At 35.5% G+C, this 57,671-nt stretch carries 50 protein-coding genes and 1 CRISPR repeat array (2 of these 51 cut by a window edge); of the genes, 44 read left to right on the top strand and 6 right to left on the bottom strand.

Annotation, left to right across the window (positions count from 1 at the left end; all coding sequences use genetic code 11):
* Both O0550_RS13205 and holA read left to right on the top strand, forming a co-directional pair.
* Positions 1 to 135: the final stretch of a hypothetical protein gene (locus tag O0550_RS13205; RefSeq protein ID WP_258426559.1), read on the top strand. Its footprint begins 267 nt before the window's first position; 135 of the gene's 402 nt are visible here — the last part of the coding sequence; its start codon lies off the left edge, out of view; the stop codon is at positions 133 to 135.
* A gap of 22 nt (positions 136 to 157) precedes the next feature.
* Positions 158 to 1,201 carry a DNA polymerase III subunit delta gene (gene holA, locus O0550_RS13200; protein WP_258426558.1) on the top strand — a complete coding sequence of 348 codons (1,044 nt, stop codon included), beginning with the start codon at positions 158 to 160 and terminating at the stop codon, positions 1,199 to 1,201.
* Positions 1,202 to 1,917: 716 nt separating this feature from the next.
* Here the strand turns inward: holA and O0550_RS13195 are convergent.
* Positions 1,918 to 2,409, bottom strand: a complete 492-nt coding sequence (locus O0550_RS13195) for a cell wall hydrolase (protein WP_258426557.1) — start codon at positions 2,407 to 2,409, stop codon at positions 1,918 to 1,920.
* Between the two features lie 969 nt (positions 2,410 to 3,378).
* Here O0550_RS13195 and O0550_RS13190 point away from each other — a divergent pair.
* The 17 genes from O0550_RS13190 (at position 3,379) to O0550_RS13120 (ending at position 19,365) form a co-directional block, all read left to right on the top strand.
* Positions 3,379 to 3,570, top strand: coding sequence for a hypothetical protein (locus tag O0550_RS13190; protein WP_258426556.1), 192 nt, complete (start codon positions 3,379 to 3,381; stop codon positions 3,568 to 3,570).
* Positions 3,571 to 3,928: 358 nt separating this feature from the next.
* A CRISPR array of direct repeats spans positions 3,929 to 4,292; the repeat unit is 33 nt; unit sequence TATTGCTCCTTGTACAGGAGCACGGATTGAAAC.
* A 476-nt stretch (positions 4,293 to 4,768) separates the two neighbouring features.
* Positions 4,769 to 6,982 carry a CRISPR-associated helicase Cas3' gene (gene cas3, locus O0550_RS13185; RefSeq protein WP_258426555.1) on the top strand — a complete coding sequence of 738 codons (2,214 nt, stop codon included), beginning with the start codon at positions 4,769 to 4,771 and terminating at the stop codon, positions 6,980 to 6,982.
* Between the two features lie 19 nt (positions 6,983 to 7,001).
* Positions 7,002 to 7,685, top strand: coding sequence for a type I-C CRISPR-associated protein Cas5c (gene cas5c / locus O0550_RS13180; protein ID WP_003345769.1), 684 nt, complete (start codon positions 7,002 to 7,004; stop codon positions 7,683 to 7,685).
* Positions 7,682 to 9,499: a type I-C CRISPR-associated protein Cas8c/Csd1 gene (cas8c, locus tag O0550_RS13175; protein ID WP_258426554.1), complete on the top strand. Its 1,818-nt coding sequence runs from the start codon at positions 7,682 to 7,684 to the stop codon at positions 9,497 to 9,499. The genes cas5c and cas8c overlap by 4 nt, the downstream gene beginning before the upstream one ends.
* Positions 9,456 to 10,355 (top strand): type I-C CRISPR-associated protein Cas7/Csd2, encoded by a 900-nt coding sequence (cas7c, locus tag O0550_RS13170; protein ID WP_258426553.1) that lies wholly within the window; start codon positions 9,456 to 9,458, stop codon positions 10,353 to 10,355. Before cas8c ends, cas7c begins: the two co-directional genes overlap by 44 nt.
* Positions 10,356 to 10,546: 191 nt before the next feature.
* A complete protein-coding gene (locus tag O0550_RS13165; RefSeq protein ID WP_258426552.1) occupies positions 10,547 to 10,792 on the top strand; it encodes a hypothetical protein in 246 nt (81 codons plus the stop codon).
* Positions 10,793 to 12,886: 2,094 nt separating this feature from the next.
* Entirely contained in the window at positions 12,887 to 13,042 is a 156-nt protein-coding gene (locus O0550_RS24695; protein ID WP_396125767.1) for an N-acetylmuramoyl-L-alanine amidase family protein, read from the top strand.
* 14 nt (positions 13,043 to 13,056) lie between these two features.
* Positions 13,057 to 13,461 carry a hypothetical protein gene (locus O0550_RS13160; protein ID WP_258426551.1) on the top strand — a complete coding sequence of 135 codons (405 nt, stop codon included), beginning with the start codon at positions 13,057 to 13,059 and terminating at the stop codon, positions 13,459 to 13,461.
* Between the two features lie 517 nt (positions 13,462 to 13,978).
* Positions 13,979 to 14,644 carry an SOS response-associated peptidase gene (locus O0550_RS13155; protein ID WP_258426550.1) on the top strand — a complete coding sequence of 222 codons (666 nt, stop codon included), beginning with the start codon at positions 13,979 to 13,981 and terminating at the stop codon, positions 14,642 to 14,644.
* A gap of 216 nt (positions 14,645 to 14,860) precedes the next feature.
* On the top strand, positions 14,861 to 15,697 hold the full coding sequence (locus O0550_RS13150) for a DUF2325 domain-containing protein (RefSeq protein WP_258426549.1): 837 nt from the start codon (positions 14,861 to 14,863) through the stop codon (positions 15,695 to 15,697).
* Between the two features lie 46 nt (positions 15,698 to 15,743).
* Complete coding sequence (locus tag O0550_RS24690) at positions 15,744 to 16,022, top strand: DUF2325 domain-containing protein (RefSeq protein WP_373986213.1); 279 nt, start codon at positions 15,744 to 15,746, stop codon at positions 16,020 to 16,022.
* 124 nt (positions 16,023 to 16,146) lie between these two features.
* Entirely contained in the window at positions 16,147 to 16,272 is a 126-nt protein-coding gene (locus O0550_RS13145; protein ID WP_003345915.1) for a hypothetical protein, read from the top strand.
* 714 nt (positions 16,273 to 16,986) lie between these two features.
* Complete coding sequence (locus O0550_RS13140) at positions 16,987 to 17,181, top strand: hypothetical protein (RefSeq protein ID WP_258426548.1); 195 nt, start codon at positions 16,987 to 16,989, stop codon at positions 17,179 to 17,181.
* Positions 17,182 to 17,685: 504 nt separating this feature from the next.
* Positions 17,686 to 17,862 (top strand): hypothetical protein, encoded by a 177-nt coding sequence (locus O0550_RS13135; RefSeq protein WP_258426547.1) that lies wholly within the window; start codon positions 17,686 to 17,688, stop codon positions 17,860 to 17,862.
* A gap of 60 nt (positions 17,863 to 17,922) precedes the next feature.
* Positions 17,923 to 18,330, top strand: coding sequence for an RNA polymerase sigma factor (locus O0550_RS13130; protein ID WP_258426546.1), 408 nt, complete (start codon positions 17,923 to 17,925; stop codon positions 18,328 to 18,330).
* Positions 18,331 to 18,521: 191 nt separating this feature from the next.
* Positions 18,522 to 18,680 (top strand): hypothetical protein, encoded by a 159-nt coding sequence (locus O0550_RS13125; RefSeq protein WP_258426545.1) that lies wholly within the window; start codon positions 18,522 to 18,524, stop codon positions 18,678 to 18,680.
* 85 nt (positions 18,681 to 18,765) lie between these two features.
* Positions 18,766 to 19,365 (top strand): hypothetical protein, encoded by a 600-nt coding sequence (locus O0550_RS13120; RefSeq protein ID WP_258426544.1) that lies wholly within the window; start codon positions 18,766 to 18,768, stop codon positions 19,363 to 19,365.
* A 167-nt stretch (positions 19,366 to 19,532) separates the two neighbouring features.
* On the opposite strand, the gene O0550_RS13115 is transcribed toward O0550_RS13120, so the two are convergent.
* From O0550_RS13115 to O0550_RS13105, 3 genes are all read right to left on the bottom strand, one after another.
* Positions 19,533 to 20,138, bottom strand: a complete 606-nt coding sequence (locus tag O0550_RS13115; protein ID WP_258426543.1) for a lysozyme — start codon at positions 20,136 to 20,138, stop codon at positions 19,533 to 19,535.
* A 116-nt stretch (positions 20,139 to 20,254) separates the two neighbouring features.
* Positions 20,255 to 20,488: a hypothetical protein gene (locus O0550_RS13110; RefSeq protein WP_140575818.1), complete on the bottom strand. Its 234-nt coding sequence runs from the start codon at positions 20,486 to 20,488 to the stop codon at positions 20,255 to 20,257.
* A complete protein-coding gene (locus O0550_RS13105; protein ID WP_140575820.1) occupies positions 20,440 to 20,778 on the bottom strand; it encodes a sigma-70 family RNA polymerase sigma factor in 339 nt (112 codons plus the stop codon). Before O0550_RS13105 ends, O0550_RS13110 begins: the two co-directional genes overlap by 49 nt.
* A 184-nt stretch (positions 20,779 to 20,962) precedes the next feature.
* Between O0550_RS13105 and O0550_RS13100 the strand changes: the two genes are divergently transcribed.
* The 14 genes from O0550_RS13100 (at position 20,963) to O0550_RS13035 (ending at position 39,073) form a co-directional block, all read left to right on the top strand.
* Complete coding sequence (locus O0550_RS13100) at positions 20,963 to 21,142, top strand: hypothetical protein (protein ID WP_140575822.1); 180 nt, start codon at positions 20,963 to 20,965, stop codon at positions 21,140 to 21,142.
* A gap of 2,024 nt (positions 21,143 to 23,166) precedes the next feature.
* Positions 23,167 to 23,904: a PadR family transcriptional regulator gene (locus O0550_RS13095; RefSeq protein ID WP_258426542.1), complete on the top strand. Its 738-nt coding sequence runs from the start codon at positions 23,167 to 23,169 to the stop codon at positions 23,902 to 23,904.
* Positions 23,905 to 24,252: 348 nt separating this feature from the next.
* The gene (locus tag O0550_RS13090) at positions 24,253 to 25,440 is read left to right on the top strand and encodes a replication initiator protein A (RefSeq protein WP_003345919.1); all 1,188 of its coding nucleotides are present in this window, start codon (positions 24,253 to 24,255) and stop codon (positions 25,438 to 25,440) included.
* 702 nt (positions 25,441 to 26,142) lie between these two features.
* On the top strand, positions 26,143 to 26,994 hold the full coding sequence (locus O0550_RS13085) for a hypothetical protein (protein ID WP_258426541.1): 852 nt from the start codon (positions 26,143 to 26,145) through the stop codon (positions 26,992 to 26,994).
* A 692-nt stretch (positions 26,995 to 27,686) separates the two neighbouring features.
* A complete protein-coding gene (locus O0550_RS13080; RefSeq protein ID WP_258426540.1) occupies positions 27,687 to 29,150 on the top strand; it encodes a hypothetical protein in 1,464 nt (487 codons plus the stop codon).
* Between the two features lie 487 nt (positions 29,151 to 29,637).
* Positions 29,638 to 30,450, top strand: coding sequence for a hypothetical protein (locus tag O0550_RS13075; RefSeq protein ID WP_258426539.1), 813 nt, complete (start codon positions 29,638 to 29,640; stop codon positions 30,448 to 30,450).
* A gap of 199 nt (positions 30,451 to 30,649) precedes the next feature.
* Positions 30,650 to 30,802 carry a hypothetical protein gene (locus O0550_RS13070; protein WP_258426538.1) on the top strand — a complete coding sequence of 51 codons (153 nt, stop codon included), beginning with the start codon at positions 30,650 to 30,652 and terminating at the stop codon, positions 30,800 to 30,802.
* Between the two features lie 132 nt (positions 30,803 to 30,934).
* Positions 30,935 to 31,258, top strand: coding sequence for a hypothetical protein (locus O0550_RS13065; RefSeq protein WP_258426537.1), 324 nt, complete (start codon positions 30,935 to 30,937; stop codon positions 31,256 to 31,258).
* 453 nt (positions 31,259 to 31,711) lie between these two features.
* Positions 31,712 to 32,599 carry an RNA-binding protein gene (locus O0550_RS13060; protein WP_258426536.1) on the top strand — a complete coding sequence of 296 codons (888 nt, stop codon included), beginning with the start codon at positions 31,712 to 31,714 and terminating at the stop codon, positions 32,597 to 32,599.
* Positions 32,592 to 33,545, top strand: a complete 954-nt coding sequence (locus O0550_RS13055) for a hypothetical protein (protein ID WP_258426535.1) — start codon at positions 32,592 to 32,594, stop codon at positions 33,543 to 33,545. Before O0550_RS13060 ends, O0550_RS13055 begins: the two co-directional genes overlap by 8 nt.
* Before the next feature lie 84 nt (positions 33,546 to 33,629).
* Complete coding sequence (locus tag O0550_RS13050; protein WP_258426534.1) at positions 33,630 to 33,848, top strand: helix-turn-helix domain-containing protein; 219 nt, start codon at positions 33,630 to 33,632, stop codon at positions 33,846 to 33,848.
* A gap of 5 nt (positions 33,849 to 33,853) precedes the next feature.
* Positions 33,854 to 35,500: a CpaE/TadZ family protein gene (locus O0550_RS13045; RefSeq protein ID WP_258426533.1), complete on the top strand. Its 1,647-nt coding sequence runs from the start codon at positions 33,854 to 33,856 to the stop codon at positions 35,498 to 35,500.
* A gap of 288 nt (positions 35,501 to 35,788) precedes the next feature.
* Positions 35,789 to 37,204 carry a competence protein CoiA gene (locus O0550_RS13040; protein WP_258426532.1) on the top strand — a complete coding sequence of 472 codons (1,416 nt, stop codon included), beginning with the start codon at positions 35,789 to 35,791 and terminating at the stop codon, positions 37,202 to 37,204.
* Positions 37,205 to 37,714: 510 nt separating this feature from the next.
* Complete coding sequence (locus O0550_RS13035) at positions 37,715 to 39,073, top strand: CHC2 zinc finger domain-containing protein (protein WP_258426531.1); 1,359 nt, start codon at positions 37,715 to 37,717, stop codon at positions 39,071 to 39,073.
* 541 nt (positions 39,074 to 39,614) lie between these two features.
* Here O0550_RS13035 and O0550_RS13030 read toward each other — a convergent pair.
* Both O0550_RS13030 and O0550_RS13025 read right to left on the bottom strand, forming a co-directional pair.
* The gene (locus O0550_RS13030; RefSeq protein WP_258426530.1) at positions 39,615 to 39,752 is read right to left on the bottom strand and encodes a hypothetical protein; all 138 of its coding nucleotides are present in this window, start codon (positions 39,750 to 39,752) and stop codon (positions 39,615 to 39,617) included.
* Positions 39,752 to 41,044, bottom strand: coding sequence for a helix-turn-helix domain-containing protein (locus O0550_RS13025; RefSeq protein WP_258426529.1), 1,293 nt, complete (start codon positions 41,042 to 41,044; stop codon positions 39,752 to 39,754). Before O0550_RS13025 ends, O0550_RS13030 begins: the two co-directional genes overlap by 1 nt.
* 773 nt (positions 41,045 to 41,817) lie before the next feature.
* Between O0550_RS13025 and O0550_RS13020 the strand changes: the two genes are divergently transcribed.
* The 11 genes from O0550_RS13020 to O0550_RS12970 all read left to right on the top strand — a co-directional run.
* Entirely contained in the window at positions 41,818 to 42,435 is a 618-nt protein-coding gene (locus O0550_RS13020) for a hypothetical protein (protein ID WP_258426528.1), read from the top strand.
* A gap of 30 nt (positions 42,436 to 42,465) precedes the next feature.
* Positions 42,466 to 42,846: a hypothetical protein gene (locus tag O0550_RS13015; protein ID WP_258426527.1), complete on the top strand. Its 381-nt coding sequence runs from the start codon at positions 42,466 to 42,468 to the stop codon at positions 42,844 to 42,846.
* A 315-nt stretch (positions 42,847 to 43,161) separates the two neighbouring features.
* Positions 43,162 to 45,147 carry a fibronectin type III domain-containing protein gene (locus tag O0550_RS13010; RefSeq protein ID WP_258426526.1) on the top strand — a complete coding sequence of 662 codons (1,986 nt, stop codon included), beginning with the start codon at positions 43,162 to 43,164 and terminating at the stop codon, positions 45,145 to 45,147.
* A gap of 18 nt (positions 45,148 to 45,165) precedes the next feature.
* Positions 45,166 to 50,535, top strand: coding sequence for an RHS repeat domain-containing protein (locus tag O0550_RS13005; protein ID WP_258426525.1), 5,370 nt, complete (start codon positions 45,166 to 45,168; stop codon positions 50,533 to 50,535).
* Entirely contained in the window at positions 50,532 to 51,092 is a 561-nt protein-coding gene (locus tag O0550_RS13000; protein ID WP_258426524.1) for a hypothetical protein, read from the top strand. Before O0550_RS13005 ends, O0550_RS13000 begins: the two co-directional genes overlap by 4 nt.
* A 178-nt stretch (positions 51,093 to 51,270) precedes the next feature.
* The gene (locus tag O0550_RS12995; RefSeq protein ID WP_258426523.1) at positions 51,271 to 52,188 is read left to right on the top strand and encodes an ankyrin repeat domain-containing protein; all 918 of its coding nucleotides are present in this window, start codon (positions 51,271 to 51,273) and stop codon (positions 52,186 to 52,188) included.
* A gap of 246 nt (positions 52,189 to 52,434) precedes the next feature.
* On the top strand, positions 52,435 to 53,013 hold the full coding sequence (locus O0550_RS12990) for a hypothetical protein (RefSeq protein ID WP_258426522.1): 579 nt from the start codon (positions 52,435 to 52,437) through the stop codon (positions 53,011 to 53,013).
* A gap of 1,096 nt (positions 53,014 to 54,109) precedes the next feature.
* On the top strand, positions 54,110 to 54,928 hold the full coding sequence (locus O0550_RS12985) for a hypothetical protein (RefSeq protein ID WP_003345283.1): 819 nt from the start codon (positions 54,110 to 54,112) through the stop codon (positions 54,926 to 54,928).
* A 494-nt stretch (positions 54,929 to 55,422) separates the two neighbouring features.
* Positions 55,423 to 56,112: a hypothetical protein gene (locus O0550_RS12980; protein ID WP_258426521.1), complete on the top strand. Its 690-nt coding sequence runs from the start codon at positions 55,423 to 55,425 to the stop codon at positions 56,110 to 56,112.
* Positions 56,113 to 56,114: 2 nt separating this feature from the next.
* Entirely contained in the window at positions 56,115 to 56,486 is a 372-nt protein-coding gene (locus O0550_RS12975; protein ID WP_035319130.1) for a hypothetical protein, read from the top strand.
* A 151-nt stretch (positions 56,487 to 56,637) separates the two neighbouring features.
* Positions 56,638 to 57,671, top strand: partial view of a CpaE/TadZ family protein gene (locus O0550_RS12970; RefSeq protein WP_258426520.1) — the 5' portion only. It continues 424 nt past the right edge of the window; only the first 1,034 of its 1,458 coding nucleotides appear in the window; the start codon lies at positions 56,638 to 56,640; the stop codon falls past the right edge of the window.

The following is a 57,671-nucleotide window of genomic DNA, read 5'->3' as shown; positions in this document are numbered from 1 at the left end:
TTTACCTATCTAAAGCATTCAAAAAGAATGCAGAATCATAGATATCACTTTGTTAGCATGATCACGAACAACATCGCTCCTTCTTCTCTTGTAATAAATCCTAGGTATCCTTTAGTGCAATTATTGGATATTTAATAGAGTGAAAGGGCGGAATGTTATGCAAACATTAAAAAAGGCTACTAATGATATTCAAAACAACAAAATTAGCAGTTTATATGTTCTTTTTGGTTCAGAAACGTATTTAATTAAGGAATTCATTCAATTATTAAAAGAAAAAGTAATAAATTCTGAGTACGGTGATTTAAACTATGGATACCATGATTGTAATGAAGTGACTATAGAAGATGTTGTTATTGAAGCGGGAACTATCCCGTTTTTGTCAGAGAAACGGTTAGTTTGTGCCTATAATACATCTTTTTTAACTGGGATAAAAGACAAAACGGAACATAATGTAGAGACACTTCTTGAATTTATATCTACACCCTCCGAATTTTCAACGCTTGTTTTAATAGCACCACATGATAAACTAGACGAGAGAAAAAAAGTAGTTAAGGAATTAAAGACTAAGGCATGCCTTGTATCTTGCCAGCCACTGAAGGGGAATCAGCTGTCGAAGTGGATAACCAATAAGGGATCTGAAAGCGGTGTAATTCTTCCTTTACCACAAGCTACATATCTGGCCAATATAATTGGAAATGATCTAGGACAATTAAGTAGTGAGATATATAAACTTGCTACTTATGTTGGACCAGGTCAAGTCATAACCAATGAGGTGATTGATTTATTGGCATCTCCCGCTTTAGACAGAGATGTTTTTGGCTTAATCGATCACGTAGTACAAGGAAGTATAAAAGATGCTTATCGAATTCTTTTTGACTGTTTTACATCTGGAGAAGAACCCATTAAAATTTTAGCTCTTTTTGTAAGGCATTTTCGAATAATGCTTCAAGTAAAGTTACTTATAGATCAAGGTAATAAACCTGAGAAGTTAGCGAGTATATTAGGAGTGCATCCTTACTCTATAAAAAAAGCGTCGGAGCATCAAAAATTGTTCTCTGAAAAGGCTTTGAGACACTTCTTAACTATTCTTGCTGACGATGATTTTAAGATGAAGACGGGTAGAGTTAATAAACAACTAGCTTTGCAACTCTTTATTGCAAAAGTAGCTGAAGAATGTAATTCAAATAATAAGGATATATAGTTGTTGGTCCATATAGAAAACCTAAGGACACCGGAAGAGGGCTTCCGTGTGTCCTTTTTCTGCATCAGAAAACATACTTCATATAAAATAAATAAAGCCTAAATAAAGAAGGTTCTTTAGACAAATCAAGTGGAACTTATTTGAATGGAAACAGCAAAATAGTTACTTTCAAGCGGCTTTATGAGTATCAAAATTAGCCTATGTTAACAGTGTCAAAAAGCATTAACGAATGTAGACAGAGAGGCTTTAAAAATTTTAAGAAACAGATATTGTGAGGTACATAAATCATAAGAATCTATGACAAGGAAAAAATTTAATCAATGTAAAGGAGATACGTATGTATTTTTCAGCCGTAAAAAAACGAGTCCCGTTTATTGTTTTTACTCTAATTTCAATTTCAATACAGCTTTTGGTACTAATAAAAATGACGGAAGGAGTTCTCTTTATAGTACCTATTATTATTGGAATAGTTATGTTGTTTTCCTGGTGGAAAATAATTTACTCCATATTTGAACCAATTACAGTTGAAGAAAAAGTATCGTTAATTAATAAAATTTCTTTACGGGCTGTAATGATGATTATTCTTTCCATTTGTTTATTTCCGATAGAAATGTTATTGAAATGAGGTGAGGAAAAGGAGGTAATCATATTAAAAAGTAAAAAGTTAAAAGTACTAGAAAAAGAACCTACCTCTAAAAAGAAATAGGTTCTTTTTTCTATTTACAGAAAGTGTATTTACCAATTTTTTTTACTGGGTCACATGAAACTGAAAAAGTAGTATCCGAATCATAAAAGTCTAATGAGCCTTCAGCAGGGTCCCAACCATGCAACGCGTCCTCAACCGCTTTTTTGGTTAAAGGGCTTATAGCTAATTTGTTCACACGATTTGTTGAGGGAAAATTGTTTAATATTTCTGTTAGGGTTTTCTGATAGTTATTTTTTAATAATCGATTTAATATAATCGAAGCGATCGCTACCTTACTAATATATGATTGATCAGCTGCTTTTTCTTCTACAAATTGTTCTAATAAATAAATTTCTTTATCGGGTATTTTCACTGGGTTCGTGGAATCATATCTTTCCTCACTGTTGTAATAATATTCCTTGGATAAATATGACTTAGTAAAGGTTTTAGCAATAGTACTTTCATTTATTGAAGCAGTTATTAAAACACTACAAAATAACATAAACATTATAGTGAATTTCATTTTGTTTAAATATCACCTCTTACATAATTGTATTTCCAAATATTTTATTCATATACATTTATACAATGCTTCAATAGAGATATTGAGTGTTGAAAGGAAGTAGATTACTAATACCAAAGAATTCATTGAAAAAGGATGATAAATAGGTATATTTATCTTAAAATTTCGCCAATAATACTACTAGGTAGATTAATCATTATCAGTTTAAGAAACAGAATATCTATTGGATTAAACTAAGACATCAGTAAGTATTAGAGTAGTTTTAAAAAACTTGTAGGAAATTTATTGCTTGCCGAAGATTCGACTACTGGTATCCGAGTAATAGTAGAACGTATGGTTGGTTCCAGCTTTATGAAATGATTGCTGTCCATTTATTTTTGAGTTAAAAGGGGGGAAAGTAAGTTTTAGCAATTTATCTTATAAGTAGTTTCCTATATAGGTCAAATGTATTGCGAACCTCTAGCTTACATAAATATTCATGAGGGTTCGCAAAATAAATGCTTTATAAGACCTTATAATATACTGTTTTTCCCCTCATACTATTGCTCCTTACATGGGAGCACGGATTGAAACAAGAAATTTAACATAATCCATCAAAACCTCTCTATATTGCTCCTTACACTTAAGACGTGGCAGCGCTCGTCGGCGATCCTTCTCGTGTCACGATGCTGTTGGAATTATTAGAAGGTATTGCGCTTCCGACAAGCGAACTGGTGAGTGCTGCACGTATTACGCCACAAACGGCAAGTTCCCATCTGACAAAATTGGTAGAGGGTAACCTACTCGTAGTGGAAATGAGCGGCCGACACCGCTATTATAGGTTGGCCGGACCCGAAGTCGCATACACGCTTGAAGCGCTCAATGTCATCGCAACGCCCACGCTGATTCGGTCTCTTAAGGAATATGACCAGTCAAAAGTGTTGCGGTATTCCATGCACTTACTATGACCACATAGCGGGAGAAGTGGGGGTGGGGCTAACTGGTCGGCTGCTTGAATTGGGAATGATCGAACGATCCTGTCGAGATTTTGCTGTTAGCAAACAGGGGTATAAACGCTTTAAGCACTTCGGTATCGATGTAGATAACGTGCAAAAAGGGAGACGCCATTTTGCAATAATTAAAAAGGCTATAAAAAACCCTCCATTCCGTATCAGGATTTAGAGAGCTAAAGAGGATATCCTAGGCTATAAGATTTATGTAAAAAAGAGTCCTTAGCATTAGTTAGTGCTACTGGTTGGTAGTAAATATGTATATTTTTCTTGAAATATTGTCAATAATACTTCTAATCAGTATTAGGAAACAATGATGGTCATAAAAGGGGGGATAAGCAATTTGTTTTCTACTTGGCAAGTGATTGCGAACCTCTAGCTTACATAAATATCAAGGGGGTTCGCATCCGTATACTAGCAAAGGTTTATTCAATGACTACCGCTACATTTGAAATGTATAGTCTCTTTTCAATCGAGGTTCGCAATTAATGGTTTATGAGACCTTCTAGTATGCTGTTTTTTCCTGATACTATTGCTCCTTGTACAGGAGCACGGATTGAAACAATTTGGCGCTTTAATTCCATCGTTTCATCAGGTATTGCTCCTTGTACAGGAGCACGGATTGAAACCAAGAACGACTTATGCTGCCTCACAGTTGCTTTTATTGCTCCTTGTACAGGAGCATGGATTGAAACTATACTATTGGTTTCTTGGGGCTTATCTTTGTTGATTGCTCCTTGTACAGGAGCACGGATTGAAACAGTAAGGGCAGAAGAAGTCAACCCAGAGGAGATAGATTGCTCCTTGTACAGGAGCACGGATTGAAACATGGATTTATTAGTCTCAGATTATCCAAATGTGAATTGCTCCTTGTGCAGGAGCGTGGATTGAAACAATGACAGGTATGAAAAAATTCTTGATTCATCGGGATTACTCCTTATACAGGAGCGCGAATGAACGTGAAAGACTCCGCTGCTACGGGGTCTTTTTTCATTGCTCTTTTTACAGGAGTGCGGATTAGAACCTTAATGGTGCTCTTGTTGTTAAAGAAGCAAAATTAATCGCTCCTTTTAACAAAAGGGGGTCTTACATTGTTGTACAAAGTAACACAAAGATTTTCGCGAGATTCCACATTTAGCAAATTATCTTATATTTAAACCTTTCAACCTCCAATTTCTGTTTAAATTCCGCTTTTTAATTGAATAAAAATGTGATGGAGGGAAGTGTAGCCCTCCTTTTGATTATTAAGTAACGAATAGGTATATTTTTCTTAAAATACTGTCAATAATACTACTAAATATCTTAATAATAATGAGTGCTAAAGCACATGTTAATTAGAAACATTCTCCAGAAGTAAGGAGTGTTTCTATATGATGTACTTTGCACATCGAACTACATCTGAAGACAAAGGTGAATGGCAATATTTACATGTTCATTTAAAAGATGGTGCAGAACAAACATCTGAGTTTGCCAAGGTGTTTGGAGCGGGAAAGTGGGGCTATGCTACTGGATTATTTCATGACATTGGTAAGTATTCAGTCGAGTTTCAAAAACGACTTGAAGGAAGTTTAATACTGGTCGATCACTCTACTGCCGGTGCCCAAGCAATAGTAGAACTTTGGGGATTAGAAGGTAAGATTCCTGCTTATGCGATTGCTGGCCATCATACAGGTTTACCAAATGGAGGGACAATCACAGGACCAGATACTTGTTTAACTAGAAGACTTAAGAGAGAGGTTAAAGAATATCGTCATGCATTTAAGGAAATTGCAAAGCCCGATAAACCAGTCAGCCTCCCGATAGAGGTGGGATTTAATCCTGGGATGAGTTATTCCATGTTTATCAGGATGCTCTATTCTTGTCTAGTAGACGCTGATTCTCTTAATACAGAAGAGTTTTGTAATAAGGAGCTTTCTAGATTACGAGGAATAACGTTAGACATTTCAACCACATTAAATCGTTACGAACAATATAAGAGAGAAAAGTTTGGCTCCCCGAACACAGAAATCCAACGATATCGAAATGAATTGATGCACGAATGTTTAATGGCTGCGGAAGGCCCTCAGGGGCTTTATACGATTAATATGCCAACAGGTAGTGGCAAAACATTGTCTTCTTTAGGATTTGCATTAAACCACGCCAAGAAACATGGATTATCAAGGATTATTTATGTAGTACCATTTACTTCAATCATTGAACAAAACGCTACGATACTTCGTGAAATTTTAGGGAATGAAATAGTATTGGAGCATCATTCTAATATTCAAAGAGAAATGGATCTAGATGAAAAAGAAGAAAAAATTAAGATTTTACATCAAAAAATGGAATTAGCCGAAGAAAATTGGGATGTTCCTGTAATAGTAACAACAAATGTTCAATTCTTTGAATCTCTTTTTTCTAATAAAAGATCCAAATGTAGAAAACTACACCGCATAGCAAATAGTATTGTTATTTTTGATGAAGCTCAAATCATGAATGGAAATTTTTTTAAACCATCTTTATTTGCTATGGAGGAATTAGCCCGTAACTATAAAGTAACTTCCTTATTTTGTACAGGTACACAACCTGGGATTGATCGTTTTTTCCCTCCATCTATACCAATCAAAGAAGTTGTCCATGATGTTTCTCTGCGTCATAAACAATTTCAACGAACTTGTCTTCATCAACTTGGACTACAATCATTAGAAGAGATTGCTAGCCGAATACAAACACACCACCAAGTCATGTGTATCGTGAATACAAGAAAGAAAGCAAGAGAGTTGTATCAGCATCTTCGTGTAAATAACGATGAGAAAGACCCATTTTTGTTCCATTTAAGTGCTCGTATGTGTGGGAAGCATCGTATAAAGGTACTCGATATGATTAAGGAACGTTTAAAAAATAAAAGTCTTCGATGCTGTGTTATTAGTACGCCATTAATTGAAGCCGGAGTAGATATTGATTTCCCAGTTGTATATCGGGAGTTAGCTGGGCTAGATTCTATTGCTCAAGCGGCTGGCCGTTGTAATCGAAATGGAAGGTTTAATTTAGGTGATGTTTTTGTATTTGAAACAGAACAAGGGTTACCTGCTGGGTGGTTCCAATTAACAGGCTCAATAGCGAAAAAGATATTACAAAAATATAAAGAAGACGGCTTATCCTTGTCAGCAATGGAAGATTACTTTTCGGAATTATACTTTTATCAAAAGGCTGCCCTATACGATCGGACAGACTCAAAAAACATAATAGGTCGATTAAATGAGGATATACCTGGTTTGTCTTTTCCTTTTAAGGATGTAGATCGTCTATTTAAATTAATTGATACCCAAATGGAGACGGTAATTGTTCCTATTGATGAAAAAAGTGAAGAACTAATAAAAACATTGGTAGCTACAAGCTCCATGAAATCTGTACTTCGTAATTTGCAGCTTTATACTGTCCAAATATATCAAAAGGAATTTCAGGATTATTTACAAGCTGGGGAATTAATAGAAGTACGACAAGAAGTGTTTGTACTACATAATCATTCAAAATGGTACAAGAAGGATATTGGCCTTATGCCATTTTCAAAAGAACATCATACAAAAGAGATTTTTATAAATTAAAAAATAAGGAGGATATGACATGGTTCATGGAGTTCAACTTCATGTTTGGGGGGAATATGCATGTTTTACCCGTCAAGAACTTAAACCTGAAAGAGGTAGCTATGATGTAATTACTCCAACCGCTGCTCGTGGGATCTTGGAAGCTATCCTATGGAAGCCTTCTATGAATTGGATTGTAGACCGTATTCATGTCCTGAATGAAATAAAGTTTGCAACCATTCGACGTAATGAATTATCTAATAAAATATCATCTGGTCATATCAGAAACGCGATACAAAATGATAATCCAATAAAGCGACAAGATATTACTAAAGATAAGGAGAGACAACAACGTTCATCGATGATCTTAAAAAATCCTGCTTATGTGATTGAAGCACACGTTGAGTTAACTCCTTTAGCTTATAAATCTGATACTACCCAAAAATTTTTAAATATGTTCGTAAGTCGAGCCAAAAAAGGACAATGTTTTCATAATCCGTATCTAGGTTGTAGAGAATTCGCTGCCAATTTTTCTTATGTAGAAAAGGATGATGATATTTTCTTGCAATCATTTTATAGAGAAACTCCTGATAGAGATTTAGGTTTAATGCTTTGGTATTTAAATTATCAGAGAAATAGGGAGCCCTTTCATTTTCACGCTAAGATGTGTCGAGGAGTCATTGATTTATCTACGTCGGTAAAGAAAGAAGGAAAAAGCCTTTGATCTTACAGTCGCTATATCAACGTTATCTTGATATGTCAAAGATAGCAATGATTGATAAGTATTACTATACTACCGAAAGAATCTCATTTGTACTTGAGATTTCATTAGATGGTCGTTTATTAAACATCTTAGATATTCGTGATACGGAGGGAGACCGTCTTATTCCTATTAAAATGAGCGTTCCTCAACATGTAACTAGGTCAAGCAATGTAAAACCATATTTTCTATGTGACACACTTGAATACTTATTAGGATATAGACCATCAAAGAGTACAAATAGTAGGGAAAAGTTTGAAAGTTCTAAGTTACTCCATTTTGAAGTTTTATCAGGAACATTGGATGAAGAAGCCCAGGCCATTGTCCGATTTTATCAAGATTGGGATATACATCAGGTTACAGAAAATCCTATTGTACGGTCTATGGCCAAAAATTTAAATGAAGGTCTTTTAGCTGTAATAAAAATAGAGGGGAGTGATTATTACTTACATGATAAACCAATCATTTACGAGAAGTGGGTTGAATACCTAAATAAACACATAAAAAAGACATCTAAATCAGGGCAATGTCTTATCACCGGAGAATACTCAAATGAGATTGCTAGAATTCATGATCTTCCCATAAAAGGAATTAAGAATGGACATTTATCAGGTACTTCTCTTGTTTGTTTCAATCAAGATTCATTTAATTCCTATGGAAAAGAACAAGCTTTTAATGCACCAACTAGTTATAAGGCTGTTTTTGGATATACTACAGCTTTAAACCAATTGCTAGATTCTGAAAATAATTGCATACACCATATAGGAGACATGACTACTGTATTTTGGAGTAGGACAAATCTTATTGAAAAAGAACAGGAATATGCGAGTTATTTTCGGTCACTTATTATTGAAGACAAGCAAAAGAGAGTAAATCAAGACAATCTATTAAGGGGCTTGTTCGAACGTATTCGTAATGGATCTGAAATAACGGAAGAGATGAAGAAATCTTTAAAAATTCCATTTTATGTGATGGGTCTTTCTCCTAACAAAAAAAGAGCATTCATTCGTTTTTTTTGGGAGGGTAGTATTGAAAAGTTACTAGTTAAATGTAGCCAACATGCAAAGGATCTGGGTATTGATGGATATATGAATGCTGAAAAATCTGTTCCAACGATAACTAAAATTCTTTTAGAGACGGAAAGCAAAGAAAAAAAGGTAAACAAGGATTTTTGGAAATCAACTGCATCTCTTGAAGCTCAAATGTTAAGTTCTATCTTAGAAGGTTCATTATATCCTTTTTCATTGTTTGTTAAAATTATTAATCGGTCAAAAGCCGATAGAAATGTAAACCATATAAAAGCTGCCTTTATAAAAGCTTATTTGTCGCGTTATGCTCGCATTTATAAGAAACCATTGTTACAGGAGGTTACCACTATGGCATTAAATGAACAGACTAGAGATATTCCATATAGATTAGGTAGGTTGTTTGCAGTACTTGAGAAAGCACAAGCAGAATATGTAGGTGGTAAAGACAAGTTAAATCGAACAATTAAAGATAGATTTTTTTCCTCAGCAGTAACTACGCCAGGAAGTGTTTTTCCATCTTTGATCATCATAGGGAATCATCATATGTCACAGTCTACTTTTGGTTTTCTTCGTGATAGAAACATCCAGGAAATTTTGGAGGATGTCGATAATTTTCCTGCTCGTCTAACCACCCAACAACAAGGTGTATTCATTTTAGGATATTATCATCAAAAGCAGCACATGTATAAGAAAGGAGAAAAGGCAGATGACAATTCAAAAGACGTATCAACCGATAGAGAAGCGATATGATTTTGTCATAATTTTTGATGTTACTAACGGAAATCCGAATGGTGATCCAGACGCAGGGAATATGCCACGATCAGATGGAGAAACTGGTCATGGAATCGTAACGGATGTATGCTTAAAGCGAAGAATACGAAACTACATTGAAATGATAAAACCTGAAGAAACGGGATTCCATATTTATGTGACTGAAGGAGCCGTCCACAATGAACAACATCGACAAGCGTATTATAGTGTACGTGCTGATCAATCTAAAATAAAAACGTCTGAAGCGAAACTTACCCCGAAGGATAAGGAAGAAGCTAAACTATTGGCACAATGGATGTGTGATAATTTTTATGATGTTCGAACTTTTGGAGCGGTTATGTCAAATAGTGTTAACTGTGGCCAGATTAGAGGACCTGTCCAATTTACGTTCTCACAAAGTGTTGAACCAATCTTTGTAAAGGAAATTACGATTACTCGACAATCTGTCACTAGGGAAGGTGAAGATAAGCAGCGTACCTTAGGAAAAAAATATATTATCCCCTATGCTTTATATCGGATGAATGGCTTCATTTCAGCTCATTTTGCTGAAAAATCCAATTTTACTGAAGAAGATTTGAATCTATTATGGGAAGCAATTGTTCATATGTTTGAACATGATAGGTCTGCTTCAAGAGGTGAAATGGTTGTACGTAAACTAATCATCTTCGAACATGATTCCAAGCTTGGAAGAGCTCCTGCCCATCAATTATTTAATCGAATAGAGATTAAAAAGGTTCTGGAGCAAGATCAACCAGCTCGTTCTTATCAGGATTATAGGATAGAAATTGATTCCACAAACCTTCCAAATGGTGTTTCAATTATTGATAAATACTGATGTAGTAATTTAATTAAAAAAGGGGTGTTTAATTGAAAATTATAAGTGCGAACCTGTAGCTTACATAAATTTTTAAGGTGGTTCGCATTCGCTTATTAGCAAAGGTTTTATTCATTGATTTCGATAGATTCGAAAAGTAGGACTAATTTTTCATCCTGGTTCGCAATTAATGGATTATGAGACCTTTTGGTATGTTACTTTTTTCTGATACTATCGCTTCTTGCACAGGAGCACGGATTGAAACTTGGCATCATTATAACATTTCTATTGACTATAGAATCGCTTCTTGCACAGGAGCACGGATTGAAACTTGGCATCATTATAACATTTCTATTGACTATAGAATCGCTTCTTACACAGAAGCACGGATTGAAACTCGTATGAGCGAGCTATGTTTTCTACAAGTTTTATCGCTTCTTGCACAGGAGCGTGGTTGAAAAAAACCAAATAAGCCTTCCTTTAAAAATAGGGTAGGCTTATTTGGTTTGGTCAGCTGAAAAATCCCTTGGAATGGCTAGTTACGTTGGTTTTAAGTTTTTGTGTAGCAAACAGGTCATTATAGGAAAGATAAGTAGAGACTAAAGAGGTTACTGGGCCAGCCATATTTTGATTAATCGGGATAGTTCTATGATTGAAAAGAAGGAATGAGGCAAAATGACATGAACGAGAGATATGTAGATCATGAAACAGGCGAGATCCTAGGAGAACGCCGTTTGCTGCTCCGCCGTTTTATCTCGTAAAAAAGATGCGATATTCTTTATAAAAAAACACTCTTTCATATGCCTCTCACTTATAGTGAAGCTTGGTAGAAACATTTCCATAAAAAACTGATCAAGAAATGAAAACTAAAGCCTTTTAAAAAATAATTTTCATATATTACGGTTCCCCCTTACTACAATGGGTAGGGTATGTTGTGTTGTGTTGTGTTGTGTATTCTGGCAACAGCGGGGGTTTATCTTTCTCCAGTATCTAGATGAAGATCTTTATTTTTGAGTAGTTAACTTAGTTAACTAGGTTAACCTGATATTTAATATAAAGTGATGAAGTTAACTTGCTTAGAGTACCAGAAGACAATAGCAAAGCCTCTACATCGCTCCTTACACAGGGAGCGTGGATTGAAACCATATGTTTTCCTGCGCAAATCGACTTTGATATGTTCATCCCCCAAAAAATAGGGAAAGGCTTATTTGGTTTGACCAACTGGGTTAGCACTAGGAGGTCTTTATATGTCACTATTATGGGGATACTTCCATCAGACAGTGAGTATGCAAGAAGAATCAAAAAACAAAAGTAATGGTGTCAATGGTTTTCACGCCATCTAGAACTGAAATCTAAAGCCAGAAACATTGTTTGGGAAACAAAATAGCCTTGGATAAGGAGCGATAATAGGGCAATTTTATTGAATCACTTTATCTCCTTAGGATACTTATTTTCTATTTCTGTTTTTTAAGATCAGTCTTGTTATAAGGAACGCTAATACTAGAACGATTAGACCTAAAAGGAAATAAGTTGGACCAATTCCGCTCATATATAATAACCTCCAATAGTTGTCTATTTCTTCCTAATTATGACATTAGATCAACAATTAAACAATTAACAAAAAGGGAAATTTGATATTTATGAGAAAACAGCAAAACGAATAAAATATTACAAAGAACGTTTGTTTGCTGACAACCTGCTGTCGCAAAAATATGGTACTCTTTCCTTAGGGAGTTGACTTCCTCTCATCGATGCAGGTAGATTCGTACCTGGTAAATGGCACGCGGAGAGATCGGACCACAGGCCCGAATATACCCGTTATTACGTAAGGAAAACGGGGAATCGCTTCTCGAAAGGACTCCCAGCCGGTGGGGATGCTATGAAATGAAAGAGCTGTAGCATTCTGCTAAATCATCTAACGTACTAACTCGGAAAGCGTCTTAGCAGGTCTATAAATTGAGAAATATAAGCAATATGTAAGTGTCCGAACAAATTCGGATGCTTGTTTCTGTTTACAGCGATTAGCATTATTAAGAGTATAATCTCTCACTTTCCATCTAACTTCGCTTTTTGACAAGATGGCAAATAATCAGTTAGAACAACAAGAAGAAGTTAAATTAGCTGCACAGTTTCTTTTCAATACTGAGTACAAATTTAATGTTTACTTTCCTCACTTCTAGAATTTATATAGAATGCATTGGCCAGTGGGAACAGGAGTACAAACAACCCAGGTATAAGAAGATAGCGGAGCCTTTTCTCGTCAAAGGATTCGACAAGGATAAATGACGAATTATCTTTTGGAAGGTGATAGCACCTGAATTAAGGTGCAAAATAGAGGGGGGATAGCAAAGCTAAAAGTATGTCAGTTTTTCTACTGGATTGCAATTAATGGATTATGAGACTTTCTACTATGCTATTTTTTCTGATACTATCACTCTTTACACAAGAACGCGGATTGAACAACTGGTCTAGGAACTGGTGGAGATTTTGTCCATAGTAGAGTTATAGATGTCCTACGCGACTACAAATCTCCATACGAAGACAACCGTAACTTGGCCGCTTTACGTGGAACCAAAATGCCTGCAATTTTGACTGAAACAGGTATCATATCCAATAGTTCTGATTTTAAATATTTGAAGTCAAGCTCGGGACAGGATGAGATTGCTAATAAGATTTACAGAGGAGTAAAAGACTGGTGGTTTGTTTAAGGGAGGAATATAAAATGAAGCTAACTCCATTTATTACCGTGCTACTTTCTTTTTTGCTGCTTGCAGCATGTGGAAATCAATCTACTATGAGTCAAAATGTTGATTCGACTCTGAAGAATTTAGCTGTTCAATACATTGAAGCAGAGTACAAGGGTGATAAAGAGTTACTCATGAAAGTAACCGATGAAGAAGCAAAGAAAGCTGTAGAAGAAGATCAACTCACTATCTTTAAAGATCAACGTCTAGATCATATCGTTGATACGAAAGTAGAAAAAATCTCCGATACTGAATATAATTTGGTTGTAACCGTTAGCTCATCTCCAAAAGAAAACGAGCAACCAACAAATTACACCGAGAACTTAACTATTACTAAACATAACGAAGAATGGTTCATTACAAAGGTTGCTAGAGAACAATAGAAGTAAAAAGGAAGGCTATATTAAGCGTTCGAATTCGAGCGTTTTTTATATTCACAACGAGTATCTCTTTTTTGTGTTAATCCAAGTGGAAAAGTTGGCCAAGTTGACTGGGCCAATCCGGTACCAGATTATAAACGGGATCTGTACCGATATGAACACGACAAATTTTCAGCTCCTGGTTTCGTACTCTTGCTTCAGATGCCGTCCAACCGCAGAGAGTGGAAGAAGGTCCTTTGCAAATCGTGGCAAAAGTCGTCAACTTCCACGAGTCAGAGGGATTTGCCATCATTGAAGTAGAGGCTCAAAAAGTCCGTGCCTGGATCAGGAGTTGGGTAAGAGTTTTAATCCAAAGACATGATATGGATACTCATAGAGGTGTCGCCCTGTATGTATTATTCTGGTTCCTGTATAACGGAAGATGGTAACATTTAATCCCATTTTATAGAAAAAACGTTTATAAACTACCATAAAGTACATGATTAATAGTATAATTTATACCATTAAAAGGGTGATTATAATGTGTGGGCGTTTTACACTGTTTGCTAAACCTGATGATCTTAAAGAAAGATATAATTTAGAAGAGATCCCATTTGAACTTAAACCCAGATATAATATAGCTCCATCGGATTATATAGCTGCAATAATTAACCATAATGGCATAAATCACATTGGTCAGCTTAAATGGGGGCTAATTCCATCTTGGGTTAAAGAAGAGAAGACGACTTATAAAATGATTAACGCTAAAGCGGAAACGATTAGAGATAAACCATCCTTTAAAAATTTAATCATCAAAAAACGTTGCATAATTCCAGCTGATGGGTTCTATGAGTGGAAGCGAATTGAAAGTGATAAACAACCAATGAGAATCATGATGAAAGATGAAAGTGTATTCTCATTCGCTGGATTATATGATACTTGGATCAGTCCAAATGGTGAAAGAGTAAATACATGTTCCATAATCACAACCAAGCCTAATGCTTTAATGGGGGACATACATGATCGGATGCCTGTAATACTAAAGCAAGAAGATGAAGCATTGTGGTTAGACAGAGGGATGCAAGAGGGAAATGTATTGGAATCTCTATTGCTATCGTATGATGAAAATCAAATGAAAGCTTACCCTGTTTCGAAAATGGTTGGTAATGTTAGATATGATATTCCTGATTGTATAGCTGAAATTTAAACATGAGAAGACATATAGAGGAAGTAAATTATAGTTTATTTTGTTATTTGGATAGAAAGATAGCCAATAATAGGGAGCGGAAACAGAAGGAGTCATTAAAATAACTATTTAATTAGTTATCACAGATGAAGCTGTGACCCTATTCTTTTATAAGCGTACACTGTTAACATTCTTAGATGCTACCATCATTTTATAAATATGAAAAGGAGAGAGAACGTGATAAACCTAGATGAAGTCCTTCAAAGAATCAAAGAAGATATGATTAAGACATTAGAAGACACAATGCCAGAACATTTATCTAAAAATAAAGATTTATTTGATTCCTATTTTGAAGTATTAAAATCAGTAGAACAATTGATTGAAACAAAAATGAACCACATGTCTAATTACATTACTCAATTAGATGAAAGCTTAAGAAAAAAGAGAACGATTTCTCCAGATGCGGATAGAGTATTAACTAATAAACAAGATGAATTGGAGGATGAGAATCAAGAAGTTACCATTGATTCCTCCGAATCATCTGTACTTGAAACTTATAATGATCAGATACAAACAACTGAAAGGCCAATGTATCTCTTTGAACGAAAAATTTTAGGAGGATATCTTCCAAAAATTAATGCAATTGTTCCAGAGGGAATTGTAAGAAAATTGGGTCTTGAACACCACGATTATGTTTATGCAACTGAAGTGGCTTCTTTTAATCATTTTAAAAAATATCATTATGAACTTGCTAAAAAAGCAGATATTGTAACTCCAATCGATCGGGTTGAATATAAATATTGTCCGATTGAATTGGATGGATCACTTTTGGTTATTCGGAAAAGCTTAGAAACCAATTTAGATATACGAATTGATGGGGTTCCACAATCTATTCGTATACCTGATTTTGAAATTTCGAGAATCAAACCACCTCTAAGCGAGGGAGATATTATTGATATTGCTTTTCCTGATGGAAAGCCAGAATTGTGTAGAATAACATATATCCATCGAGTTGACCATTTAGAAATAGACCAGAAGAGCAGCAAATTTCAAAAAAAAAAGGACATTTACTAAAGATCTAAAATCAGTTGAATTAAATTTAGAAGGAAAACACGTACTAATTGTTGGAAACGATCCTAATAAGGCGCACTATAAAGAAAAAGTTGAATCGAGAGGAGGCATTTTTTTATCGGTTGATGATAAAGATTCCATAACATCCATTGAAGCTTGTGTCAAAAAAGCCGATGTTGTTATCTTGCTTTTGGCTAGGTTAGGACATGTACTCATGAAACAAGTAAAAAAACTTTGTAAAGAGTGGAACGTTCCTTTCGAAACAACATTTAGCATCGGTGCAGATAAAATTACTCAGCTCGTGTCCGAAGCCCTTATTAGTAACTGAGGGATTTAAATTCTATATTGGGGTCCTACCACATCGCCATCAACAACTTAAAATAATTTAGTACCCCCAAAACGAAAAATACGCTATTCTTTCCGTAGATTCATAGGAGAGGATGGCGTTTTTTATGGAAATCTTAGACGAGCTACAGCTTTTTTCTCAAGAGCTCCAGCGTTGCTTAGTGCCTGAAGCTCTTGAAGAGCTTGCCAGAGAAGCTGGTTTTACAAACGGAAAAGTAAAGTACCAGTCTTAGGAGTTAGTTGCACGAACGGTTGTTATATTCCGTGAGGTGAGAAAAATGAAGATATCTTTAAAGCATACTAAAAGTTCTTTGTGGTTATTATCAGGATGGATTATTGGTTAGTTTATAGAAGGACTGGCATTTCACAAGGCTCTAGCCATGAAAAGAAGGCCCAAGACGGTAACTCCAATTCCTGATAGAGCGGCGATAATGGCAACTCTTTGAGGGGTGCGGGTACTGAAGTGTCCTTCTTCCAGCACGACCCGTTGTGCTTCAACCATCTTGTTCAATTGATAGGGGCTTACAAATCGAATCAGGCGGACGCCAGTTGTCCGCCCCATATGTATTGTAATCTTCCCCTTACCGGCGGACATGACTAGACTGGACATCCGTCTGCAGCCGCTGTACGCGGGATCGAGACGATCTTCACGAAGACAAACTCTCCGGTTCCTGACCATCGCCCCTTTGGTATGGCACATCCGGATCATCCTGACTACTGTCTATAGCTGGATCCACTTGCAAAGTAGAGCTGATGGTCAGAGTTTCTTGGCCAGCTCCTCGCTCTAACATTTCTGATTTCAACACAAGCCAACCGAAACATTTTGAAAAATCCTCTGTCTATGCTGCCGCCTTTTTGTGTCGCTTGAAGCCAATCTCCCATTGATCTGCCACATATGGAAGCTGTGGGGGCTCATTGGGCTTGGTCACAATCGGAATGGAAGCTCCGTGGCATACGCCACCGTGAACAACCTGCTACGAATGGAGGACACCTATACGCGCCAGACCTTTTTGATCCGGAATGACTTGATCGAACGATTGAAGAGAGTAGCGGCTACGCAGAAAAAAGGGTTCAAAACACGTTTAATGAATTATGTATTGGAAAAAGAGCTCGACGAGCTCAATCCATCAGGAGAGACCTGAGATGTTTCAGGATCGTTATTTGAATGACCGGCATCCAGCTGATCCTGCGGAATTCGATGTACAAGGGCACCTTGGTGTTCCATAGCCGCAAACGAATCAGGGAAAATACCGATACAAGGTGCTGGAGACGATCATCACGGAAGACACCCATCCTGCGATCATTCCGCAGGACGAGTGGGAGCTGGCTTATCGAAAGGGCGTGGAAGACAAAAGGACAGACGGCAGGCATTCACCCGCCAGAAACCGGCTGCCAAAACCAGGGCTACCACGCTCAAGGACCTGCTGTTCTGCGGGATATGCGGAAATAAGCTTGAGATTCAAAAGGAGAAAAATGGGGTTCTGATCATCAGACACTGCAGACATAAGAGGCCTGACAGCGGCAGGGATTGTAACAACTAGGGAGTGAAGCTGAATCTGCTGGAAGAAGAAGTACTACTGGAGCTCTGGAGACACCAGAAGCAGCTGGTGATTCATCATCTACAGCAGCAGAAGGAAAGCCTCCTGATGGAACTCCAGGAACGTCGGAGTCTCATTGAACATCAGCTGCGGGAGAATGAGCAGGTACAGTCGATGCTGGCAGAAGCAGCACAGGTCATAAGATCGGCCGCTTTGATATGCTTAAATCCATCCCCTAAACGCCTCCTTTATCTTCCTACCATTCCCAATTATGCGGTATACTAATAATGAACCAAAATACCACTATATATTGTTAGTCCAACCAACAATCATCGGGGGAGTCTTATGGAACAATGGTTTTATTTCCTACGAAGCCCTCTGGACGACTTGGATGCAACGATCCAAGAATTGATTTATCGTTCCTTTTACCAATTCGTCTATAGGGATGTCTATTTCATGGTTTGTGACCACTCGCATTCAGAAGACATCATTCTGGAGGCTTTTCTAAAAGCTATTAAAAACGGTCCTAAAATGCGCTCTAACACTAACATTCCCGCTTGGATCAAGTTACTAGCACGCAATACTGCCCTGGATTTTTTACGAAAATCTAAACGAGATCGTCAGGTATTGGCGGAATCTTACGTTAATATTAGTGAGACGTTTTTTGATGAAGTAAGTGTCGCATATGAAGTGGAAACTAAGCAACGAGACGAAGTTCTATATCAGGCCAGACGCTGCGCCATTTTTGGCTAAATAGTTCGCGGCTGAAAAGATGGAATCCCAAAGGTTCCACATACTGTCATGGGCCGTATCTACGCCATATCCGGCTTTCATGGCCAAGTTCAACTTTTCATTTTCCGAAAATGACTTTATTTTACTCAATTTTGTAACATTTTCCATGTTTTTACGTCTAACTATCGAAAGCACATTAGGAGGTTTAGCAATTGAAAAAAATTGTGCTTCTATTATCTACTGTTCTCATTTTTTCTAGTGGAATAACAGCATGCTCAAACGGATCGACATCAAATTCTGCAAAACAAGAGCAATCAAAAGCAGGAACACCTATTTCTTCTTATTCAAATGTTGTAGATGACATTAATTAGTCAACTTCCGGTTTATTGAGCAAATCTTCCAGTTAGCAAGCGAGTAAACAGGCGAAAACATAACTTTATAGTGGGAGTGTGAAATATGAAAAAAATATTATTGGTTTGTATTATGATAATGTTGATGCTAGCATCGGCTTGTGGAAATGTTGAAACGACATCAAATCCAAATACTTCTAGTGAGCATAAACCTGAAACGGAAGAGTCTATTATTCCAAAAAACACATCCGAATATTGTACTGTAGAACGTATAAGTTTGGATAGTGAAACTGAAAAATATTTCTATGGAACTTGGAAAGTTGAGAAGCTTTTAGGATTTGCAAAATCATATAATGATGCTTCTGAATATCCAACAGGGCAAAAATTTATTGGAGATGAAATTATAATCAAAAAAGACTTTTTTTCATCAAAAGGACTTAAAAACTATAGTAATTATCAATATGAACTAAAAAATCCATTATATGAGATTACAGCGACATGCTATAACTCTGACTCTTTTTATAGATTATATAAAATAGATATCCCTGGCTTAAATATAAATGATGTAGTAAAAGCAATAGATATAAGTGACCCTTCTACAAAACTTAGCATACCTGTAAGTGTAAGTTTTTTTGTTGTTAATAACGATAGGCTTATCTTGTTATCAGAGGCAACTATTTTTGAGCTTAAAAAAATTACTGATTAAATGAATTAAGGTTATGTAATAAGTTCAGTACTAATAGAATAGAAAATATCCAGGAAGGTAAGGGTATCCTATAAGCGATTCTGAAAATGCCTGTGAATATAATTTTTTAAACAAGAAAGGTCAGCCTAAAGGCTGACCTTTCTTGTTTATGTCGTAAAACGATTAAACTATAGTGTATATACTGGATATTTATGAGTATACATCATGCCTTTACAAAATAAAGTTGCTTCTTCATTTCTTCTTTTTTGTAAATTTCTATCATATGAAAATGCTTTGCTGACTAATTTTGAACAAGTATCAATTTGACTTTGTAAAAGTGGACCAACAAAAGTTGGATATATATGCGCATTGGCAAGCATAGCTTTTACATCATTGGTTGCTAGCACCCCAGGACCTGCATTAAAAGTGAGCGAAACAAGTGCATCAAACTGAGATTGTGAAAATTTATGACCTTTAGGAAGTACCAATTTATTTACTGCCGCTACAGCACTTGCAGTATCATTAGCAAAAAAAGTATTTGCTTGAGACTGAGAAATTGGTGAAGTATAACCTAGATTTAAAGATTTTGATAGAGCATCAGCTTCTGCTTGGGATAGAAGAGAATCATTTGGATTACCTGTTGTATTTTTAGTATATGTTTTAGTCAATGTAATCAAATGTCCCCATCCAACTGTTGGATACCCATAAGGATCTCCATAAAATTTCAAGGAAAGTCCCTCATGTTTTTTGATAAGGTTTGCTCCATCTGTGCCTAAAGAAAAATTTCCTGCCATATTAAGAACCTCCAATGAATTTTTGTTTTTTTATGAGAGCCGCGCGCGCTGTATTTGCTTCTCATATATAAGGGAAATTTAAGAGAATCTTTAACAACCGGTTATAAAAGAATTTTTTAGATTTCGTTTTTCTCTTCATCTTGATTAAGGATGAGCTCCAGGAACTCTAATGTAATTGCCGAAATGACATCTTGGGTTGGCAAATAGATGAAGTTGCTGACACGTTTAATATCTTCCTTATAAAGCTCGATCAGCTGCATCATAGCTGCGGTGTCCTTTTGTCGGGCTGCCCGAATAAGTCTTAGTAGTTCGCGATCTGGGATAATTGTTGAATCATTTTTCTTTTCCATTTGTTCACCGCCTGCTGGCTCATTTGTAGGTTTTTAGCTACTTCTGCTTCTGTGCGGCCTTGGAGGTATATTTGGTCTATAATCGTCTTGCCCTGAGGAGGAAGGGAATCTAGCAGCTGCCGAATCCATATTTTGTTCTCAGATGCATTCGTAAAATTTATGTAGGATGGAATACTGTCGTAGATAGGGTCCTCTTGATTTCGTATCTTCTTTGCTCTGTATTGCACTCTCCAGCCGATACGATAGATCTCGCGTTTGTAGCGTTCATAAATTTCGTGCTGTTCATCCATTACCTCTCGTCCCCTTTCGTTACTAAAAGTTACCCTTATATAAATAGGGAAAATTTAGGCTCTGTTTTACAACCAAGGGAACAAATGTTCCCGTATTATTATACCATTTTTCCCTATATTTAGTTGTGATTTGAGTGATTAAACTTCCCTAAATATAGAGGCTTTTGTGGAAGGGGGGGATGGTATGGAAGTGGCAGATATTGTGTCAATGATTGCGAACGTTGGCTTCCCAGTTACACTCTGCTTTATCTTGATACGTTATGTGTTAGATACAATAGGAGAGCGGCTGGATAGCCTGGATGCCTCGTTAAAACAACTTGCCGATGCTATTCAGTCGGTCCAGCGTAAAAATGAACAGGAATAGCTAAACGACTTTCTGCCTCTATGAGATTCTACTGATGAGGGAATTGAAATTAACGCACATGTCATGGAACCGAGTGAAGTTCAATCGATATTGGGCCAATTTTCGGGCGTTGAATTAAAGAAAGCAAATGAAATAAATAAGGAATCTGATTCTCCTTATTTTTATAACGTTATTATCCGTCAGAAGAGTGATGATTCTGAAGTTTACAGTTTTATGGTTTATAACCAAAAATCAACCTCAATCAGGGAGAACAATCATACTCATAACTACACGATAACCAATGATTTCGACTTTGATGCTTTTAGGGCTTCGATCGATAAGCTTTATTCCGCTAAATAATACGATGTGAAGAAGGGCAGCCGTTTAGGAGCGATGCCACTGAAAAACATAGCTTTTCAAAGGCCAAAAGAAAATTCATCAAAAAAGACGGCATTTCATTCGAAAATACGTGAATGAATGCCGTCTTTTCGCTTACTATCACGAGATGGGAGGAGGATTATTCCTCCGTCAGCTTCAATATTCGTTTTAAGTTCACTGCAAATATGGCCATCGCTCCTTGGATTTCCATACCAACGTGAGTAAGACATGATTAGAAGAATAGCAGGTAAAAATATCGACCATTTAAACCTTTTGAGACGGTCCATTATCTTGGAATCGATAATTGTAGCTATTGTGCGGATTGTCGCGAAAAACTTAGACCTGGTGAAGAAGATGACCCGAATGATATGGCGGATGGGTTCCAGCATTATACGTAGGCTTTCATGAGGAAGGCCGAGAGAACATTCTTCAGCTTATTAAGCTCTGGAACGAAAAGAACCAAGAAACTTATAACTCGGAACATCAGATTAGTGTATCGAAATAGGTTGGAATCCATGTAAAATCCTCATAATTCTGTCAAACGCCAAGCCTTTATTAGCTTGGCGTTAGGATTCTCATGACCCGAGTTTGTTGCGCCTCTAGGTGCGTGTAGGGTATTTTTAGCTTTTCAAGAGAGGATCAATTATATGAGCAAAAGAAGATTAACGTTTGTTCTCTTACTATCTTTTTGCATCACTTTATTTTTTGTATATCATAAATCAAGTGAAACATTAATTTATGTATCAGCTAGTGGAGGGAGTGACCCACCCTTATAAAAGGGGAATTATAGATAAGCAAAATAGTATTGATGTGTAGTAGATCCGAATGATATATACCGATCCCTCAGATGGAACCATTATAAACTCACAACCAGGAATCCATTATTTGAATAGGAAATAAGCGTTAGATTTTGTACGGCACCCGGCATGATGCTCTAAGATTAAATTACTTTTCTAGTGAGGTGCAGCCAATCTCCTTCCATTTTGGAAATTATTGGCCAAAGTGTTCAAACAGATATACCTAAAGAGGATATTCAGCAGCTGGCCCTTGCTTATATAGGCACATCACCCACAAATAATACTACCTTACAGCCAATGCTTATTAGGATAAGAAACAACCTTTACTATTATTTCGGATAAGAGCTTAAAATCTCTTTGATTCCATTTACAACTTTAATTCAATCTAAATCCCTTACAGCAGACATCGTTAGGGGATTTACTATTTAGATTTATAGATTTACTTAGTTTTTCTATTCATTTTTTCTACGTGCCGCATACTTTATTTATATTTGTACTTCACTCCTTTTTTAGCATGTTTTAAAAAGTTTCTTAGTACCCCCTTAACGGGGGACCAACATACGATTCATAAAACCAAGCAATGAAGCTGAATAACTATTAAGTACGTATCATATTGCTCAAATGCTGACAAGTAAATTAACACGTAGGGAATTAAAAAAGATTGCGCCAAACGTAAAGATTGAAAGAACAACTATACAACTCTATTCCACTAATATAGTAAATCCCCTAACGATGTTTATTGAAAATCTATTATTTGGGATTTACCTTTTTCCTCTCCCCTATATCATCATTTTTTATCTAATGGCATAATTTTTCTTCTATAGGTATAATGAAGAACATATATTCCTTTTTAATTGAAGGAGGATCTTCATGGTTGAAAAAATAAAAAACCTACAAAAAGTAGGCTTTTCTCAAAAAGAATTCTTTTATATCTTCGTATTAACAGAACTCCGGAAGGAAAATCAATATATTAGTTCTATGTTTTTAAATCTCCAAAACACGTTTCCAGCAAAAAAGCATTCACGTTCCCAATTTTATCGTGTTGTAAAAGAAATGGATGAGTCTTATCGCTGGATTGAGCCTCTCCCAACAAAAGGAAACAAAATAATGTACCGGATAACACAACCTGGTTCTTTACTCTTAGATAATTACAAGTCCACTTTTTATCTCAATTATTCTTCTCTTCTTATTACCTGCGAAAGGTTTTTACATAAAAACGGCCATACAACATTTCCTGATTTAACTGAAGAACAGCAGCGATATTTTAGTAAGATAATTGACGTGAAAGAATTACTATTTTACTTTATTTTAAAAAGACTTTGTAGTACCAAAAAAAGATATTATGGCTCTGAGATTCGCCAGGAATTAAAAAGCCTGTATGGATGGTATTCCAGTGAAGGCTATCTCTATGATGTTCTTCATCAAATGGAAGCTAGCCTATTAATTGAAAGTCAATGGAATGATATCGAGAGAAGACGAAAAAAATATTTTAAAATTACAATAAAAGGGATCAAAGCGTTTCCTACTATCGAGCAAAATACCCATTATAAGCTTCAACAAATTCATCAATTTATTTCTGATATTCTTACTCTATTTAATAGAGCATAGTTTCCATTTATCTTTGTTTTAATATCCAATTAACAAATTTTACTGATTTTGAGTATATTTTGCTATCATTATTCGGATTCCAATATACTTCTAAATCTTTTAAAGGAAAAGACTGCTTCCTATGAGTTAACACTAGATTTATTTTAAATGGAATGCTTTAATATGAAGTAAGAATGATAAAAACGACAAACCCTATACGCTTGAGGGAAGCCCCCCATGCTTAGTCTTTTAGACAAAGTATGGGGGGCTTTTTATTTTGCAAGAGGACGGTGTAGAATTTTGACCAAAGATAATCAGTTGCATAATATCAGATCCTCCTCCACAATAAGGAAAGAGGGGGGAAAGAGTATGTCCGTCAAACTCCAGAAAGCTTTACACACTTTCATTGATAAGATAATTAATATTGAAGATATGAACCTTTCAGATAGAGAAGTAACTGCACTTAAAGAAGAAATTATCGGAGAAGCTGCAGATCATTTATTCCGTTTCAAAAAAAATGAACTAACAGCAGTTGAAAATGACTTGTTGAAAAAAAGAACCCTTTCAACTAACGTCGATTCCGAAACCATTAAAATGATTGATTATGGTTTACGGATCATTAACGATGCACTGGAGAAGAGAAAAAAGAGCTATAGAAATCCAGATCATCAAGTGAGTACTAATGTTCTAACGCATGGGGCCGTTTTGTGGGTTGGAGAAAAAAATAAAAAAGATCAATGTAAACAACGAATTATTACAGTAAAAGAAAACAACGGTAACAAGCTTACTTATCAAAATGATCGCGGAAGATTCCTAAGTATGTATGATACCAAAGTCTTTCTTTCATTGCATAAGATCTGGGAACTTAAAGGAAAACAAAAAGAATTCAGATTTACTGAGTATGAGCTACTACAACAATTAGGAGGAGGAGTCAGCGGGAGAGAATACAATATGGTAAAAGAATCTCTAGAGAATTTGTTTAATACTTCTGTTATCATGCAAGCTTTTTATATTAAGCAGAAGAACAAAAAGATTCTTACACAAAAATTTCATCTAGTTCAATCGCAAGGTAAACTAGAACATACCTCTGAAAATGATGTAGTATACTCATGCGAACATATCATTCAGTTCTCAGATTATCTCCATCTATCATTAATAGAAGGATATGTTAGTTATATTAGTTTAGCTATGATAGATGATCTAAGGGGACTTGCTGCACAAGCTCTTTATATCACTTTATGTGGCGATCAATTAACAGCAGAAGGTTGTTTTCAGTATGGTATTGCTGAATTAGCTGAGAGAATTGGGTTGTCAGCTGAATTGCCTTTAAAAAAACATAAGCAAACACTGAAAAAAGCATTTGAGGAACTAATTTCTGCTGAGATCTTACATAATTATATTTTTATCAAAGATAATGATACGGTTAGACTTTATCCAACCGATTGGTTTAAGTCTGTAGTGGTTTCTTCTGATACAGCTCTTTCCGTTGAAGATAATAATGAGCTATCAACACTTTTAGAGCAAGTTATTAATGACCAGTTAGTTTTACCTCTATAAACTGTGAGTTTAGGTATTTGACCATACAAACAAAAAATGCCAGTATCTGTTATAATTAGGATTACTGACTCTTCTATTTTACTTGTACATAGATTTCAACATTTCATCTATGTACAATTTGAATATTGGGATGAGATACATCATGAAGATGCGGAAATTGAAGCTCTCGAAAGTGCGTACGAAGATCTAGGTGAAGGGTAAGAAATTAGTGTCCTTAATTGGACTCCTTTTTTGTTAATTGTATACATTAGGCTCCTTAACGTCTTCCTCGCCAGTTGTAATATTACCTATTAAAAGAGCATTGTAGTTATTAAAGTACCATTGATATCCACTAAAGATTACGTTAAGATAAAAATATCAATTGATAATTTGCAATTTTTATTTATTCGTCAACCTAAAACCTAATGCATATCTTTCTCTAGATGAGGAGTTCACCAAAGAAAGCAATGCCGGTTTTGTAAGGGAAGCAAAGTGTAGGTTTCCAAGTTAGCATACTGAAAGAATGATCAAATGCTAGATCAGTACCAATTTTCCTAATTTATAGGAATTCCTTTCCCTAAATTGGTCATAATTAATTAATAGTAAGCATTGTAGCAGTTTACTAGTTATTATTTTTTTATCCACCAGTTAACTAAGTAAACTAGGTTAACCTATTGATAATACTAAGTTTTAAAGTTAACCAAAAGAAAGAAGGGAAATTCTATGGCAGAAACGACAAAAGGCTTTAAAATGACAGATGAGTTAAAAAGCAAAATTAATAGCACTATTGAAACATCTGGAATGACAGATAAAGAGTGGATTGAAGCTGTAACCAACCTCTGGGTGATGCAAGATATGAAAGCAGGAATGCTGGACTTCAAGAAAGATATTTCAGAGATAGAACTACATACCAATAGAATTAATGAAGTAGTAATCAATATGATTCAACGATCCGCTTTTGAAAAAGAAGAGATACATCGTAAAGCTGAAGAATGGAAAGAGTCAAAGAATCTAATGATTGAGGAATGTCATATAGAAATTAGCGATTTAAAAAAGGACCTACAAGCTGCTATGGAGGAAGTAGAACGGTTTAAACAAATGAAAGATGAAGCTGAACGTCTTGTCCGGCAGATGGAAGAATCCAGTGAAAATAATAAGCTTTTAATTCAGGAATACAAAGAGAAAAACGATACGTTAACCGGTCTCGTAAATGATTTTCGCCAAGGCTATGAAGAGAGTAAGTCATTTAAAGACCAAGTTATCCAGTTAACACAACAAAACGAAAAACTTCAAGAGGAACTGAGAAAAGAAAGTGCAATTCTTCAAAACAAAGAAGAAATTCATAAAGAAATTCTTCGACAAACGAAAGAACGTCATCAATCCGAACTCGAACGTATTATCGAAAAGAAAGATGTTGAAAAAGAACGTGAACTATTACACCTCCGAACTGAGTTTCAGGACAAACTCCAAAAAGCAAATGAAGAATCCACAGCTAAAATTCAAGCTCTATATGAACGGATTGAACAAATTAGAAACGAACATGAAGAAGAGCTAACTAAACCAAAAAAGAAATGAACTGCTAAAATTTTACGCTAAATTAGAAAAAACATAAACCGGTAGTCCTTAGCTGATAGGATACCGGTATTTTTTTATTTAGTATTGGAGTACCACAACAAAGTGCGGATTTTATACACTAGTTTTCCAGAGGTCAAACAGCACATAGTACCAGAATAAGACCAAGTTCAATTTTTGAGGCCTTTTGCAAATTTGTAGAAAAAATAATGGGTATTTTTTTAGCCTAATAGTACTCACAAGTACGAGGGGTTAATCTCTGAATCTATTTTTTTAAGGTACTTACAAGTACGAGGGATGAAGGCTAATAATAAATATAAGTACTTAAAAGTACGAGGGTGATATTCAGCTCTCCCTGATAACTATGCTGGGATGAAGGCGGTACTCACAAGTACGAGGGTATATTCAGCTCTCCTTGATAACTATGCTGGGATGAAGGTGGTACTCACAAGTACGAGGGTATATTCAGTTCTCCCTGATAACTATACTGAGATAAAAACGGTACTCATAAGTACGAGGGTTTAACCATCGAATATCTAAGTTAGGTACTTAGAAGTACGAGGGATAGGTACTCACAAGTACAAACATTTAGTACTCAGAAGTACGTGTTTAGGGTACTCACAAGTACGAGTTGATGAGCATTTTAATTACGTGTAAGATTCTTTTAAACTATTTATGCGAGGAGGGAGACAAAAATGAAGATAATTGAAAGTTTTATTAATCAAGACATTAATACATTGTCTTCTAAAAAAATTGATCTTTGTCTCTCACTCTTTAAATATATTGATTGGGATTGTCATGTCCGTTTTTCGACTATTGAACGTTTGGCATCTGAAATTGGGACCACTGTAAAATATGTAAAAGAAATGATGAATGAACTTAAACGGGATGGTGTTTTGTCTTACCATCCTAATAATCCAGATCTAATCCGATTCGAGCTGGCAAGCGATAACCTTGAATGGGAACGCGGGGATCGTTATTGTAAACCGTTTTTCTTTTTCGATAGCCCTGAATTTAAAAGACTAAAAGTTAATGCTAAACGTATCATTTTAAAAGCTGCTCTCCAATTATCTATTCAAAGTTCGTCTCAGAATACGACTGTTGTAATGGAAAAAGAAACATTTTTCTCACGTAAACAATACCATTTGCGTAAATTACCTCTTGATAATGAACGCTTTTCCTTATCAATTCGTGAGATAAATGCTAAGCTATTTGGAATTGTGGATGTACAAATACATAAATCTGTTGAGACAAAAAAAGAATTTGTAGTTTTTAACTTTGTTCCAGAAATCCTTACCCAATTTTATACGATCGAACGTGAAAGAAGCCTTCTTAAAGACACTTTTACATGCTACGGTGTAGTTAAAAATCTTTCTCCAGAAACCTACCAAGGAATACTAGCGACCGCTAAAGGTTTTATTCACAGTTTAGTAAAGGAGTCCGAATTTCTACTGTTAAATAAATATTCTATTCGTGCGACTTCTTACTCGAAAGCAGAAGAAGAAATACTTAAACAAAAGCGTACTGTTCGTTATCTGGCCCGCTCCATTTATGACGAAGCAGTGCGTTATTTGGCGAGCAGTTTAAACTCTTTAGAACTAGAATTAAACACACCTGGTGCAATATCAGCCTATTTTCGTGGTATCTTACACAATATCTCCCTTGAAAAAATGACAGAAAACGCCAAGGAAATTGATAGATACCATAGCTTTGCTATGTCTTTTAATTCTCTTCCAGATTTTAAAGGGGGGAAATCAAAATATGAGTATCTAAAAAAACTTGGCTTTGAAGGATTCACTATAATTGATCAAGAAACTATTTTTTATGCTACAAAGAGGTATCAATTCATTTTTGATCTACTGAAAGGAGTTTGTCACAAGTGGTTTGAGTCCAAAATTTCCCAAACCCTACTCAACTTCTCAGGATACGATATGTTTGATTTGTCAGGTCAAAGAACAGCTAGCATTTCAAAAGAAGATACTAGAAAAAAGCTTACAGATTTGAGAAATAAGGAGATCAACAAATTAGAAGAGATAGAAAAAGAAGTGAAAGAAGAAAAACATCCTTATCAATTTCATGAAGTTACTCTAAATTTGCTCGAGGCTTATAAGAAGACAATAGAGTCTAGTTATGCTCATATTTATAAAAAAGTAAGTTAACTATACTACTACAGCACTGGTCGAAAAGACGAGTGCTTGTTAGGGTTCCCTTCTTTTATTCCTACCTCATTTTCTTAATCCGGAAAGTATCTTTATCTTCAAATCTCACATATTCATTGACCAGAAATCCTTATTTTATAGATATGGATTTTTTTTATTTCAGATTTTTGTGCAGATCAAACTGTGAATATGTCAAAAGTCTTGTTAGTATGTCATTTATAACCGTGGATTGTTAAGTTATCCTGTGAATCTATTATTTTTTCTGTTTATGCGCAAAAGAATCTCGATAAACCGTTTCACAGATATCATTGTTTTCTCACTTTATCCTATTGTATTAATTCATTATTTATATTTATTGTTATAATGAATAGCGATAATATATTATGTTTAGAACTAAATAAAAATATTCTTACTTATGAATGATGGAAACACCACGTAACACATAAGATCTTTTTCTTATGTGTTTTTTTAATGTAGGAGGTACTATATGAAAAAATTTCTTTTATTATTTTTGCTTGTAGGGACAATAGGGGTATATCTATACACGAAAGAAAGTGCCAATCGAAATAATACTTATCATTTATCAAATACTAAAGAGGTAAAAAATTCTCCAATAAAGAATGAGGTAGAAGAAATAATGAAGAGTTACTATGATTCTCTTATTGCAGAAAGATACAATGAAGCAGCCTCCTTTATAGGATCGAATAAACCGAAAGAAATTCTATCGAGACAAATACAAACCCAGATGAGTAAAGCGAACTCCAGGATTATGTCTTATAAAGTCAGCAATATTACTCCATTGAAAAATAATCTATATAAAGCGTCTGTTACTCTTACTTATCTCAGGGATAATCAACATTTAAAATCAGAAGAAATCCTCCTAGTAGAAAAGAAAAATAAAAAACATTGGGTAATAAAAGAAGATAATATTTTAGAAATTACAAAGCTTGACTACAAAATTACAAAGGATGATAGCTCAATTCATATAGGAGCTATTAAAAAACAAGAAGATACCACTGGCCAATATTTAGCTATTTCGCTAGTGAACAAGAGCAATACACAATATATTAAGGTCGGGGATAAAGAAGTTCCATATGCGATCATTAGGAGCAAACATATACCAGTTCAAAGATTAATGATTCCTCCTAATCAAGGCGCTCAAATATTAATACCGTTTAATGAGAAAGTTACACCAGATCATCTAGAACTAATGGAATTCTATAGAAGTAAGGCTGAAGGGGTACCGATATATAAAATAAGCATCTACCTATCGTTAGTAGAACATGATATTACCTTTTAATACAAACCAGCTCTCTTATATGGAAGGATTTTGAATTACCTTATCGAAAGGTGTAGCAGGGAGGTGAATTGGATGAAGGCACATAACGGATCAGGTTGGGGTTATGAAAGTTTTCAAGAGCGGAAACTTTGCATAGAACCTGAATGGAGTTATTGAGTGGCTGCTTCTAAATATAAAATTAGTCAAGGAGAGGGTACTTATGACAGAACCTGATTGGGTTTTTGATTCAAGTTGGCGTGATGATCCTAGATATCATCTAAGTGAGGACATACTTATGGCAGAGCCTGATTGGTCGATTCAATACACATGCATTACAAGTGACCCCGGTTGGTCCGATGATCCAGGTTATTAATCCTTTCAAAGGCCAACCGCTTGTATAACTTAGGGGACTGGCAATCCTAGTTTCAGTATTTGAGCCTTGATGATATCAGGAGTACACAACCTTGTTAAAGTATAGTCGCCATTTACGGCGGCTTTTCTATTTATGGAAGACAGTTGTTATTGGTGGATATATCTTAATATAGCTGAAAGTTTAGCTTTCACATCATTAGGGGAAAATGGAATTGAGATTCTGGGTGCTGAATTGGTTGCGAACCCAAAGCCGTTGCTGCCCGGTGGATTTGAAGCGAAAGTTGTAACGTTCGCATTCGGTGCGCAGAGCATAGATAGATTTGGAGTGTATGCTCTGCCGGTTAATAGAAAGGCGGTAATCATCGAGGATGGTAACATATTTGGTGCAGCCGCGATAATTCCTGCCATTGTATCAGCTTGGATGATCACAGGGGAGGAAGTAGTTTGGATAGTTTGAAGGGGCAGCAGAATTTCTGGCGGGTGCGGTTTGGATGAGTAATTTTTCCGTCCCGGTTCATGGCAAGGCCGGTTTCGCAGATGGGAACGCCGGAAGGCAACTTCTTGGGTTTTTTGGTGCCTCTGAGATTGATGGGGATGAAACACCTGCGTATAGAAACATATTTCTACTTGCAAATTCTTAAGGAATTAGATATTGAACCTACTAACAAAATATATCAAAACGGCATAAAGAAGATTTCTTTATATTATGAAAGGAATTTCAGTCTAAAAATTTCATAAGATCGTATTGTCTTTGTTGTTTTAATAACTTATACTAATTACAAACATATAATTACAAATTGTAATGCTCAATTGGAAAAACCAAGAGCACACAAGATTATTCTTGTGTGCTCTTTTTGTTTTTCCAAGATGTAAGGTCATAAAACTATAAATGTTGTGGAGGATTTTTTTTATGAGTGAACAACATATTTTTTGGACGAATGATCCTTTAGACTTTGTAAAACAAGCAAAAAAGAGCAAAGAGGTATTACAAGCAGTAGTTTGGAAAATTGAATCAAAAGATCTCCCTTTAAGAATAGAAGGAGAAACGAAAATTGAACGAAGAGAAATTGTTCACTTAGACCTTGGTGGTGTTAAGGCGACTTGCTCAGATGAAGAGTTTTCTGAACATGATTTTATTTCATTGAAGGGATTCGTTGGGCATACCGTTAACGTTATTGTTTTAGATGTAATTCAAGGTGATTCTCCAGATGAATTTATTGTAATTGTTTCTCGGAAAAAAGCAGAAACCATTCTAGCTGAAGAAATAAAAGAAAAGTTACAAGAAGGCGCGATATTAAAAGGTACTTTGAGTGGGTACAACGTAAACAATAATACATTATTTATAAATATTGGAGGTATCGACGCTTTTTGTTATTTGGAGGATTGGGACTACGTTCGGATTCCTGATATTAGAGATGCGGGTACTATTGGAGAACCTGTAACAGTCATGGTAAAAAAAGTTCTTCAGGATCCATTCATTATCCGTGTATCTAGAAAAGATGCCATGAAAGATCCTTGGGAGAACGCGTCCGCAGATTATGAAGAGGGTACATCAGTTTTAGGTGTCATTTCAAATGTAGATTCTAAATATGGTATCTTTGTAAAACTTAAAAGAGGGGTTATTATTCTAGCTACCATTCCTAATAAATCGGGGTTACCAAAACCTTTGCCTGGTCAAACCGTAAGTGGGGTAATAAAAACGATTAATGAGCAAGAGAGAAGAGGAAAAATGATCATAACAGGGTATCCACATGGGGTAGTAAAAAGAGCAAACCCTGGCTCCTACTTATATGAATAATATGGTTCACTCTATCCCACAGATAAAGACATTCAGGGATACTAGTGGAAAGATCCCGTTTTGGGATGATCCTAGTGTTACGGGTGGTATTGATCGACCGGCAAATTATCAACCTAGAACCGATATGATGGCGATTGTATCAGACTTTTATCACGGGCGTTTTTTAGAAGAGGACGAATTAATTCTTACCCTCATTCGGGATTCTGTTGTTATAAATGAGAATCAGCTCAGGCGACTTTTGAAGGGGAAGCTTACTTCATCTCGAATCTCCACCAGGATTCGGTATATGTCTGTTTTCGGTGTAACAGATCAATGGAAATTGCGAAGTAGACAAGAAGATGCCTCCTTACCACCGGCCCCATGGAGTGTTGGAATAGCTGGATTCCTTTATCTTAAACATAGGTATCCCGACTTTGTGTTCCATCCAGCTCGTTTACTTGAATTAGGAACAAAAGCACTCCAACGATACATAGCATTAAACGAGTTACGTACACAAATGTACGAATATCAGGTGCTTAGGGGATGGAAGTGGCATGGTGTGATTGATAGTAACCCCAAATTAGGAAAACCTCTTGCGATTGGAGAAATGAAAGGCCCCAAACGTAATATTTTACTTGTTACGGAACGACTACAACAAAGTCAAAATTATATGGAGCATATATCGTCTAGGCTTAGGAATTGGAATACTGTTTTTGTTGAAAATAACAATGCGTTACCTATTATGGATTTTGATAGGCTGCCAGTAGTTGTTCTCCTGTCTGTTTCAACCATTTCTTTTGCACAAGAGGTTGCTAGTAGACTTCATATAGATGGGTTAAAGTTACCTGTTTGGTTTATTATTGATGAATTACTATTTACGAAAGAGCTACCTCAAGCAATCTTAGGGTTAAAGGGAGAGACATTACATCCGATTGGTCTAAATTGGCTAGTAAAACGCGAGATATAGACCTTTCATTTATTACCTCATTCCAAACTATGAAGAAGGGAGGAATGAGGTTTTTTACTACAATAAACAACTGGAGGATTTAATTTGGAATCATTGAATTGGTTGGATCAATTGGAACCCTCGAACGAGGCAGAATGGTTAGTGCTAGCCAGAAAGAAATTAGGTTTAACACAAGGTGAGTTATCGATTAAAACAAAATATAGTGCCATCACTATTTCTAAAATTGAAAATGGAAAATCAAGTATGACTCCTTATTTTAAGCAGCAAATGTCAGTTCTATTAAAAGAAAAAGAAGTAATATAGCGATAATGAAGATAAAGTTACCATTAAAAGCTGTAATTGGAGTCAAATTAGAAAGTCATAGGACAAAATTTGTTGAAATGTATGGAAGATTTAGTGAAATAGTAATAGAAGAAGCATCCTATGAAGGTTTTATAGAGGCTTTTCGTAACTCTGATAAAGACATTGATCTATTTTATGTAGCAGAAGATATTTTTTACCCTTTTTTTGAAGGTAAGAAAGAAGAAGTTAGAGATTACTTTCGAAAAACAATAATAGAAATCAATAAGAAATTCCCACATTCACTTATCCATATACATATACACAACGATAGTATAGGATCATATCCAGAATTGTTCGAGCTGGGGACTGTATTTGAAAGCCATTTTAGAAATAAAAGCACTCTTCATGATCAGCAAATCATAGATCGATTGCAGCGCGTATTTCATATACCACTGGAAGAATTTCAGAAGAAAAGATCTAAAAAGGAAATACACAATAAAAATATCGATTTTTTTCAACAAACCAATACTGGTAATTATGATAAAGTGCCTAATGAGGAAATTGAGTTACTATCCTGTGCTGATGAACGGGTAAGAACAGAAAATGAACAAACGTTCATTCCTGTACAAGTTGATGAGAAACAACAGCCTAAAGAAAATAATCATGAAAATGATGAGCGGCTTATCAAAAAAGTAAATGTCTATGATGATCTGGAGCAGGAAAAAAAGGAGAGTATTAAGCAGCTGATTCAATATGCTGTTGCAGCACAAGAAAGCCATGTCCGAAGGAAACAGTCATTGATAAGTACGATCCATCATAAAACCATAGCAGTAGTGAGCCTTTATAATCGGGCAGGGTCTTCATTTGTGGTTAACAACTTAGCTATTGCATTGGGACAATTTGATTTACCCGTGGGTGTGTTAGAAGGAATTCAACCAATGCCCAAACTCTATACTTTTCTTGGTGGTAAGGAAAAAGAACCACCTTTCTGGAAGTGTTGGTATCATGAAGTTAAAAGTACGAGAAAAGTATGTAAGTATTTGGATCGAGAGTATATCCTTCCTCTTATCCACAAAGATATAAATTGGTTTTTTGAGAATGTAAATTGGATTCCATTCATTCCTCTATCCGATAATAAAGAGTATGCTATTGGTGTTGCCGAATCTTTAACTCTATACTATACGGCTGATGAGTGGCCCTTGTTATTCGTTGACCTATCTCATGACATAGATTCTGGGTTTTCTAAACTTGTTCTAGAGGAAGCTGACGAAGTATGGATTGTGCTCGAACCAGACTTAATTCAGTTAGGATTTATGGGGGAAAGATTGAAACAGATTTCTAAAATAACCAAAACAAATAACCTATTTACGATTATCAATAAAAGTCATCCTTACGTAGAACTAAAGAACTTAAAACATCAATTACAAAAGTTTGAGCAATACCTTGATCCAGAACCACTAACTATCATTCCGTTTTCAGTGGAGTTTCTAAAAGGCGGCACATTTAATCCTTTTGCATATCTAGATAAAACTGCAAAAGAAATTCTAATCCAATCGTTTTTTCCTTTAGTTAAAAGGATGGTAAAAGAAATGTATGTAGATAAATATTTGTCGGTAATTGAGGGGAAAAGAAAGAAGAAAAGTTTTTTGAATAGATTTAGGAATCGTATGTAATAATTAGAGTCTGAGTTCTGTAATCTCTTTAGGACTAATTCATCTCATAGAAATTAATTCAATATTTATGGGGAGCTTTGGCGATCATTTTCCTACATATACTTAACCAAACATAACAAAATAGTATCGTCCGAATTGGTACTTAGTAGAAAAACATTATTCATATACCTATCTATACAAAGTCAACATTCCTTTATGACGAGGACATCGATGTTAAGTTAAATAGTTCCAACAACACTTCCATAGTTGTAAAATATAGTCATCCATTATAAGAAAAGGTGATGACAAATGTTCAAAGCAAAAGTACTAAATGATAACACAATCATTAACCTTAAGAGCAAATACTGGAGTAATAAGAGAGAATCATTAAAGAAAATGAATCGAAATCAGGGATTTGTGTGTCAATCATGTTTAAAAAAGGTAGTGCTTGCTTGGGCAGCTAATCCAAAAACAGCACCACATTTTAGACATAATCCAAAGAATATTGATTGTGATCAGAATGATGAATCCATTGAACACGCAAAAGGAAAGGAATTAATCTACCAATATTTTATAAAAAAATACAAAGATATTGCTGAGGAAATTGATATTGAGCATCATATCCCTCAAACAGGTCAAATTGCAGATGTCTACATCAAATTTAAGAATGGACAAGAATGGGCAATCGAGTACCAAAGATCGAACATGTCTCTAGATACTTTGATTAGACGAAGAGAACTATACGCAAAAGCAAATATTAGAGACATATGGATTGTTGGAGAAAATCTAGCAAAGATTCAAAAGGATGATTCAGTAAGTTTTAAAAGGATTAGTCAAGAATTGATAAGTGATACTTCCTTTGGAAAAAATTGCATTCTCTCATTAAATCCAACAACCATGAAGGTAGGAATTTATAGAAATATCAGCAAGATTAATTCAAGAAAATATAGGTCATACATGCACTTTTATGACTTAGAAAATATAGAGTTTAATTTGATAGGGGAACCATTTGGCTATCGAGATGTCATAGACTTTAAAGGAATAAGCTATAACTTTGTTCACAGGACAAGTCTGACCATAACAAATATTTCATTACAAAAATCTAATATTCCTACATATAAATTTTTAGCTGTACAAGAAGACAATGGGCAGTTCGACAAAACATATATGAATATACCTGATAACTTAATGAAATTCATCCCAAAGACTTGTAGTAATATTGACTGTCAAGTTGAATTCGTATATAGCCATAAGGATATTTCAAAAGTCGGTCAGTTTTTCCCAGTAAAAATCTCTTCTTCCAGTTGGCGCAATAAGTTGGATGAGAAGAAATTTGAAAAAATTAATGAAATTGATTTTACGAGATGGTGGTATCCTATCTTCCTCCTTTATTCAATGGCAACTATGGAAAATAAATATGCCTGGTTGGAGTCAGCTGTACCTTTTGTCAGACAAAGACGCACTCTTTACGACAAAAAGATAATAGAACATCTGTATGAACCTACTGATAAAGTTGAGTTAATACCATTAATGACTGCTGTAATGCGCATATTGAAGGTTCAACCAGAAGATGTTTTGCAAGAAGCTTTAGATAGAGATTTTATTAATAATACCGAAGAAGAGATTACAAATATATTTATGCTAGAACTAATGAGGAAGGTTGAAGTTATTTGTGTTGAAAGGTTTAATGCTCTGGGAAAAGGAAGAATTGAAATAATGTTTTAATAGCTCAACAAAGTTGGGCTTGGTAAAATTAAGAAATGGAGTTATAATAAATGCACATAAATTTGATTGCTTAGTTTCGTTCCTATTGGAATGAGTTTTTAAGGACAGAAAAAATCCATTTTTGGATAACGGTTAGTTTGGCCGTATTTCTAAGAATGGATTTTTTTCTGTCCTTTTTTCATTTTAGAAGGGACTGATAAAAATGAAAAAAGTTATAGGGGGAGCAGCGTTTATCTTTTGGACACTATTGGATTTGTGTGAGAAGTATGTAAACTGGGTATCTTCACCCCTAAAGATCTCTTCATTAGTACAAAATGTAATCATCATCTTTTTAAGTTTTTATATGTTATTTTCTTGCGATCCATTCACATGGGCAATTCGTGATGCAACTGAAGCAAAAAAAGAGCTGTTAATCATTTGTACTAGTCTGAATTTGTTACTACTTTTTATCACAAGAACAATTTCTGGACTCTATTACAACATTAAAAGCTGATATATAGGGAGAGAATTATGAGAGAACAATTGTCAGTAGAGGATGTTAAATTGAATGTGGATATTTTAGATGTTATTCAAGAGTATGTAATTTTACGAAAAAGTGGGCGGAATTATGTAGGTTTATGTCCATTTCATTCAGAGAAAACAGGTTCATTCAATGTTAATCAACAGGAACAATTTTTTAAATGTTTTGGTTGTGGGGCAGGTGGCGATGTTTTTACGTTCCTGATGAAAATAACATCAGAGCCATTTGCAGTAGTTTTAAAGATGTTACATGAGCGCCAAGAGAATCAAAAAAGTGGAATTCAAAGAGTAAGAGAAGGGTCAATTAAGAAGGATACAAAAAAATTACCTGACAAAGAGCTTCATCAGATATCAACTTCCTTGGCTCAAAATCTTGTACTATTAGATAAACACAAAACTCATTTAATGTCCCCGAATAGAGGTCTGTCAAAAAAAGAGATTGAAATTCGTGGTTATCGATCGTTTCCTGATAAACCATGGCAACCTTTTTCTAAAATGAAGAAAATGAACTATGAGGGGTTTCCAGGTGCTTATCTGGTTCAAGCAGAAAGGGACGGGAAACTACATGAATATTGGAGTTTACCTAAATATCCAGGAGGGGGTATCCTCATCCCATTTTACAATGAGTATGGATATATTGTTGGTTGGCAAATAAGATTAGACGAGATACCTAAAAAGGCAGCAATAAAAACGGATTACCGTGATAAATTCAGCGCTTATATTGAAAACAATGAGGTGAAAGTCACATGGTTAAATAAAATCATAGCAACTTTCCCTATTAACGAACTAAGAAAGAATGAATACAAAAGTATCATTACAATGATGGGAGGAAATAAAAAAACAACAATTGGCCAAGTAAGTATAACGGATGGTAATAAATACTTATGGATGACAAGCGGTAATAAATATAAAGGGACGGAGGCGGGGAATCCTTTGCCCGTACACGTTTCAGTTCCGTGTGAGTGGCAACAGAAAAGAACACCGGGCGTTTTGCAAAAAGTAAAACGTGCATGGGTAACTGAGGGACCTATAAAATCTGATATATCTTCAGAAAGAGTTGGAGAGGTATTCTTAGGAGCCCCAGGTATTCAATCTTGGAAATATTGTATGCAGATCATAGATAACATGGGAATAGAGGAAATTGTTTTAGCATTTGATATGGATATTGCTGACCATAAAAAGGAAGCGTTACGAAATGCTATTAAAAATTTCAAAGAAGAGTTATATAAGTTATTTCAAATTAAGAAATGTTCAGTAGCTTTGTGGAATAAAGAACAACATGGTAAAGGAATTGACGATATTTTAATTAGAGGGTACTATCCAGAAGTAAGAACACTATTTGAAAGATAGATTTTCCTACTTTTTAACCCCTGCTCACTAAGGCAGGGGTTCTTTCATTTCTAGAACGTATTATTTTGTGAAAATAATTACATACAGTACGATGTAAATCACATAGAGATAGGGAAGATTGATATTAAATTTTTCACAAAAACTTCTAACCAAGTTCGTTAGAAATGTATCAAGAAGACAAATTATTACTAAGATTAGTAACAATTCAATCGCGGATGCAAGATAGAAATTATCCACTAATGAATCTACCAAAGAAGTAATTTTTATAAAAAGGCTTATTGAGACAAAAAATATAAATACTGAATACTTATTTTGCATATTTCCTCCTAAATAGAATAAAATACCTCCTTTTCCTGCTTTATATTACCATACCGTTTCAATTTATCCATATATTAGTAAACCGTGAAACATTTTGCATATTTCGACAAAAATCAGTATCTATGTATGTAAGATATGGTATTAATAAAAGGAAAACCCCGCTAACTGAATATCAACAATCAATTGAGCGGGGGGGTTTGAATTATTATTTTTTAAAAGAATTTTATCCTTGTGGATCATCTCGGGTTGGTTTTATAGCTGCAAATTCCTGGTCACTTTTCCAATCAAATAAATTTGCCATAGGTATAAGAGAGCAAATTACAAATGAAACAGTTAGGAATATAGCCAAAATTTTTTTCATTATATATCACTCCTTTTACATCCTTTATTTACCACATTATATACCTCGCGTAGCTTATTCAGAAGGCCCAATTGCATATCTTTATTTTGTTCACAATGATGAATGTAAATTTCCTCAGAGCATTCCGATAGGCCACTCAATGATTGAATTGTACTATAGAACTTCATACTTGTAAGATATGCTTCCATTCCCTCATGGAAGAAGCGGCGTTTTACTAGGAACATTCCTTTGTGCTTGAAGTACTTACCTAGTTCTAAGTACTTGTAAGGAGTATTTATTAGAACTGTGGTGTTTTCCTTCTCTTGCTCAAAGATACGATGGAGAGACTCTAAATCATTAATTCTCAGTAACGCTTCGATTAACTCGTTTACTCTATGTAATCGGTTATTTTCAGTTGATTCAGCCACACATTCTTTCAAGAGAGGGATCGCCTTCTTCTCATCTCCCGTTCTAGCTAAGATAATGGCTCGAAAAAATTTAATACGATCACATATAAATTTATAACCTAATTTTTTATATAGTTGGAGATGATTCTCCAATTCATCGTATTTTTCTTCAAACATGTAAGAGTTACAGATCGCCAAAGCAACCCTTTCTTTCATCTCATTTTCCTTTGTATCTTCGGCATGTCCCATTCTTCCTAATTGAATACACTTCTCGTACTTTTTAAGATCATGTGCAAGAAATGCCATTCTATAGAAAAATTTTATTCGTTCCTCTTGATGCAAAAATTCTTTGTAATATAAAACCTCTTCTCCTAACTTAAATACTTCTTCTAAATGCTCTAATTCCTGGACCTTAATAAAGAATGTCTTGTACAACCCTTTTGCAATATACTTGGGAACCCCATGTTGCCGGGCATACTGGACTATCTCATCGTAGAGTGAGAGCTTTACTTCGTTGCAACTACAAGTATCAGTAAATTCGAACAGGTTTTCTAATAGACTATAGGTATCGTCACGAGGAGATGATAAAAAATGCTTAGCGATTTTCGATATTAAAGAGAGGTTATGGAGCTCAATCGCTTCTGACAAAAAAGCATACAAACTATCAATACGATCTTCTAATTCGACATAGTATTCAATTACTTCCTCATAAGGGAACTTTAGGATCTCCATTAACGACTTTATTGTACTTAGTCTCGGACGTTTTGTTTTGCCTGTTTCAATTTTAGAAAGTACGCCCTTGCTTATCCCACTTAATCTCGATAATTCCGACAAGCTTATTCCTAATTCTGCTCTTATATTTTTGATAAGTCCTCCAAATGTTAAGAAACTTAAACTTTCCGTCACATTAATCCCCTTTCTTGAATTAATAAACGATGATATTTCTTAATATTCTACCTCGCATGTATATTTATGTAAATGTAAATAAAAAAAGTAATAGTATCGTAATCAAAAGTAATCTATTGAAATGCTATTAGATCAAGAAAATAACGATTAGAAATCACTAGGAACTCAACTTTGCAAAAACAAGGAATTATTCAGCTTTAGTCCAATACAACAAGGGATATTTATTCTTATTGTGGGGAATACTTTTCACTGTAGATGGTAGTAAATAATAATCACGTTGATTTCATTTACGGTAACTCTATGCCCCAGAGCTACCATATTTGTTTGAAACGTTGGGTAGGAATGTACATGACTTACCTGAAATAGCTCCTCACTTTAGATCAGGTGGAAGGAGCTATTTTCTTTTGTCAAAAAGAAAGGGCCCCCGAAAGACAGATATCCTTCGCCCGTTACAATAAATTTATAGCAGCATAGAATTATTAAATTAAAGGTATTACAGACAAAATAAAAGGAACCTCAAAAACAACGAGTTGATGGCATAATTCTATACGGAAAAATTTTAAAGTTTAATAAACATGGGGGATAAAATGTTTTTGTAAAATCACATCTTTTTTCGTCAATATTGAACTTATTTCTTGCAGGAATATGGGGAAAATCAATTAACAGATGAAATTCATCATCCGACAAATATTTTTCAAATATTTAAATATTGATTTTAATTTAAATAAAAGTTAATATAATACTTAATTATTTACATAAATTAGGAGGTTAATATGAATATTACCAATCCATTTAGAACAAATCCTTATAACATGAAAACGACTGAACTATTACCTATCCCTAAAAATGAAGGACTTTCAAAAGTAACTGAAGGAAAATCAGGGATACAGCAAGATAGCGTTGAAATTAGCTCAGATGCAATGAAAGCATATTCTATAGCGTCTGGCTACGATCCAGAGGGCCCATGGCAAAAAATGAATGTTGCTGGTTTTAGAATTACTTACCAAATTGACAAAAGAAGGGACGAAGGGATCATCCGTGTAAAGGTTGATTCTAACCTCCAAAAATTAACAAGAGACGATATCAATAACGTATATGACCTAGCTAAGAAACTAAGGAAAAAGTATAAATCAGAAATGGGAGAGACGTTCGAGGCAGGTACTGGTTCTGTTGCAGCGGAAATTGTTTGTCATGCTGTTCCAGACAAAGTAGCAAGATTAGGCGAAAAAATTGCATCTATTATTCCAGGGGTTGGAAAGGACATCATTCGGGCATTAAAAAGCTTTCGTTCACATACCGATATAGCAGATATAGGTGAAGATGATAGAGAGCGTTTCCTTATGGATTATCTAGGAAGAAACTGGGATAATATTAATTACATATTTGGATAAGAGATTTCATGTCATTACGGAGGAAATAATATGAGAAGAAAAAAAGTACTGACCTCCTTTTGTATCGGATTACTGGTTGTAGGACTGATAGCCGATCTTACATTCTTTATTGCAATGTCCGATGGAATTAAACAGGGATTGAATGTGTGGAACGAATTTATAAATAACTCCATCCTAGCAATATGTAGAGCAATAGTGGTTATTTTTTTAATTGTGATGGCTTACATGAGAAGAACGATAACCACTTCCTCGTCCTTGGTCTTTAATATAGTTTCATTAGCAGGGTTATTGTTGTTCATTAAAATGTATAATCAAGAAAACTATATTTTTATCGTACCAATTCTTATTTATCTTATTAACGTAATTTTAGGAGTATTTTGTCATATTAAAATGAAAAGGACTCTTGCCTGAATTACAAGATAGCTTTAATAATGCCGAGATCATTATTTTATTTGGACTCTTAATCATTTAATAAGACACAAAATAGCATACATCAAAGTTATCATTTTCTAGAACGCTAAGACTGGCGTTCTTTTTTATTGTCCAAACACATTCTCCTTTTGTCGAAAAATTTATGGCCGTTGCGAATAAAGTTATAAAAAGAAAATCACGGAACGTTTGGTAGAATATTCTCTAAAAGGAATAATGGAGGGGATGTCCCTAGCTAATGATAAGATTACTGCTATTTAGTTTTGCCAAATTGAAGGGTGGAGGTAATTATCTAATATGCACAAAAAAAGTTGCAAGTGGCCAGCCTGGATATTGCGAACGGTACTGTGTATCAGTATCTTGTGTGGGAATGAAGTCGTTGCTTTAGGACAAATCGTTCAAGCAATACCAGCAACAACAACTTCTAGTCAAACGTTAGAAAAGAAGATCAATCCTAGTATTTCATCTTTAACTACATCAGAAACTACAACTCCCTTGAAAAATTCGGATTCACCTGTTGAACAAGAATTTGAGAAAGAAGCTAAGTTAGAACTAGACCAAGAAAAACAAGAGGAACAACAGATTTACGAACCGCAAAATAACTCCGATTTTATTTCAAATGAATCTCCTTTCTTTACTCCAAAGAATGAGCTAATAACCCTTGATAAGGAAACAGTCGAAAAACTACTTCGAGAACAAGATACAAAACAAGCCGTTACCATTTCTCTTACGTCTGAACGAACATTACCACAAGAAGAATTAGAACCCAGTAAACGAATAGAGTTGGAGAAGTCGATGTATGATGCGGCTGCACCAGAGATTACTTATAACGACAATCAATATAGGGGTCAGCTGGTTAAAGGAAAATACTTCGCTACTGTACTAGATAAAGACGATCAAAAAACAGTGATTCTCAGCATTGAATACAGTGGGAACATTGAGCGTTCCCCGCTAACCCTTGAACATTTTGAACTAGGAGACGATCAGCCTACCAAGCAGGCTAAGGTCTCGCTTCGCAAGAAAAGATCGATGTTAGAAGAGGAAGAGCCTCCAACAAGACCCGGCCTTTTGAAAGCATTTGAAACGGATGATAAAAAAATGGTCATTAACTGGACGGGTTCGAAAAGCAATGTTGCTTTAGCAGGCTATGAAATCTATCGAAATGGGAAGCGCATTGCTACTACAAAAACGACTACATTTACGGATAGTGATAAAGACCCCTTGGTTTATAGCTATGTGGTACGAGCAATTGATATAGCAGGTAGACGTTCCGAGCCAAGTAATGTCGCGGTTCCCATTCCCTATAAAAAATCGGTTCAAATCTATAAGAAAGAACGGTTTTATGATGATACATCCTGTGCAATCAGAGAGGAATCTGCTTTCAGAGAGGCACCTAGCCGAATTACCTATCAGGATAAGGATAACTACAGTGGGTATGTAAAAAAAGACAGCTATATTTTCATCGGTTGTGGCGGAAAAAATGAGGAGAAGTATGCTGATATCGATGTGATTTACAAGGGTGAGGTTTATCGAAGCTTACATGAACTTACCACAAAGCCGGTTAATCTCGTAGCCTCATCTGTTAGCGAAAACGAAGTTACCTTAACATGGGACCCTGTCGTAAAACCAAACGATCCGATTCTATCATATACAGTAATCCGGAATGGGGAGAATCCCAAAAATGTAAGCCAGAATAAGTATGTCGATAAGAATGTTCAGCCAGGTATGCAATATCATTATCAGGTCATCGTTATTTTTGAGTCCTTAACCGTCTCACTGCTTAGCGATGAATTGAAGGTCCAGATACCAGGTACCGTGACGAATCCGCAGCTAATCCTATCTACGAATGTACTTCAGGAGTCAAGTCAAAACGATGGTAGCATAGCTACGCCTCTAAGCGTTTATCTTAAGCAGGGAGTTTTTGCAAAAGAACTCTCGAGCGGAATCACGATTGAAAATTTACCAGAAGGATTAACGATATCGACAAAACGTGATTCAGACAATCAGATAACCATCCAATTGAATGGCAAAGCCAAGACTCATGATAAGCCAGTGGACAACCTGATGGTGAAAATAGAGAAGAATTGTATTGTAGGTGCAACATCAGAAGCAAGGAGTGGTACATTCGCCATTGCTTTTCGAGAGAACAATATCGCAGCCTTGTATGAGTACGTATACAATGATCAGAATCAATTAATCACAATCAAAAAAGACGGGACAGTGATCCTTCGTTATCTATACGATGAAAATGGAAATCTAGTAACGAAAAAATCAATAAAGTAAAGGATGCAGGAGGAGTTTATGTATAGAAAATGGTTTTCTCTTTTCTTATGTACAACCATTCTTTGGACAGGGTTGTTTACAAATGTATACGTTGTTGGAGCAACAAATGTGCAGATGAATAACGAGCAAATAAACAGACAGAAGAATCCAAAGGATACGATAGATTGGATAAAAGACGAACAGAAAAAGGTAGAACATCAGCAAAAAGAACCTACATCTATGAAAGCGGATGTAACAAAAGAACAAATAGCCCAAATGAAGTGGGAACAGCTTTCTCTTGCATCTGTTCAACAGCTTTTTGATCAGGGGGATCGCACACTTCTACAAATCGTTGCCTATTTTTATACAGACGTACATCGACTTTTAACAGAAGAAGAGATAAATCAGCTGTATGAATGGAATGACGAACAAGTCATGGGCCAGATTTCCAACTTATCAGCGGAAAAAGTAAAGCTGTTAGAGCAATATGCCCCTAGTGCCATTCAGGCTTTACAGGATTGGAGAGACAAGGAGAAACCAAAAGGAAAGAGTACAACCAGTAGCATACAGCCTAGAGCCTTGGCTTCAGCCTCAAGTCCAAGCATGCACTTTACAGAAAAGGAGCAACCTATTCGTTATTTTGCCAATCATGTAGAAAACCCCGTAGATGATATCTATCTAACTTCGAATTTGCTGGAAACAGATTTAACACTTGAAGGTAAGCATGGAATGAATGTAGTTATCCAGCGTCGATATAACTCGCTATCTAGTAAAATTACGGCTCCGGGGTTTGAATATAGTGAAACAGCAAAAGAGAATCGGACCTACAATGTTAGAGAAGCTGGTACTTTACCGCATACAGTAGGGACGGGTTGGAGCTTTAATCTTCCAACCTTTGATGAGGTAACAAAGGAATTAGGGATTAACGTTCATGATTATAGTAATCAACAGTTTTATGAGGCGAAAAATACGAAACACCCTGTTTCTCAGTTTATTATATCCGGTGATGATTGGAGTACGATTGATAGCAGTAAAAAGCTTCCCTATCAGAATATTAAATTACCTTCCCTTATGACGAACAGAGAGTTAGGTTTTGCAAAAGATGGCTATTCATACTCCATTGAATATAGGGAAAAAGGAAGTACGTACATTGTTGAAAAGCAGAATATCTATGGAGATAAAATTACGTACAAGATTCCAGATTATAAAAGTACGATTGAGATTATAGATACAGTTGGGAGAAGAGTGGAGATTGGGTATGGGAAGGAAGGAATGATCGATTCCCTTAAGGTGTATAACCAAAAAAATAACCTGATCAAAGAGCTTAGATATCATTACAATACACAACGGCTTGAGAGTGTAGAAGAAAAAAAAGACGGGAAATCTACTACGATTGCTAGATACAGCTATAAAACAGCGACTGCAGAATTCAACTACATCAAATCATATGAATTGCCTAAAGAAAATAATGAGGCTGTGAAGCCAGATCAGCTTGAATCGGAAGCCTATCTAGCAAAAGACAAGCAAAAACGGCAGTTTATTGAATATTTATTGCTGCGAAAGGTAGAGTACCCTACACAGGGATTAACAGTCGATTATACCTACAGCACCTATAATTCTGAGCCTGCCAATCCGTTTGAACGCGGAGTCATTAGACTTTATCAGGATAACCAAGCGATATCCTACTATACGTACCATCCAGTTACCTCAGTGCGATTTAGCTATGATCAAACCTCTTCCTTATTTGGGGATACCGAACGAAAAAGCTTTATCTATTACTACAAATTCACCAATCAAGGAAAGCCGACAAAAGAGATTTGGAAGACACCTAAGTCTGGGATTACACGTTTGAGTAACCATCCGCTTCGTCAGGGAGACGTTGTGACCATAGAAGAAACCAATAGTTTTTCCTCGCAATCGACAGAAAGAACCTATCGGGTTAATGAGAACGAACATTTTAATCTGGTTCTTGAGAAGAAGACCAGTCCTAAAGAGCACTCTGAGCAGATAGTAGCGGAAGGGAAAAACTATCGATATAATCCGGTGAGTTATACCAGCTACGCCTATGAAGGAATTAAAACAAAACCAGCGTATGTCTATCATTTTTTAGATAACCTATCGGATGGCGAAGCCAAAAAATATTTACTGGCACCTCAGATTGATAAGCACGACAAGATCGAAAACCTCTCCTCCTTAGCAAATGAGGCGATCTATGAGTATGACCAAAATGGAGATGTCACAGAGCAAAAGGAACCGAATGGATTAACAACCCATTATAGCTACAAAGAAGTAGGTACATTGCGACTGCCTGTTCTCGTGGAACAAGTTGCTGAAAATGGACATTCCAAAAAGCAAGAGTATGTTTACAATCGGGACAATCTACTGGAAACAGAGACCATTACAGCAAAATACCCAGGGCAAGAATATGAGGATAAGCTGCTTCGTACGTACAAGTATGGGGACAAAAAGCTGCCTATTTCCTTAACAGAGGTTCAATTTGGGGCAAGTGATGAATTCTCACATTTCTCGAAGGCCTTTACTTATGACAAGAATGATCTACATGTCTCTACGGAACAAATTACGGTCTATAGCGGGGAAAACTCCTTAGGAACGTATTCCTTTACTTATAGGTATGACGATTTAGATTCCTTAGTAACCAAACAATTTCCTGATGAGAGCATAGTAGGGTATTTCTACGATGAACTTGGCAGAATTCAAAAGGAAATGTTTATTTCCTCAGATGGCGATAATCGGGAAACAAAATATTCGTATATAAATCAGGAGCGTAAAGTAATTAAAACACTACCTAACAAAACGGGGCTAATCACTTCATATACACCTGCTGGAAAAGTCGTATTTTCTGTAGAGGTGGATAGGCAAGGAAATCGACGCACTCTCGTGGAAAACTCCTATGCAGAGGATGGAAACCGTTTAGTTGCGACGTATCCGTATGGCAAAAAAGAAAGAGGAACCACGTACAGCTATCACAGTGATGGAACCCTAAGAACCGTCACAGACGCCCTGAAACGCACGACTACCATGAAATACGCCAATCAGGCTCAGGGTAGCAGTCTAATAACACCGGTAGAAAAAACGATTGCTCCCAATGGATTAGAAAGCACACAGCTTTATGATCGCTATGGACATATGGTCACCAATATGGTTCATACGACAGATGGTAATTTATCAACGAAAACTCAGATGCAGTATGATCGCTTTGGCAATCCAACGCACAAGCAGATCACGAACGAACAGGGGGAAAAACGTAGCTGGGACAATAAGTATGATTTACGTGGAAAGCCCATCTATATAAAAGACCCGGAAAAGAACATATACAAATTCCAATACGATGCGAACGGGAACCTGATGAGTACCTTTGAGAATGACAAGGAAACGGCCCGTTACGTATACAATGGACTTTCATGGAAGCTACGGGAAATTGACCCCGCTACCAAAAAGGTCAAAGAGAACTACGAATATGACAAGAGTGGGAATCTGGCAAGCTTTACGGATCAAAAGGGAAATACTCGGAAATATACGTATACGCCATTCTATGAGCTGGATACGCTGCAGGTCTTGTCAGGCAAAACAGTAGTAGAGACAGAGAAAAATACCTACGATCAGACGACACGCCAGCTCCTCACACAGCAAAACAACGATACAATGGTTTCCTATACGTATGACGGCTTTTTACGCCCAACTTCTATGACCACATTTGGACGTACATACGTACAAAGATACGAGGATGAAGATGATACCCCGGACTCGATTGTGTATCCAGATGGAACTGCAACAGCTTTCACCTATGATGAGCTAGGACGCATCTTATCCGTTAAACATCCAGACATGGGTAAAATCACTTATGAGTATGACCCATCCACAACAGGTGATACCGTTCATGTCCAGTATCCAAACTGTACCAAAATCGAGAAAGGCTTCAACTCATTTGGCCAAACAACAGACGTACAGCATTTCCTGTCCAACAACAAGGCGTGGGAAGAGCAAAACCAATTTAATGGCTTTGGAAATCTAGTGGAAACAACAGTGAACCAATCTGCTTTCACGTTCGGCTACGATAAATTGGATCGGATTCGTAAGGAAACAACACCGACAAGAAACCAAACATACACGTACGACGAACGCGGCAACCGCCAAAGCTATGTAACAGCCAAATCGCCAACAATTGTAGACAGCTCGTACACCTATGATGCTCTCAACCGTCTTAAAACCTATACAAAGAACGGAAAAGAAAGCACCTACACATACTATACGGGGGAGCTTAGAGCAAGTAAAGAAATAGACGGCAAAACAACTCACTATGTCTATCTAAATGGCAATGTGATTGAGGAGCTGGATGACAAGAATAACCTGCAAGCCCGCAACATCTGGGGGAATGAACTACTCTACCGCGATGATGTAGAAAGCCAAAAACAAGGTTATTACTATACAAATGCTCACGGTGACATCGTAGAAATAAAGGATAAGGCCGGGCAGACCCTGAATAAGTATGAATATGACCTCTGGGGAAATGTAGAGAGAAAGCAGGAAAAGATGTCAAATCCGTTCTTATATGCGGGAGAGTTATATGATGAAGAAACGGGCTTGATTTATCTACGTGCAAGGTATTATGATCCAAATGATGGAAGGTTTATAACGGAGGATACGTATAAGGGGCAAGTGGATAATCCGCTTAGTTTGAATCGGTATACGTATGGATGGAACAATCCTATAAGATATAGTGATCCGAGTGGACATATTCCTACTCCAAGTGAAGCTGCATTAATGGCGGATCATATCTATATTGCCGAAAAAGGAATAACATATAAGCTTTCGGGTGGATGGATGCTCGTAGATATAATAACAGGCGGCGATAATCTGAAAATGGGGGTTTATTCAAGGGTAAAAGCTGATGGAACAACTGAATATGCATTAGTAAATAAAGGTACAACCATAACGAGTGCGAATGATTGGGCAAATAATGTTCAACAGCTTTTTGGTTCATCAGCTGATATGAAAACGTCAATTGAAAAGTCGAAAGAATTTGTTAAAAAACATTTAAAGAACGAAATAACTATGGTAGGACACTCGAAAGGAGGGGCAGAAGCAGCCGCAAATGCAGTGGTAGCAAATAAAAACAGTATCATATTCAATCCTGCAACCGTCAATCTGAAGGCATATGGGCTAAGTTCTTCCAATTATAGTGCCAGTATGACTGCATTTATTGTAAAAGGTGATATTCTAAATTCTATAGAAGTGGGGTTCAGTAAACCTATAGACAAAGTGGTGTATTTGCCTCAACAGTACGGAGGACATTGGTCTGAGTTTTGGCAAACAAACGCTATTGACAGGATAAAAAACCATTTAATGGGCGCAGTCCAAAAGGCGCTAAAGGAGGCAGGATATAAGTGAGGAGCAACACTTCTTTACGCACGATGATTATAGTGTTAATAGTCTTTGTTGGGATAATAGCATATTTTACTGTCTGGCCTTGGGTTATGATATTTTTGGGAAGTTCTTTATTACCAAATCCTCCACGTCCCGAAATAACATATGGTGAATTTCCATTTCGTTTGGAATATGAAATTAAAGGGAAACGGAGTGTTATTCAAGATACTTTAATATGTGAATATGATGGTATTGGAATTAACGAGGGACAGGGTAAATATCGGGAATGGAAGAAGCATTTAGCCAGCGGAAAACAACAAATATTGTTGTTAAAGATTGATGATTCGAAAGAAATATATTATGATCCGGGTCCTGCTCGATATTATATGGATGATATGAATGAAGGAGTAACGTATATACATGGTTTTCCTAATGCAATATATTTCGAAAAATATGCGGATGGAAGCACCAGGGATGGTATTATACCTGCAGATGAATTACTTACTAAATACAATATTAAATTGATAAGTTGGGATTATACCCAACCCATAAAAAATAATTTTTCAACAACAAAAAAATAAGAGGAGATATAGAATTTAACCACAATACGGCTAATCATCGTGTTGTGGTTCTTGTTTATAGGTATGTGCCTTCCGCCTCGCGTCACCTTCCATCGCCAGAATATTAAAAAAGTGGTTTTTGCTCGGTGGAAGATGGATGCAGTATAACAAGCACTGAACTGGAGGTGAAACTTGAATAATGACTAAAAAGATGATTATTTTTTCTTTTATTGTAGTTATGTTTCTCACATTATTTTCCTATCGGTTTATTGGTAAAATTTTAGGAGAGGAGGAGCATAAAATTACAAATATTAATATTTACAAAGAGACCCCGGCATGGAATTTAGCTTTAGCTGTAAGAGATCAAAACATAAAGGTAATAGAAAAAATAGCAAAAAAAGAACCGTATTTATTAAACTATCAAGATCCAAAATACGGAGCGACTTTGCTATTCTGGGCAGTAGGGATGGAAAAGTACGAATCAGCAGAGGCATTATTAAAATGTGGCGCTAATCCTAATATCCAAGCAATAAATTATTATGGTGAGACTCCACTTTTTAGAGCATCTGGATATTCCTTTATTGATAATGATGCCAAAAAAGACCCGAAATACGTAAAGCTTTTGTTGAAATATGGTGGTGATCCCAACATAAATTATATTGGTTCTGATAGTACAGTTATTGAGCCAGGAACAAGTCCATTGATGAAATCGATTGGAAATAGTATCGAAAAAACAAAAGCACTGGTAGAAGCAGGTGCTGATATTAACTATAAAACAAAACGTGGGAAAACAGCAGCCATTGAATCATTAATAGCAAATGCCCCGGAATATGCTAGATATTTAATTGTTGAGAAAAAAGCCAAAGTATCAGACCCTTATTTTAGGAGGGAAAATCTTGGAGATGAAGATCCAAATGAAAAACTATTTCCTGTAAGAATATTAAGATCATGGGTGTTTGATCTAGGTTCAGCTGAGCATAAAATGAAAATGGAGATTGTTGAAGAATTTGCCCGACAAGGTGTGAATTATTGGGATACTCAAATTGATCAATATACACTTGATTATATTCAAAAAAGATATCCTGATACGTGGAAGGAATATACAAAAAAGTACTAAATAGTCACTATTCTCAGCTAGAAGCCCCGGAACGAGTAAATTATCTACTCAACTGGGGTTTCTTTTTGGCCTTTTAATAAGAGTTAGACCAGAAACATGGTTGTGTAAACCTATAGACAAAGTGGTGTATTCGCCTTAACAGTACGGAGGACATTGGTCTGAGTTTTGGCAAACAAACGCTATTGAGAGGATAAAAAACCATTTAATGGGCGCAGTCCAAAAGGCGCTAAAGGAGGCAGGGTATAATTGAGGATTAACATTTTTTCAGCTTCAATTATTGGCTTGATAGCTGCTGTTTCAGTAATAATTTATTTTACTGTTTGGCTGTGGGGTATGATATCTTTGGGAATTTCCTCACTTCCAAATCCAACAAAACCCGAAATCACATCCGGTGAGTTTCCGTTTCGCTTAGTTTATATGATTAATGGAGAAACGAAAGTAATTGAAGACACTTTGATTTGCGGGTACGACGGAATTGAAATGGATGAAGGGCATGGGAAATACCGTAAATGGAAGGAACGCCTAGGTAGCGGAAATCAAAAAGTACTTTTATTGAATGCGGATGGTGCTCCAGGAATAGCATTTCATAACAAAAAAACATTAAGCCAAGTAGTATATTATGAACCAGGACCGGCTTGGTATTATATGGGCGATGATGAACGTGGTAACGGATATGAACATGGGTTTCCAAATGCTTCGTTTTCAGAACAATATCAGGATGGAAGTGGTGCGAATGGTATTATACAAGAAGATGAATTGCTTAAAAAATACAATATTAGATTGATAAGTTGGGATTATACTCAACCAATAAAAAATAACTTTTAGCAACCCAAAAATAAGAGGATCTGAAGAACTCCCCCACGATACGGCTAATCATCGTGTTGTTATTCTTGTTGATTGGTATGTGACATCCGCCTAGCATCACCTTTCATCGCCAGAATATTAAAAAAGTGGTTTTAACCTTGGTTGAAGATGGATGCAACCCCCTGTCATTATGAATAATGGCAGGGGGTTTTGGCCTATATTCATTTACTTCAGATCTTATATACAGGAGAGTTATAATCGGGCCTGTATTTTTACGATCCAACTCAATGATCCACCTTATCTTTTTTAAAGCGATATTATGAACCTTAAAGTTTACACTACACTCCTATAGGAAGATAATTACATGAAAATATCGTAATCGGTACTCTAGTGGGCGACTCAATCCTGGTAAAAAAGGGTCCTATTTTTGAAGGAAGTAAGTTGAATAAAATTCTAAAAGAAGTCTACTTATACAAAGAAGTCCCCAATTAAAAACTATCTAAAAACTCGATGGCATATGTAAATGATGGGTTACTTTTTTTGAAATTTCTCCCGATTGAAGTACAGTAAAGGTAAACATATAGGGGGGAAGTTTCATGAATGTTCTTTTCTTAATATTATTCATAGTACTTCTAGTTAATCTTGATAAAGTGAGTGTATTTATAAAAGAAATTGGGATTAATAGTTACCTTCATGAGAAAGGTCTATTGACCGGACATGAACTGGGAGATCCAATAACTATGATATTGGTTGTCATTTTATTACCTGTTTTCTTAGTTTCAATCGGAGTAATTTTCTTTTTTTTAAATAGATTGTGCGTCGCATTTTTCCTATTTATTTTTAATAAAAAATAGATCCTATTCAAAATAAAATGTTTGATGTAAATAAAGAAAGTCTTCCGCTTATCGGAAAGATATCGTATAATAATGACATATTCACTTTGTTTTTTTGTTTATTTATTTACCCTATAACTATGAAGGGGTCTTTAAGAATGAGTTTTGCTCTTTGTGAGCTTAATTTTTAAATGATGGAATCTAGAATTTAATAGAATGTAAATAAATTGGGAGAAACCTGTAAAGGTTTCTCTTTTTGTTTATTCAAATATGGAGGAGATTATATGACGGTATCACTCACTGGATTTGAGCTTGTAATCATTTGTCTTTTTTTCCTAATAGGCTATTGTTTCTGGGCTTGGAAAGAGTCAGATAAGTGGCAAGCGATTATAAAGATGAGGTATGAAAATCCTGGACAAACAATTATTCATAATCACTTTGTAAGTTCGGACGTTCAAGAAGTTATCCATGATAACAAAAATCTAGTAAAAAATAAAAACATAGAGAGTTCTCCTATGCTTCTATTAGACTCTCAGATACCAAAAAATAAAAATCATGAAAACGATGCGGGTAAAAACATAAAAAAGGACACAAATATGTTATTGCCAGACCACACAATTTATGAGCGTATTGTTGATAAAACTACAGACCAAATGAATAATCCTAACAAAAATGAAGGCAATGCTAGTAGTGATGTTGTACTAGTAGAATTAAATGAAGACGTCATAGCCAACGATCTATACAACCATTTAGTAGATGAGTCAAGTCTTGAAGACTTTTGGAAAGTGTCTAAAGAGCAATTACAAAACTTGTTAACGATTACAGAAATAGAAGAAAACCCAAGCAAATTTGCTGGGAATAGTTCGTTGCCTATAGTTGGAAAGATACTTGGAAAAAAGAAAATGGATACTGAGTATATGCTAAGGTTTGGAGATGAGAAAACTGTTACATGGATTGCTGTAACCAATCAAGAACTATTTGATCAACCTAAAGATAGTGTTGTCTCTTTTTTAGTAGATATTTCGTACGAAGATCAAATCTTGAGAATAAAGCAGGATAACAACGTAAAAGATTTCCATATTTTATCGGGACCATCGGCTTAAATCATTTTAATAAACGAAAGGGATGAATTTTATCCCTTTTTCAAGTCAATGTAAATTCAAACTTTGACTTGAAAAGTGGATAAACTAATATTATCGATTAAAAAGTGGTCTAAAGCAAGGCGGTTAAATTACACCACACAAAATTAGACTCAATAAAGGCTCATATCCCCATAAAATTTAGTAATGTAATGTTTGAAAAACGTAAGTTTTACAACAAAAAAAGTTTACGGGTTACAAAGCTCTAGGTATAGAACTTGATCTATATATGGGGGTACAATTCCAGAATGTTATAACTTAAAAAGGATTCTTTCATAAAAAACAGTCAAAAAGTACTATTCAAAAGCAAAATAGTATATTAAAAAAAGAGGAATTGTAGTCTTTTTTTCTTATACTCAAATTTATATCATAAATTTATTCTGTCCAAAAGTATGATATATTATAGTGAAATTGTACCAATTACAATTTATTTTCTTAACAGTCAGGAGTGTAGAAATGTGAGTAATTACCCTTATTCGGTTAATGAATTATTAAGTGGCCTAGTAGTGGGGAATCAAATTAAAAATCCGTCTAAAGACGAAATCATACCATTGCACCAATTCCATGTTGAAGTAAAAGACCATGAAGTTAAAGCATCATTTGTCACTTTAAGAGGATCAGATACAATGGTTTTTTCCGAAGATAATGTCAAAACATTATTACGGAATCATAATACATATTTCTTTGATTACCTGCTTACTGATCTAAAAAATACCTTCCACAGTTTTAAATTGAAGCTATATTTTGGTACAGATTGGAAGCTTATATACGACGAACACTCCTATTTAACAGGTAGGCTATATTTTAAAGTTTCTCCATTAGGTAAGAGTGATTTTTGGGAAAAGATGGATTACGTTCAAACAGAAGTTCCTCAGATATTGAGACAGAAAGATAGTGATCTGTGTTTTCATATTAATCAAGGAAAAATTAATTTTCTGGAGTATAAGTATTATTATTCAGATATACACACTTATCCTTACGTACCCAAAAATGTAAAAGAGCATAATAATGCAACTTTTGCCCAAATGTATTCATTAGCCAAAACAATGGAATATGGGGTTATTCGTATTGAGAAGAAAGATACCAAAGGACGTATTAACGAAATATCTGCCGATACTACTATTAAATATGGTGAGGGAGACATGTAAAAGTGAAGCAGAACCCCTTCTTTGTTATTCCAATCATAGTAACGATATTATTACTCTCAATAAGTTTTGCTTACGCTGCTACTCCAAAACTAAATACGGATCAACTAACTACGATTTACAATGAGAGTAACGAGACCAGTGGAACATCAATATTGCAGAAAATCGAGGGTAATTCAAAGGGACTTCAGGAAATGGGACAGAATATAGGAATTCACATCGTTGTTTTTTTCTTCATTGTTGGATGGATCATTACTGTTTTAGCTCATGGTTTAAAACACCCTGAATATCAAAAATGGGGGAGAGGTACAGTAACCTATTCTGTCATCGCTTACATCATGATAAAATTTATTCCGATATTAGCTCATAGTTTTTAACTTGATAGTAGTTTCTAATTATGATATGTTTATTCCAGATTAAGTTTTTAAACTAATATTCGTATGTACCTAATGGAAAAACCAAAGGTACACAAGGTGTAGTTCGTTCACCTTGTGTACCTTTTTTTGTTTTTAGATAGGATGTGATCATATGCAAAAGGTAACACTGGCTACCGGTAGCCTGAGTTTTGATGAACTTCTGGCTGAGAAATTTCGGAATCATTTTTTGGTATCAAAAGCACCTATAGATCTTCGAAAACATATCCGAAAAAAAATCGATATCCAACAACCCGATATATTAATTTTGCACGACAAACTGATATCTGATTATACGGATTATAAAGCTAAAGATGATGAGTGGATTTCCATCATTGAAGACTTACGCATTAATAACCCTAAATTAAGAGTTGTATTTTTTGGTGTACGAAAGATAAATGATCCTTTTCTTATCAGAATGATTAATTTAGGTGTATACGACATATTCATTGAGTCACGTGTTAATACAGAAGCATTAATTAGGCAATTAAGTGACCCAGCTTCATATGCAAACGTGAATTACATCAAAAATAACTTAAAAGAAAAACCTGAATATGGACTGGGGTCCATTGAAGAACAATCTGAATCTAACAAGTGTGGCACCTTAAATCACAGGGAAGAAATTAAAGAAAATGAGGAGATAGAGAACGAGAATGATCTGGAAGATGATATAGACATTTCCGAGCAGCAATCTAAAAAAAATCTTCGATTACCTACCTTTTCGTTTCCTAAATTGGTAAGAAACAGAACAGAAATTAAAACTGAATATAGAACCTTCGCAACTAAGGTAATTACAATAACTTCGATGAAAGGGGGAGTAGGTAAAACAGAGATTTCATTAAGTTTAGCCGCTGCCATAAAGGGATTTACAAATTGTAAGGTTGCTGTTGTTGATTTTTCCTTTCCCTATGGTGGTGTAGCTCAAGCGGTTAAAATGCCACGAGAGAAAACACTAGCTGATTGGTTACTCCATCAAGGCCATTTAAAAATGACACCGATAGGTATCGCAGAAAGAACTAACTGTTTTAAGGGAATAGACATTATACCAATGCCTTTAAACATCCAGGACATTCTTTCATTTAATGCCAAAGATGCGGAAAAGGTAATTGATTCATTAAAGATGATATATGACATCATTATTATAGATAC

The organism is Brevibacillus halotolerans, from assembly GCF_026891775.1.
GTDB classification, from domain to species: domain Bacteria; phylum Bacillota; class Bacilli; order Brevibacillales; family Brevibacillaceae; genus Brevibacillus_B; species Brevibacillus_B halotolerans.
This window is presented reverse-complemented; position numbering and strand designations above follow the sequence as displayed.

What these genes read in the sequence shown, in the direction of transcription:
- holA (WP_258426558.1), top strand. Translation starts at nt 158, where the DNA reads ATGCAAACATTAAAAAAGGCTACTAATGATATTCAAAACAACAAAATT.
- O0550_RS13195 (WP_258426557.1), bottom strand. Translation starts at nt 2,409, where the DNA reads ATGAAATTCACTATAATGTTTATGTTATTTTGTAGTGTTTTAATAACT.
- cas3 (WP_258426555.1), top strand. Translation starts at nt 4,769, where the DNA reads ATGATGTACTTTGCACATCGAACTACATCTGAAGACAAAGGTGAATGG.
- cas5c (WP_003345769.1), top strand. Translation starts at nt 7,002, where the DNA reads ATGGTTCATGGAGTTCAACTTCATGTTTGGGGGGAATATGCATGTTTT.
- cas7c (WP_258426553.1), top strand. Translation starts at nt 9,456, where the DNA reads ATGACAATTCAAAAGACGTATCAACCGATAGAGAAGCGATATGATTTT.
- O0550_RS13165 (WP_258426552.1), top strand. Translation starts at nt 10,547, where the DNA reads ATGTTACTTTTTTCTGATACTATCGCTTCTTGCACAGGAGCACGGATT.
- O0550_RS13160 (WP_258426551.1), top strand. Translation starts at nt 13,057, where the DNA reads ATGAAGCTAACTCCATTTATTACCGTGCTACTTTCTTTTTTGCTGCTT.
- O0550_RS13155 (WP_258426550.1), top strand. Translation starts at nt 13,979, where the DNA reads ATGTGTGGGCGTTTTACACTGTTTGCTAAACCTGATGATCTTAAAGAA.
- O0550_RS13145 (WP_003345915.1), top strand. Translation starts at nt 16,147, where the DNA reads ATGGAAATCTTAGACGAGCTACAGCTTTTTTCTCAAGAGCTCCAGCGT.
- O0550_RS13135 (WP_258426547.1), top strand. Translation starts at nt 17,686, where the DNA reads ATGGAACTCCAGGAACGTCGGAGTCTCATTGAACATCAGCTGCGGGAG.
- O0550_RS13130 (WP_258426546.1), top strand. Translation starts at nt 17,923, where the DNA reads ATGGAACAATGGTTTTATTTCCTACGAAGCCCTCTGGACGACTTGGAT.
- O0550_RS13120 (WP_258426544.1), top strand. Translation starts at nt 18,766, where the DNA reads ATGAAAAAAATATTATTGGTTTGTATTATGATAATGTTGATGCTAGCA.
- O0550_RS13115 (WP_258426543.1), bottom strand. Translation starts at nt 20,138, where the DNA reads ATGGCAGGAAATTTTTCTTTAGGCACAGATGGAGCAAACCTTATCAAA.
- O0550_RS13110 (WP_140575818.1), bottom strand. Translation starts at nt 20,488, where the DNA reads ATGGAAAAGAAAAATGATTCAACAATTATCCCAGATCGCGAACTACTA.
- O0550_RS13105 (WP_140575820.1), bottom strand. Translation starts at nt 20,778, where the DNA reads ATGGATGAACAGCACGAAATTTATGAACGCTACAAACGCGAGATCTAT.
- O0550_RS13100 (WP_140575822.1), top strand. Translation starts at nt 20,963, where the DNA reads ATGGAAGTGGCAGATATTGTGTCAATGATTGCGAACGTTGGCTTCCCA.
- O0550_RS13095 (WP_258426542.1), top strand. Translation starts at nt 23,167, where the DNA reads ATGGTTGAAAAAATAAAAAACCTACAAAAAGTAGGCTTTTCTCAAAAA.
- O0550_RS13090 (WP_003345919.1), top strand. Translation starts at nt 24,253, where the DNA reads ATGTCCGTCAAACTCCAGAAAGCTTTACACACTTTCATTGATAAGATA.
- O0550_RS13085 (WP_258426541.1), top strand. Translation starts at nt 26,143, where the DNA reads ATGGCAGAAACGACAAAAGGCTTTAAAATGACAGATGAGTTAAAAAGC.
- O0550_RS13080 (WP_258426540.1), top strand. Translation starts at nt 27,687, where the DNA reads ATGAAGATAATTGAAAGTTTTATTAATCAAGACATTAATACATTGTCT.
- O0550_RS13075 (WP_258426539.1), top strand. Translation starts at nt 29,638, where the DNA reads ATGAAAAAATTTCTTTTATTATTTTTGCTTGTAGGGACAATAGGGGTA.
- O0550_RS13070 (WP_258426538.1), top strand. Translation starts at nt 30,650, where the DNA reads ATGACAGAACCTGATTGGGTTTTTGATTCAAGTTGGCGTGATGATCCT.
- O0550_RS13065 (WP_258426537.1), top strand. Translation starts at nt 30,935, where the DNA reads ATGGAAGACAGTTGTTATTGGTGGATATATCTTAATATAGCTGAAAGT.
- O0550_RS13060 (WP_258426536.1), top strand. Translation starts at nt 31,712, where the DNA reads ATGAGTGAACAACATATTTTTTGGACGAATGATCCTTTAGACTTTGTA.
- O0550_RS13055 (WP_258426535.1), top strand. Translation starts at nt 32,592, where the DNA reads ATGAATAATATGGTTCACTCTATCCCACAGATAAAGACATTCAGGGAT.
- O0550_RS13045 (WP_258426533.1), top strand. Translation starts at nt 33,854, where the DNA reads ATGAAGATAAAGTTACCATTAAAAGCTGTAATTGGAGTCAAATTAGAA.
- O0550_RS13040 (WP_258426532.1), top strand. Translation starts at nt 35,789, where the DNA reads ATGTTCAAAGCAAAAGTACTAAATGATAACACAATCATTAACCTTAAG.
- O0550_RS13035 (WP_258426531.1), top strand. Translation starts at nt 37,715, where the DNA reads ATGAGAGAACAATTGTCAGTAGAGGATGTTAAATTGAATGTGGATATT.
- O0550_RS13030 (WP_258426530.1), bottom strand. Translation starts at nt 39,752, where the DNA reads ATGAAAAAAATTTTGGCTATATTCCTAACTGTTTCATTTGTAATTTGC.
- O0550_RS13020 (WP_258426528.1), top strand. Translation starts at nt 41,818, where the DNA reads ATGAATATTACCAATCCATTTAGAACAAATCCTTATAACATGAAAACG.
- O0550_RS13015 (WP_258426527.1), top strand. Translation starts at nt 42,466, where the DNA reads ATGAGAAGAAAAAAAGTACTGACCTCCTTTTGTATCGGATTACTGGTT.
- O0550_RS13010 (WP_258426526.1), top strand. Translation starts at nt 43,162, where the DNA reads ATGCACAAAAAAAGTTGCAAGTGGCCAGCCTGGATATTGCGAACGGTA.
- O0550_RS13005 (WP_258426525.1), top strand. Translation starts at nt 45,166, where the DNA reads ATGTATAGAAAATGGTTTTCTCTTTTCTTATGTACAACCATTCTTTGG.
- O0550_RS12995 (WP_258426523.1), top strand. Translation starts at nt 51,271, where the DNA reads ATGACTAAAAAGATGATTATTTTTTCTTTTATTGTAGTTATGTTTCTC.
- O0550_RS12985 (WP_003345283.1), top strand. Translation starts at nt 54,110, where the DNA reads ATGACGGTATCACTCACTGGATTTGAGCTTGTAATCATTTGTCTTTTT.